At 72.7% G+C, this 57,135-nt stretch carries 47 protein-coding genes (2 of these 47 running past the window's edge); 28 read left to right on the top strand and 19 right to left on the bottom strand.

Going from position 1 to position 57,135, the window contains the following annotated elements:
* Window positions 1-1,181 carry the 5' portion of a serine hydrolase domain-containing protein gene (locus NAEX_RS34875; protein ID WP_170136255.1) on the bottom strand. It extends 307 nt beyond the left edge of the window, so the window shows 1,181 of its 1,488 coding nt (coding positions 1-1,181); its start codon is at window positions 1,179-1,181; its stop codon lies off the left edge, out of view.
* Window positions 1,182-1,800: 619 nt separating this feature from the next.
* Here NAEX_RS34875 and NAEX_RS34870 point away from each other — a divergent pair.
* Window positions 1,801-3,057: a peptide-N-glycosidase F-related protein gene (locus NAEX_RS34870; RefSeq protein ID WP_245913865.1), complete on the top strand. Its 1,257-nt coding sequence runs from the start codon at window positions 1,801-1,803 to the stop codon at window positions 3,055-3,057.
* A 334-nt stretch (window positions 3,058-3,391) separates the two neighbouring features.
* Entirely contained in the window at window positions 3,392-5,731 is a 2,340-nt protein-coding gene (locus NAEX_RS34865) for an amidohydrolase family protein (RefSeq protein WP_096331794.1), read from the top strand.
* A 9-nt stretch (window positions 5,732-5,740) separates the two neighbouring features.
* Here the strand turns inward: NAEX_RS34865 and NAEX_RS34860 are convergent, their stop codons facing one another.
* On the bottom strand, window positions 5,741-6,304 hold the full coding sequence (locus NAEX_RS34860; protein WP_096331793.1) for a hypothetical protein: 564 nt from the start codon (window positions 6,302-6,304) through the stop codon (window positions 5,741-5,743).
* Between the two features lie 67 nt (window positions 6,305-6,371).
* Window positions 6,372-6,785: an FHA domain-containing protein gene (locus NAEX_RS34855; RefSeq protein ID WP_170136254.1), complete on the bottom strand. Its 414-nt coding sequence runs from the start codon at window positions 6,783-6,785 to the stop codon at window positions 6,372-6,374.
* Window positions 6,786-6,901: 116 nt separating this feature from the next.
* On the opposite strand from NAEX_RS34855, the gene NAEX_RS34850 reads away from it, so the two are divergent.
* Window positions 6,902-8,137 carry a tRNA-uridine aminocarboxypropyltransferase gene (locus NAEX_RS34850; RefSeq protein WP_096331791.1) on the top strand — a complete coding sequence of 412 codons (1,236 nt, stop codon included), beginning with the start codon at window positions 6,902-6,904 and terminating at the stop codon, window positions 8,135-8,137.
* Between the two features lie 13 nt (window positions 8,138-8,150).
* On the opposite strand, the gene pssA is transcribed toward NAEX_RS34850, so the two are convergent.
* Entirely contained in the window at window positions 8,151-8,762 is a 612-nt protein-coding gene (gene pssA, locus NAEX_RS34845; RefSeq protein WP_096331790.1) for a CDP-diacylglycerol--serine O-phosphatidyltransferase, read from the bottom strand.
* A 335-nt stretch (window positions 8,763-9,097) separates the two neighbouring features.
* Between pssA and NAEX_RS34840 the strand changes: the two genes are divergently transcribed.
* On the top strand, window positions 9,098-9,892 hold the full coding sequence (locus NAEX_RS34840) for a glutathione S-transferase family protein (protein WP_096331789.1): 795 nt from the start codon (window positions 9,098-9,100) through the stop codon (window positions 9,890-9,892).
* Window positions 9,893-10,240: 348 nt separating this feature from the next.
* Here the strand turns inward: NAEX_RS34840 and NAEX_RS34835 are convergent, their stop codons facing one another.
* Window positions 10,241-11,674 (bottom strand): ferritin-like domain-containing protein, encoded by a 1,434-nt coding sequence (locus NAEX_RS34835; protein WP_096331788.1) that lies wholly within the window; start codon window positions 11,672-11,674, stop codon window positions 10,241-10,243.
* A gap of 302 nt (window positions 11,675-11,976) precedes the next feature.
* Between NAEX_RS34835 and NAEX_RS34830 the strand changes: the two genes are divergently transcribed.
* Window positions 11,977-15,237 carry a VWD domain-containing protein gene (locus NAEX_RS34830; RefSeq protein ID WP_100793441.1) on the top strand — a complete coding sequence of 1,087 codons (3,261 nt, stop codon included), beginning with the start codon at window positions 11,977-11,979 and terminating at the stop codon, window positions 15,235-15,237.
* Window positions 15,238-15,577: 340 nt separating this feature from the next.
* Here the strand turns inward: NAEX_RS34830 and NAEX_RS34825 are convergent, their stop codons facing one another.
* The gene (locus tag NAEX_RS34825) at window positions 15,578-17,326 is read right to left on the bottom strand and encodes a TolB-like translocation protein (protein ID WP_096331786.1); all 1,749 of its coding nucleotides are present in this window, start codon (window positions 17,324-17,326) and stop codon (window positions 15,578-15,580) included.
* Between the two features lie 510 nt (window positions 17,327-17,836).
* Here NAEX_RS34825 and NAEX_RS34820 point away from each other — a divergent pair.
* The 3 genes from NAEX_RS34820 to NAEX_RS34810 all read left to right on the top strand — a co-directional run bounded on the left by NAEX_RS34820 (window position 17,837) and on the right by NAEX_RS34810 (window position 24,982).
* Complete coding sequence (locus tag NAEX_RS34820; protein ID WP_096331785.1) at window positions 17,837-19,189, top strand: sigma 54-interacting transcriptional regulator; 1,353 nt, start codon at window positions 17,837-17,839, stop codon at window positions 19,187-19,189.
* Entirely contained in the window at window positions 19,190-24,130 is a 4,941-nt protein-coding gene (locus NAEX_RS34815; protein ID WP_096331784.1) for a serine/threonine-protein kinase, read from the top strand. It abuts the gene before it with no gap.
* Window positions 24,131-24,475: 345 nt separating this feature from the next.
* Window positions 24,476-24,982, top strand: coding sequence for a c-type cytochrome (locus NAEX_RS34810; protein ID WP_170136252.1), 507 nt, complete (start codon window positions 24,476-24,478; stop codon window positions 24,980-24,982).
* Between the two features lie 118 nt (window positions 24,983-25,100).
* Here NAEX_RS34810 and NAEX_RS53290 read toward each other — a convergent pair whose 3' ends face one another.
* Both NAEX_RS53290 and NAEX_RS34800 read right to left on the bottom strand, forming a co-directional pair.
* Window positions 25,101-26,864, bottom strand: coding sequence for a DUF4215 domain-containing protein (locus NAEX_RS53290; protein ID WP_143141286.1), 1,764 nt, complete (start codon window positions 26,862-26,864; stop codon window positions 25,101-25,103).
* 689 nt (window positions 26,865-27,553) lie between these two features.
* Window positions 27,554-28,090, bottom strand: coding sequence for a hypothetical protein (locus NAEX_RS34800; protein WP_143141287.1), 537 nt, complete (start codon window positions 28,088-28,090; stop codon window positions 27,554-27,556).
* 480 nt (window positions 28,091-28,570) lie between these two features.
* Between NAEX_RS34800 and NAEX_RS34795 the strand changes: the two genes are divergently transcribed.
* Both NAEX_RS34795 and NAEX_RS34790 read left to right on the top strand, forming a co-directional pair.
* Window positions 28,571-29,008, top strand: coding sequence for a VapA/VapB family virulence-associated protein (locus NAEX_RS34795; RefSeq protein ID WP_096331781.1), 438 nt, complete (start codon window positions 28,571-28,573; stop codon window positions 29,006-29,008).
* Window positions 29,009-29,175: 167 nt separating this feature from the next.
* Window positions 29,176-29,595 (top strand): VapA/VapB family virulence-associated protein, encoded by a 420-nt coding sequence (locus tag NAEX_RS34790; protein ID WP_170136251.1) that lies wholly within the window; start codon window positions 29,176-29,178, stop codon window positions 29,593-29,595.
* A 17-nt stretch (window positions 29,596-29,612) separates the two neighbouring features.
* Here the strand turns inward: NAEX_RS34790 and NAEX_RS34785 are convergent, their stop codons facing one another.
* Window positions 29,613-30,590: a trypsin-like serine peptidase gene (locus NAEX_RS34785; RefSeq protein WP_096331779.1), complete on the bottom strand. Its 978-nt coding sequence runs from the start codon at window positions 30,588-30,590 to the stop codon at window positions 29,613-29,615.
* Between the two features lie 108 nt (window positions 30,591-30,698).
* Complete coding sequence (locus NAEX_RS34780) at window positions 30,699-31,319, bottom strand: RNA polymerase sigma factor (protein ID WP_143141288.1); 621 nt, start codon at window positions 31,317-31,319, stop codon at window positions 30,699-30,701.
* An 89-nt stretch (window positions 31,320-31,408) separates the two neighbouring features.
* Between NAEX_RS34780 and NAEX_RS51180 the strand changes: the two genes are divergently transcribed.
* From NAEX_RS51180 to NAEX_RS34765, 4 genes are all read left to right on the top strand, one after another.
* Entirely contained in the window at window positions 31,409-31,792 is a 384-nt protein-coding gene (locus tag NAEX_RS51180; protein ID WP_170136250.1) for a hypothetical protein, read from the top strand.
* Window positions 31,789-34,509 carry a serine/threonine-protein kinase gene (locus NAEX_RS34775; protein WP_170136249.1) on the top strand — a complete coding sequence of 907 codons (2,721 nt, stop codon included), beginning with the start codon at window positions 31,789-31,791 and terminating at the stop codon, window positions 34,507-34,509. The genes NAEX_RS51180 and NAEX_RS34775 overlap by 4 nt, the downstream gene beginning before the upstream one ends.
* A 207-nt stretch (window positions 34,510-34,716) precedes the next feature.
* Entirely contained in the window at window positions 34,717-35,028 is a 312-nt protein-coding gene (locus tag NAEX_RS34770; RefSeq protein WP_096331777.1) for a hypothetical protein, read from the top strand.
* Window positions 35,016-35,888 carry an MBL fold metallo-hydrolase gene (locus NAEX_RS34765; protein WP_096331776.1) on the top strand — a complete coding sequence of 291 codons (873 nt, stop codon included), beginning with the start codon at window positions 35,016-35,018 and terminating at the stop codon, window positions 35,886-35,888. Before NAEX_RS34770 ends, NAEX_RS34765 begins: the two co-directional genes overlap by 13 nt.
* A 124-nt stretch (window positions 35,889-36,012) precedes the next feature.
* Here the strand turns inward: NAEX_RS34765 and NAEX_RS34760 are convergent, their stop codons facing one another.
* Both NAEX_RS34760 and NAEX_RS34755 read right to left on the bottom strand, forming a co-directional pair.
* On the bottom strand, window positions 36,013-37,176 hold the full coding sequence (locus tag NAEX_RS34760; protein ID WP_096331775.1) for a pyridoxal phosphate-dependent aminotransferase: 1,164 nt from the start codon (window positions 37,174-37,176) through the stop codon (window positions 36,013-36,015).
* Window positions 37,173-38,819, bottom strand: coding sequence for a hypothetical protein (locus NAEX_RS34755; protein ID WP_096331774.1), 1,647 nt, complete (start codon window positions 38,817-38,819; stop codon window positions 37,173-37,175). The genes NAEX_RS34760 and NAEX_RS34755 overlap by 4 nt, the downstream gene beginning before the upstream one ends.
* A 656-nt stretch (window positions 38,820-39,475) precedes the next feature.
* Here NAEX_RS34755 and NAEX_RS51175 point away from each other — a divergent pair.
* The 5 genes from NAEX_RS51175 to NAEX_RS34730 all read left to right on the top strand — a co-directional run bounded on the left by NAEX_RS51175 (window position 39,476) and on the right by NAEX_RS34730 (window position 42,704).
* Entirely contained in the window at window positions 39,476-40,096 is a 621-nt protein-coding gene (locus NAEX_RS51175; protein ID WP_170136248.1) for a hypothetical protein, read from the top strand.
* Window positions 40,093-40,674, top strand: coding sequence for a HutD/Ves family protein (locus NAEX_RS34745; RefSeq protein ID WP_170136247.1), 582 nt, complete (start codon window positions 40,093-40,095; stop codon window positions 40,672-40,674). The genes NAEX_RS51175 and NAEX_RS34745 overlap by 4 nt, the downstream gene beginning before the upstream one ends.
* A 208-nt stretch (window positions 40,675-40,882) precedes the next feature.
* Window positions 40,883-41,641 (top strand): MBL fold metallo-hydrolase, encoded by a 759-nt coding sequence (locus NAEX_RS34740; protein ID WP_096331771.1) that lies wholly within the window; start codon window positions 40,883-40,885, stop codon window positions 41,639-41,641.
* Window positions 41,642-41,742: 101 nt separating this feature from the next.
* On the top strand, window positions 41,743-42,189 hold the full coding sequence (locus NAEX_RS34735; protein WP_143825521.1) for a helix-turn-helix domain-containing protein: 447 nt from the start codon (window positions 41,743-41,745) through the stop codon (window positions 42,187-42,189).
* Complete coding sequence (locus NAEX_RS34730; protein ID WP_245913942.1) at window positions 42,099-42,704, top strand: IS630 family transposase; 606 nt, start codon at window positions 42,099-42,101, stop codon at window positions 42,702-42,704. Before NAEX_RS34735 ends, NAEX_RS34730 begins: the two co-directional genes overlap by 91 nt.
* Window positions 42,705-42,911: 207 nt before the next feature.
* On the opposite strand, the gene NAEX_RS48755 is transcribed toward NAEX_RS34730, so the two are convergent.
* The gene (locus tag NAEX_RS48755; RefSeq protein WP_143141019.1) at window positions 42,912-43,271 is read right to left on the bottom strand and encodes a hypothetical protein; all 360 of its coding nucleotides are present in this window, start codon (window positions 43,269-43,271) and stop codon (window positions 42,912-42,914) included.
* A gap of 435 nt (window positions 43,272-43,706) precedes the next feature.
* Between NAEX_RS48755 and NAEX_RS34725 the strand changes: the two genes are divergently transcribed.
* Entirely contained in the window at window positions 43,707-44,129 is a 423-nt protein-coding gene (locus NAEX_RS34725) for a hypothetical protein (protein ID WP_143141020.1), read from the top strand.
* A gap of 127 nt (window positions 44,130-44,256) precedes the next feature.
* Here NAEX_RS34725 and NAEX_RS34720 read toward each other — a convergent pair whose 3' ends face one another.
* On the bottom strand, window positions 44,257-45,198 hold the full coding sequence (locus NAEX_RS34720) for a GmrSD restriction endonuclease domain-containing protein (protein ID WP_211302527.1): 942 nt from the start codon (window positions 45,196-45,198) through the stop codon (window positions 44,257-44,259).
* Between the two features lie 236 nt (window positions 45,199-45,434).
* Between NAEX_RS34720 and NAEX_RS51170 the strand changes: the two genes are divergently transcribed.
* The 6 genes from NAEX_RS51170 to NAEX_RS34690 all read left to right on the top strand — a co-directional run bounded on the left by NAEX_RS51170 (window position 45,435) and on the right by NAEX_RS34690 (window position 52,252).
* The gene (locus NAEX_RS51170; RefSeq protein WP_170136246.1) at window positions 45,435-46,541 is read left to right on the top strand and encodes a hypothetical protein; all 1,107 of its coding nucleotides are present in this window, start codon (window positions 45,435-45,437) and stop codon (window positions 46,539-46,541) included.
* 17 nt (window positions 46,542-46,558) lie between these two features.
* The gene (locus tag NAEX_RS51165; RefSeq protein WP_170136245.1) at window positions 46,559-47,161 is read left to right on the top strand and encodes an RNA polymerase sigma factor; all 603 of its coding nucleotides are present in this window, start codon (window positions 46,559-46,561) and stop codon (window positions 47,159-47,161) included.
* Window positions 47,158-48,312: a hypothetical protein gene (locus tag NAEX_RS48750; RefSeq protein WP_143141021.1), complete on the top strand. Its 1,155-nt coding sequence runs from the start codon at window positions 47,158-47,160 to the stop codon at window positions 48,310-48,312. The genes NAEX_RS51165 and NAEX_RS48750 overlap by 4 nt, the downstream gene beginning before the upstream one ends.
* A 41-nt stretch (window positions 48,313-48,353) precedes the next feature.
* On the top strand, window positions 48,354-49,616 hold the full coding sequence (locus NAEX_RS34700; RefSeq protein WP_096331765.1) for a DUF4215 domain-containing protein: 1,263 nt from the start codon (window positions 48,354-48,356) through the stop codon (window positions 49,614-49,616).
* Window positions 49,617-49,962: 346 nt separating this feature from the next.
* Window positions 49,963-51,102 carry a PAS domain-containing protein gene (locus tag NAEX_RS34695; RefSeq protein WP_096331764.1) on the top strand — a complete coding sequence of 380 codons (1,140 nt, stop codon included), beginning with the start codon at window positions 49,963-49,965 and terminating at the stop codon, window positions 51,100-51,102.
* Between the two features lie 346 nt (window positions 51,103-51,448).
* Window positions 51,449-52,252, top strand: coding sequence for a M57 family metalloprotease (locus NAEX_RS34690; RefSeq protein WP_245913864.1), 804 nt, complete (start codon window positions 51,449-51,451; stop codon window positions 52,250-52,252).
* 67 nt (window positions 52,253-52,319) lie between these two features.
* Here NAEX_RS34690 and NAEX_RS34685 read toward each other — a convergent pair whose 3' ends face one another.
* Window positions 52,320-52,736 carry a nuclear transport factor 2 family protein gene (locus NAEX_RS34685; protein WP_096331763.1) on the bottom strand — a complete coding sequence of 139 codons (417 nt, stop codon included), beginning with the start codon at window positions 52,734-52,736 and terminating at the stop codon, window positions 52,320-52,322.
* A 46-nt stretch (window positions 52,737-52,782) separates the two neighbouring features.
* On the opposite strand from NAEX_RS34685, the gene NAEX_RS34680 reads away from it, so the two are divergent.
* On the top strand, window positions 52,783-53,289 hold the full coding sequence (locus NAEX_RS34680) for a MarR family winged helix-turn-helix transcriptional regulator (RefSeq protein WP_245913863.1): 507 nt from the start codon (window positions 52,783-52,785) through the stop codon (window positions 53,287-53,289).
* A gap of 192 nt (window positions 53,290-53,481) precedes the next feature.
* On the opposite strand, the gene NAEX_RS34675 is transcribed toward NAEX_RS34680, so the two are convergent.
* Together NAEX_RS34675 and NAEX_RS34670 are read right to left on the bottom strand one after the other, a co-directional pair.
* Window positions 53,482-54,228, bottom strand: coding sequence for a dihydroneopterin aldolase (locus NAEX_RS34675; protein ID WP_096331761.1), 747 nt, complete (start codon window positions 54,226-54,228; stop codon window positions 53,482-53,484).
* Complete coding sequence (locus tag NAEX_RS34670) at window positions 54,225-54,950, bottom strand: SDR family oxidoreductase (protein ID WP_096331760.1); 726 nt, start codon at window positions 54,948-54,950, stop codon at window positions 54,225-54,227. The genes NAEX_RS34675 and NAEX_RS34670 overlap by 4 nt, the downstream gene beginning before the upstream one ends.
* A 246-nt stretch (window positions 54,951-55,196) precedes the next feature.
* Here NAEX_RS34670 and surE point away from each other — a divergent pair, with 246 nt between their 5' ends.
* Window positions 55,197-55,955: a 5'/3'-nucleotidase SurE gene (gene surE, locus NAEX_RS34665; RefSeq protein ID WP_096333824.1), complete on the top strand. Its 759-nt coding sequence runs from the start codon at window positions 55,197-55,199 to the stop codon at window positions 55,953-55,955.
* Between the two features lie 39 nt (window positions 55,956-55,994).
* Here the strand turns inward: surE and NAEX_RS34660 are convergent, their stop codons facing one another.
* Both NAEX_RS34660 and NAEX_RS34655 read right to left on the bottom strand, forming a co-directional pair.
* Window positions 55,995-56,396 (bottom strand): hypothetical protein, encoded by a 402-nt coding sequence (locus NAEX_RS34660; protein WP_096331759.1) that lies wholly within the window; start codon window positions 56,394-56,396, stop codon window positions 55,995-55,997.
* A gap of 272 nt (window positions 56,397-56,668) precedes the next feature.
* Window positions 56,669-57,135, bottom strand: partial view of a DUF6892 domain-containing protein gene (locus NAEX_RS34655; RefSeq protein ID WP_096331758.1) — the 3' portion only. The gene runs 160 nt beyond the window's last position; the window shows 467 of its 627 coding nt (coding positions 161-627); the start codon falls outside the window, past its right edge; its stop codon occupies window positions 56,669-56,671.

The following is a 57,135-nucleotide window of genomic DNA, read 5'->3' as shown; positions in this document are numbered from 1 at the left end:
GTCGGGCTCGGGTTGCCGAGCGGGTCACCGTCGCCGTCCACAGTCTGGATGTGGGTGAGCCCGGCGACGGTCGCCGACGACAGCACCGGCTCGTAGGCGCAGTTGGCCGGGTTCCACACCTGGCCGTTGTCGAGCAGCGCCTGGGCGAATTTGCCGAGGTCGAGCGCGGTCGAGAACAGCCCGTCACAGCCGGCCCCGGTCGGGGCGACGGACGGGAACATCGCGTTGTGGCGCTGGGTCCACCAGTCCTGATCGTCCTGGACCTCGCCGCGGCGGTAGCCAGCCGGCACCGCCGGGTTGAGGTCGTAGTGCGAGAAGTACCCCGTACCGGCCACGCGCGGCATCTTGATCGCCATCGTCAGCACCGGCTCGTAGTCGGTGTCGGCCAGCTGCAGCGGCCCCGTGACGTAATGGGACACGAGCTGGCGGAACGTCTTCGGCGTCGGCGCGACGTCGGCGTAGGCCACCTCGGCGAGGTGCGCGAGCAGGCGGTACGTGATGTCGCTGTAGAGCACCGAGGTGCCGGGCGCCGCCACCGACGGCTCGTGGCTCAGCATCAGGTAGGGATCGCTGACGCCGTAGACGAAGTCCGCCGAGTCGACGTCGAGGCCGCCCATGTAGCGCAGCATGTCGCGGATCGTCACGCTCGACTTGTTCGGGTCGAGCGCGAGGGTCGGCGGCGGCCCGGCGACCTCGATGTCGGCGAAGTCGGGCAGATAATCGATCACCAGGTCGTCGAGGTCGATCACGCCGTCGGCCGCCATCTCGAGCAACACCGCCGCGGTGAACGGCTTGGTCATCGACTGGAGGTCGAAGATCGCGTTCGTCGGCATCGTCTGCGTCGGGCTGCCGCCCAGGAGCGTGTTGCCGTCGCGGAGCCCGATCGCCTTGTGATACACGATCTTGCTGTGGCGGGCGACCATCACCACCGCGCCCTTGGTGATCTGGTCGATGGTCTCGCCCGGGTGCTGGGTCACGATATCGGTGAGGTGGTCGTCGAGCGCGTCCTCGAGATCCGGGTCGAGCCCCACCGAGGCATAGCTGCCGAGCGCGTATTCGAGGCCCATGCGCGGGAAATCGCTGCACACCGGGTTGGGGTCGCCGCCGGCGGCGAGCGCCGCCTGCGGGGCGAGCAGGCTGGTGACGACGAGCGCTGCGGATAGAAATGAAGCGGGTTTCATGATGTCCTTCGAGAGATATGGGACGGCCGAACTCGCGCCATTGCCCCGCGCACAGTCGAGGCAGGCGCCGAGAGCGCGGCGCTCGCCGCTCTGCGCGGGTGTTCGACGGCCCATCGCCTAAGTGACCGCGAGGTCGGGTTCAATTGCGCCGGAGACCATCGACCCGCGACCACGCGTCATGCGCGCCGAGGGTACGGGCGCCCCCGAGGGCATGCGTCGTCCCCACGGGCAGCGCAGTTGTTTCCCCTCTATAAATGCCGTGCGCGCGAGCGCCAGCGTTCATCGCAGCGAACGCCGCTCGAGCGCTCCGGGGCGATCGCGCGTGCCCGCGACATGTCCCATGAGACAGACGATTGATCGGCCTGACGCTCACGACGCGACCGCGCGAACCGTCGACCGCGAGTGCCGACATTCGCCGATCCGCGGCCTTCTCCTCGGGTCGCCGCCAGCGGTCAGCGGTCGCGCACCAGATCTCCGCATCCCGCACGCGCGTGAGCCAGCGCCGCAGCGGCGAGCCGCCCCGGTCTCCGCCCTCGCCCGCCGCCCCGCGCCGGACCGGTCACGTCCTGACGCCTCGCGCGCGCGCGCTCTCGCGCCCGCGTTCTGGTACGCTCGAACGATGAGCCTGCGTCGCGCGACCTCGTGTGTCTGTCTATTGGCCCTGCTCGCTGCGTGTACCGACCCCGGGGGCGCCGATGACGGCACAGGCGCCGGCACGACCGACGGCACCGGCGGTCTCGAGAGCACCGGCACCGACGCGCCCACCTCCACCACCACCGGCGACGCGACCGCGACCGAGCCGCCCACCGGCACCAGCGACGCCAGCACCACCGGCCCCGACGAGCCGCCGCCCGCGCCCGAGGCCTTCCCCGTCCTGCAGGACATCGTGTTTTACGACGGCTACGCCGCCACGGTCGACGAGCCGATCCCCGAGGGCGTGATCCGCCACAGCAACTCGCTGGTGGCCACGCGCTTCACCGAGGAGCTGCAGGCCAAGGTGCAATCCACCCTGACGATGGGCGTCATCGTCGGCGCCCTGTGCGACAACTACGATCGGCTCGGCGGGGTCAACCTCGCGCTGGTCCCCAAGGGCGCGCAGACCTACGTGCCCGCCGAGGTCGACCGCATCGAGGTCGCGCGGTTCATCACCCCGTTCATGGACATGAACAAGCACCCGATGACGGTGCCCTACGAGTGGCAGACCAGCGACCTCGTGCCGATCTTGAAGGACCCGGAGCTGCTGGCCGAGTACGACTTCTGGTTCGAGCTCAGCATCTTCGGCGTGCCCTACGCCGCCAACAACGAGGTGGCCGGCTGCGCCGGCCGCAACGACACCCAGCTCGGCACCCTGCTGCTCTACACCGACAGCAAGCAGCCCGCCCCGAATTTCAACCACCTGGTGCCCGTCGCCATCGGCGAGGATTTCAACAATTACACCGAGGGCGCCAGCGACGAGCTCGGCACCACCCGCAAGACCGTCACCTTCGAGCTGCCGGCCGACACCGCCAACGCCCAGCTCGTGCTCATCACCTCGAACCACGGCGCCAACGCCGGCGGCGAGGAGTACATCCGCCGCGAGCATTACGTCTACGTCGACGGCGAGCTGGTGCTGCAATACAAGCCCGGGCGGACCTCGTGCGAGCCGTTCCGCCCGTACAACACCCAGCCCAACGGCATTTACGGGCCCTACCCGCAATCCGACGAGGAGTGGCAGTCCTTCAGCAACTGGTGCCCCGGCGACGTGATTGACACCCGCATCATCCCCTGGGGGCCCGCGAGCGCCGGTCCGCACGAGTTCGTGATCGACGTCCCCGACGCCACCTTCGTCGACATGCAGGGCAATTTCCCGTTCTCGCTCTACGTCCAGGCCGAGTAGCGAGCCGCCCTCGCCGGCGCGTGGCCGCCGGACCCCGCCCGCTGCGGACGCGGGGACGCTGCCGACCCGCGCCGCGGCGATCTCCCGCGCCTGCCCGCGGAAGTCCTCCTCACCCGGCCCCGGGCGAGCCGCTTCGGCCAGCGGCGCGTCGCCGAGAACTGCGGTCTGCGGCGATCGTCGACTCGCAGACATCTCCCTGACTGGTCGAGGCCCGCGGGGCCACGACCGCCCGCGAGCTGCCTGCACCGATGCGCAAATTCACGCGGTGTCGTCCTGATTTTTCGACCATTGCGCATCGTTCGTGCGAGACACCGGCTGCCGGCTCTCGGATACCATGGCCATCGTGCGCCACCTCTACTTCGTGCCGTGGACCCTGACTGCGCTGATTGCTTGCTCCACCGCTCCCTCGGCCAACGACGAGGCCAGCGACACGCAGCATACCAGCAGCGGCACGGACCCGAGCGAGACCGGTGAGAGCACCGTGCCCACGACCACCGTCGGCATGACCGGCGAGACCGGCGAGACCACCGGCGAGCCGCCGATGCTCGACACCTACCAGTTCGCCGGCGGCTGCTTCTCGCTGCGCAGCGGCGACCGCTATCTGGCCGCCGGCGACCCGACCAGCTTCGCCTTCGCGGCCGACAAGGCCGGCGCCGCCCGCTTCTTCATGAAGGCCGCCGACCTCGGCACCTACCTCTTCTACGACCAGGACGGCGGCTACCTCGTGTCCGACGACGGCCCCCTGGTGCGCCAGACCGAGCTCGAGTCCGACGTGACGCGCATCGACGACACCTACGTCTCGGGCGCCGAGTGGACGCTCGAGACCTCGGTGGTCGACTGGTCGCAATACCAGCTGCGCAACCGGCGGAACGATCGCCTGCTCGGCGCCGACGCGCTCGCCGACGAGGGCGTGCCCGTGACCTTCGAGCCGGCCGAAGGCTGCACTCCGCACCCCGAGCTCACCCTCGACGCCACCGGCCAGATCACCCGCACCATGTTCGACGACGGCGACCTCTACGGCATCGTCGACACCCACTCGCACATCCACTCGAACTACGCCTTCGGCGGCGGCGGCCTGTTCCACGGCGGCGCCTACCACCGCCTCGGCGTCGCGCACGCCCTCCCCGATTGCTCGATCTCCCACGGCGACATGGGGCGCAAGGACTTCTTCGGCTACATCTTCGACGCCTCCGGCAACGAGGAGGCCGACCTCGCCAGCCTCCTGCCCGACCTGGTCGCCAAGCAGCTCGGCGAGGACAACCACGCCACCGCCGGCTGGCCCGACTTCACCGAGTGGCCCGACGGCCCGCGGCGCTCGACCCACCAGACCCAGTACTGGTTGTGGCTGCAGCGGGCCTACCTCGCCGGCCTGCGCCTCGTCGTCCAGCACGCCACCACCAACGCGATCATCTGCGACTTCATGATCGGCGAGGGCATCCAGAAGAGCCGCTACGGCTGCGACGACATGACCGCGGTCGACCGGATCATCGACGAGACCTACGCGATGGAGCGCTACATCGACGCTCAGTCGGGCGGGCCCGGGCTCGGGTGGTTCCGCGTCGTCCACACCCCGGCCGAGGCGCGCGAGGTGATCGCCGGGGGCAAGCTCGCGGTGATCCTCGGCATCGAGACCTCCAACCTGTTCGACTGCAAGCTCACCCCGCGCGACGGCGACCCGACTTGCGACGAGGCCTACGTCGAGGCCCAGCTCGACCACTACTACGACCTCGGCGTGCGGGCCATCTTCCCGGTCCACAAGTACGACAACAAGTTCTCGCCCGGCGACGGCGACCGCGCCTTCATCGAGCTCGGCAACTTCGCCAACAGCGGCCACTGGTCGAACTTCACCCTCGATTGCCCCGACCCCCAGGTCGGCGGGTTCGACAGCGGCAACGTCAACTTCGGCGGCCTCAACATGCCGCGCGACGTCTACGACTCGCCCGCGCCGGTCGACAACAGCAAGTTCCCGACCGCCCCGCTCACCACCACCGGCATGTACCTCGGCCAGATCACCGAGCCCGCGCTCGAGGGCGCCTACTGTCAGAACGCCACCCTCACCGCGCTGGGCGAGCACATGATCCGGCAGATGATGGCGCGCGGCATGATCATCGAGGTCGACCACCTCCCGCAGTGGTCGTACGTGCGCGCCTACGAGATGCTGCAGGAGGTTGGCTACCCGCCGATCGGCAGCCACGGGCGCAACAACGGCGGCGTCCTCTACGAGCTCGGCGGCGTCTCGGCCGGCGGCTTCGGCATCTGCCGCGGCGACGCCCCCGGCGCCACCGTGCAGGGCTTCAAGGACAAGATTCAGTTCATCATGGACAACGGCGGCTACCCGGCCGAGGGCTTCGGCTTCGACCTCAACGGCTTCGCCGGCGCCCGCGGCCCGCGCTTCGGCGACGGCGTGTGCCCGACCCCGCAGACCGACCCCGTCACCTATCCCTTCTCCTCGTTCGCCGGCGACGTCGAATTCACCCCGCCCAGGGTCGGCAACCGCGAGATCGACTTCAACACCGAGGGCCTGGCCCACATCGGCCTCTTGCCCGAGCTCATCGAGGACGCCCGCCGCGACGCCGTCGACGAGGCCGACCTCGAGCCGCTGTTCCGCTCGGCCGAGGGCTACATTCGCATGTGGGAGCTGGCCGAAGCCCGCGCGGCCGAGCTCGGCCGCTGACTCGCCGCTTCAGGTCTTCCGGGCGCGCGAGCGCCTGGGGGTCTTCGAGCCGCCCGACCCGTCCGGGCTCGCCGCTCCGCCGCCCGCCTCGCCCCGCCCTTCGCCCACGCGCGCGGCGAGCTCGTCGAGCTGCTCGAGCTCTCGGGTCGGGTCCGCGACCCGCACGAAGCGCGCCGCGGGGACGGTCGGGGAGCCGGGATCCAGGTGGCTCGTCAGCACGATCTCGCCGTCCTCGTCGTGCCGCACGAACTCGAACCGACAGGCGCGGACCTGCGAACGCCGCGACTCGTAGCCCATCCCGACGGCGTTGCTGCGATCGATCATCGCCGGCAGCTCGATCACCAGCCTGCCCTCCCCGCAATGAAAGCGGCCCTCGCCGAACTTCACGTCGGTGCCGTAATTGGAGGCGTAGACCTGCCCGTAGCGCGCGACCGGTCGCCGCGCGGCCCCGCGGCTCAGCACGAGCACGTGCAGCGCCATCATGTCGTCGTAGCGATCGCCGGTGTCCTCGTCCGGATCGGAGGTGTCCTCGATCCACGTCCCGAGCAGGTCGCGCTGACGGGGGGAAGCCATGGGTGAGGCAAAAATACCTGGGGGCGAGCCGCCGAGCCAGGCAGAGGAGCAGAGCGCACCGGGGCCGTCACCGCCCCTCGAGGCCGTCGCGCGACTCGACCACGAACACCGTGCTGCCGACATACACGCGGTCGCCGGCGTGCAGGCCGACGCGCGCGAGCTTGCGACCGTTCACGACCACGCCGCAGACGCTGTCGAGGTCGGTGACGATGCAATGACCGTCACCATCGAAGGAGATCGAACGCGTCCTGCGCGACAGCAGGTCGTCGTGGATGACGATGTCGCAGCCGGGGGCGCGGCCGAGGACGGTGACGGCCCGGTCGAGGGCGATCGCGCGGCCGTCGAACACCACCCACGCATTCCGCGGCCGACCGTCCTGCGCGAGCGCGAACCGCAGCGCCGGCCCCGTCGTCGCCGACTCGCGCCCGCCCGCCGCTGCCAGGTGGGCACACGCCCCGCAACAGAACCGCGCCTCGCCCACGCACCGAGGATAGCGAGCGCCCCGGCCCGCGGCCAGGCCGCGAGATCACGCGCAGCGCCGGGCCCTCGCGCCTCGCCTCGCTCACGCGCTCGTGGCCCCGGGCGGTGCCGCCCGTGATGTGTCGACCGCGGAGCATTCGCGGCAGGTCTTCGGCAGCGGCGCTGCGACCTCCTCGCGGTCACCGCCGTGAACCACCTCCGAACGCCCGCGCCCCGCGCCCCGCGCCCCGTGGTAGACGACCGCCCGTGGAGCCTCGAGCGCACTGTTCACGCTGCCGTCGCCCCCGGCAGGTGTGCTGGTGCGCGGCCCTCGTGCCGGTGCCGAGCCGCACCCGCGTCGTGTTCCTGCAGCACCCGCGCGAGGCCCGGGTGGGCGTCGGCACCTGTCGCATGGCCCACCTCTCGCTGCCCGGCTCGCAGCTGCACGTCACCCTCGACCCCGACCGCCAGCCCGCGCTCGCCGAACAGCTCGCCGCGCCCGACACCCACCTGCTGTTCCCCTCGTCCGACGCGACCGACGTCGAGGCCCTCACCCGGCCGCCGCGCACCCTCGTCGTCGTCGACGGCACCTGGGCCAACGCGCGCAAGTTGGTCGGCCGCAGCGCCCTCCTGCGCGCGCTCCCGCGGCTGTCCTTCCGCCCCGAATTCGCCAGCAACTACCGCATCCGCCGCGAGCCCGACGATCACTGCCTGTCGACCATCGAGGCCACCGCCCACGTGCTCGAGCGCCTCGAACGCGCGCCCGGTCGCTACACGCCGATGTTGTCGGCCTTCGACCGCATGGTCGACATGCAGCTCGCGTACGTCGCCTCGGGCGCCGGGGCCAGCCGTCACCGCCGCCACAAGCCGCCGCCCAGGCCCCCCGTCGATCCGCGCGCCCCGCTGCGGGCCGTCCTGGACCGCCTCGTGCTGCTGCACGTCGAGCCCAACGCCTGGCCGTACGGCACCCCGGACCCGCCCCCCGTCGAGGCCATCGAACTGCGGGCCCTGCGGGTCGCCACCGGCGAGCGCTTCGCCGCCTTGCTGGCCCCCCGCCAGCCGCTGTCTCCGCGCACCGCCGACAACCTCGACGTCCCGGAGCTCGACATCCGCGCCGGCGCCCCCCTGGCCGCCACCCAGGCCGCCTGGCGCGAGTTCCTCGGCCCCGACGCGGTGCTCGGCATCTGGGGCTACCACGCCCTGTCGCTGCTGCGCATGGAGGCCGGCTGGACCCTCGCCCCCGAGCTCGACCTGCGCGCCGTGTGGCAACGGGCTTTCGGCCGGGCCGAGAACCTCCCTGACGGCCCGGGCCGCGCCGCCCGCCGCTTCGCCGCGATCGAGAAGTCCCTGCACGCGCTCGTGACCGGCCCGTGACGGGCCCGCCGCGTCACGGCTTGGGGATGTGCAGGGTCTTGCTGATCATCAGCGAGCCCGACAGCGCGAACATCAGGACCAGGGGGTGCAGCTCCCAGCCGAGGTCGATCGACCCGAACCACAACGAGTCGCCGATCCGGCCGTTCCAGGTGGCGAGCGCCAGCACGACGACCAGCACCAGGCTGGTCGGGATCGGCGTGCCCTCGAAGTAGCGGACCTTGCCGTCGTCGCCGGACAGCGACTCGGCGGTGACGTTGTAGCGGGCCAGGCGGCTGACGCCGCAGCAGACGAAGTACGACAGGACGACCCAGTCCCAGCCGCCCTGCATGCCGCACGCGTACGCCAACGCCGCCGGCGCCACCCCGAACGAGATCACGTCCGCGAGCGAATCGAGCTCGCGGCCCAGCGACGACGATTTTTGCCGCCAGCGGGCGATGCGCCCGTCCAGCGCGTCGAACAGGAACGCCAGCGGGATCAGGGCCATGCCCCGCAGCAGCGCGTGCGGGCACCCGTCCTGCAGGAAGCGCATCGCGGCGAACACCGCCCCGGTCCCGCAGAACGCGTTCGCCAGCGTGAACCAGTCGGCCAGGTGAAACTCGCGGATCATCGAGAAGTGGCGCTTCATCGTCGGGTCCCTCGCGTAGGTTGCCAAATTCGGCCTGAAGTGCAGAGGGCCGCCGCGCCAGCGAGCTCGGCAAAGATGGGCGGGAACGAGCCCAGGGCGGGGGCACGTCGGGTCGAGGCCGACGAAGCGCGGACCGCGAGGACGGTCCCCGGCCCTGGATGCCGAGCCGCGACGAGCCGCCGGGTCGAAGCCGCCGGACGTGGCGAGGCGGGGCCCCGCCCCGGTCCCGAGCCGCGGCGGACCCCGTGCCGCGCTTCGCCCCGCCTGCGCACGAGCGCCGGCGGCGGTCCGGCGATCGCCGCGCCGGCCGCCCGATTGCGGATAAGCTCGGCCCGATGAGCGAGCTCCGCGTCTATCACATCCCCGTCTGTCCTTTCAGCCAGCGCCTCGAGATCCTCCTCGCGCTCAAGGGTCTCACCGGCGCGGTGAAGTTCGAGGTCGTCGACATCACGAAGCCGCGGGACCCCGCGCTGCTCGCCAAGACGCCGGGGAACACCGCGCTGCCGATCCTCGAGACCGAGACCGGCGGCGTCCTGCGCGAGAGCCTGGTCCTGATGCAGTACTTCGAGGATCGCTTCCCCGAGCCCCGCGTCGCCGCCCGCGACCCCTTCGCGCGCGCGGTCGAGAACATGCTGACCGCCCTCTGCAGCGACCTCGTCAACGCCGGCTACGGCTACGTGATGAACCAGGACCCGGCGAAGCGCGAGGCGCTGCGCGACAAGCTCCTCGCCCAGTACGCCGGCATCGACGCGTTCCTCGCCCGCTACAGCCCGGACCGCACCTTCCTCCACGACGAGTTCGGCTGGGCCGAGGCGGTGTTCACCCCGATGTTCATGCGCTTCTGGTTCCTCGAGTACTACGAGGACTTCGCGCTGCCGGACGAGCCGAAGTACGCGCGGGTCCGGCGCTGGCAAGCGGCGTGCCTCGCCCACCCATCCGCCCAGCAGGTCACGCGCGAGCAGATCGTCAAGAACTACTACGACTATTCGCGCGGCGCCGGCAACGGCGCGCTCCCGGCCGGGCGGACGGTCTCGTCGTTCGCCTTCGCGCCGCACTGGTCGCAGCGGCCGATGCCGCCGCGCGAGAAGTACGGCCGCCACGCGACGGACGCCGAGCTCGGCCTCGTCTGAAGCGCCGCGACCGCGACGGGCGAAGACCTCGCCGGCGAAGCGCCGCCCGTCGAGCTCGCACGCGTGCGCCGCCCCGCGTACTCGTCCCCGTCCGAACGACGCGCTCGAATTCGGCCGCCCCGCGACGGACGCCGAGCGCGGCCTCGCCTGAAGAGCCGCGACCTCGACGGGCGAAGCCCTCGCCGGCGAGGCCGCCCGTCGAGGTCGTGCGCCTGCGCGTCGGCGCGCTCGGCCTCGTCCGAGCCGCCCGCGCCCGGAGCGGGCCCGGCGAATGATCCTCGACCGTCGAGGCCGTGCATCTCGCACATGCTCTTTTGAACATGATGTTCAGAACATGACCCAGAGCGCTCACGCCGCGGCGGCCCCCGCGTGGCGGGCCAGCAGCGCCCGGCCGGCCGGACCGACGACCGCCGCCATCGCCCGCCGGGCCACCGCCACGCGCCCGGCCGCGCCGAGGCGCCCGTGCGCGAGCATCCTCGGGGACATGTCCTGTTCGACCTGTCCGAAAGTTCTTCCGACGTTCGCCTCGGCCGCCGCCAGCGCCGCCGCGCAGGCCGCGTGCACCTCGGCGCCGCCGCGCTCCAGCGCCCACGCGACGAAGCGCCAGGCCAGCTCGGCGTGGCGCAGCTCGTCGGCGGCGATCTGCGCCAGCGCTGCGCGCACGGCCGGGTCTTTCGCGCGCCCCAGGGCCGCCTCGGCCTGCAGCGCCGCGATCGTCTCGCCGATGCAGCCCTCGCGCAGCGTCGCCACCGTCACCGCGACCAGGTCGTCGGCGCCCGCCAGCGCCCCGGTCAGCGGCAGCGGCGACGGCCCGCGCGGCTCGCCGCCGTAGGCCGCCGCCAGCCCGAAGCACAGCCGCGCGTGCGCGATCTCGTCGGCCATCGCCTGCTGCGCCGCCTCGACCAGCGCGGCCGGGGCCCCGAGCGCCAGCAACTGCAGCGCGAAGCGGGCGAACGCGGCCACCGACGCGTGCTCGGCCAGCCCGTCCTCGACCCATTCGGCCGCCAGCGCCGCCCGCTCGCGCGCCGACAGCCCCGCCAGCGCGGGCGCGGCCGGCGAGCTCCAGTCGGCGCGGGCGATCGGGTGCGCCGTCCGGGCTGTCTCTTCGACCAGGAACGGCCGGCCGCAGCAGGTCTCCTCCCACGTGACGTTGACGCAGCACTGCCCGCGCAGCTCGTACACCGGCGAGACGTCGTAAGCGTAGAGCCCGCAATCGTCGTGGAGCGGCACCTCGACCCCCTCGCACGGCCCGCTGCCGCCGGTGGTCCCGGTCGTCGTGCCGCCCGTCGAATCGCCGGTGGTCGTGCTGGTGCCCCCGTCGGTCGTGCTGTCGCCGTCGGTGTTGTCGCCGGTCGACGTGTCGCCCGGCAGGTCGACGCATTCGACGGTCTCCAGGTAATTGATCGGGCAGTCCGGCGGCCGGTCGCTGTCGCTCCACGCCGTGGTCACGTCGGTGCCCGGGCCCGTCATCTCCCCGGTCGTCGCGGTCGCCGTGCCCGGCCCCGTCGCGGTCGCCGTGTCGGGCTCCGTCTCGGTCGCCGTGCCCGGCGCTGTCTCCGTCACCGTCCCCGGCGAGCTCTCCGTCGCCGTCCCCGGGCTCGCGGTCGTCTCGTCGCTCGCGGTGGTCGTGCCGATCCCCGACACCTGGCCGTCGCTCGCGCCGACCGGCCGGTCCGCGCACGCCCCGGCGAGCGCGAGCGGAGCCACCCCGGCGGCCTTCAACAGCGCCGCCAACACCTGCGCCTCGCGCAGCGTCGCTTTTATGACGTCGAAGCTCTTCATCCCACCGGCATACCACAACGCGGCCCGGCGAGGCAGCCCGCCGCACCCCTCATATGCCTGAAAGGACATGCCTGATAGGACATGTCAGCGCCGTTCTCGCTCGCCCTGCTCCGGCCCGCGCGCCCGCGCGCCCGGCCTGTGACCTCGCAGGCCACACCGCCCCGCCCGTCGTGGCCTGGAAGGCCACGGCCCGCCGCCTGCCCGCCCGCGGGCTCCGGCAGGGGCGTGGCACGGCGACTGCACAGGCGCCGCGCATCCGGTCGGCCGCGCCCTCGCGCGCCGCCCGGACCTTGGGATCGAACATGCGCACCCATCACCTGTTCATCACCTCGTTGACCCTCGCCGGGCTCCACGGCTGCGAGGCCGCCGAGCCGCGGCCGGAGGCCGAAGCGGAGGCCGCCACCCCCCGCAACGTGTCGCTGTGGGAGCCGCCGCTCGAGATGTGCCTCACCGGCACCAAGCTGAGCTTCCACCACACCGACGGCACCAGCGACGTCGCCACCTCGGTCAGCCAGGGCCTCGCGCAGTACGCCCGCCCCGGCGACCTCGTCGAGCTGACCTTCGCGGTCCCCCCCGGTTGCCTCGCCGACCACGGCCCGCGCGTGACCCTGGCCTCGTACACCACGCCCGGCATCACCATGCACGCGCTCGCGCCGGTGCAGCCGTCGCAGGCCTACGACGTCCACACCGCCCGCGTCGACGGCGGCGGCACCACGCTGACCGTGCGCCTGCCCGACTGCTTCTTTCGCGTCGACCTCGCGTTCGGCGAGCCGCTCGCCGTGCTGAACGGCCCCTCCGCCAGCTACGAGGCCGAGCAGCGGCTGATCGCCTCGACCCAGGGCGGCAAGGCCGGCTGCCAGGACGTGCCGCAGCTCGCCATCGACGCCTTCGACACCGTCGAGCGCGGCTGGGGCGAGGCGCCGCTCGTCACCCACTTCGGCTGGAACGTGCGGGCCGGCAAGGGCACCGGCGAGCTGACCTGCGAGCTCGACTTCGAGGGCGACGGCCAGGTCGATCAGACCCTGAGCCCGTGCCCGGCGACCACCAGCGGCATCAAGGTCGCCGGCTTGCCGGTGCACACCTTCGACCAGCTCGGCGAGCACCACCCCGAGCTCGTCGTGTCCGACGGCACGCGGCGGCTGTGGGCCGGCACCACCGTGCTCGCCAACCACCTCGAATTCAAGCCCGACGTCCGCTTCCCCGAGCAGCTCCCGACCTTCGTCGCCGCCAAGCTGAACGTCGCCGAGGCGCCGACGCTGAGCGAGCTCGTGCTCACCTACTCGACCATGAAGGGCATGCCGAGCATCCAGGCCGGCGACGTCGTGGTCGGCCAGGGCGGCGCCGGCTACATGCTGCGGGTCGTCAAGCGGTTCCAGAGCGGCAGCACCCTCACCCTCTACGGCCACCCGGTCGGCCTCGACCAGACCGTCGCCGGCGGCTTCTTCGGCGTGCGCGACGTCCCGCTCTCGATGGCCGACGCCCACTGCGCCTCCGACAAGTGCATCGGCACGATCACCCCCGTCCCCGCGCCCCCGGCCGGGCCCGCGCCCGCCGAGCAGCCCCTCGCCCTCGACGCCGCCGACAAGCTGCTCGGCGACGAGGAGGACAAGCTCGGCATCAAGGTCACCATCCCCCTGGCCCAGGGCGACTCGCCCGGGACCGCCAGCGAGGCCGAGGTGTTCGCCGGCGTCGTCGTCAAGAAGTTCACGATCAGCGGCCTCGCGTTCGGCGACCTCCGCGTCGACATCGACGTCGCGCCGACGATCGAGGCCTCGGTGGCGGTGAAGGCCGAGATCGCCGACTCGCTGCACCTCGGCGACATCATCCTCGGCGGCCTGCCGACGCCGATCCCGGTGACCCTGCACATGCGGCCGCGGATCGACTTCGCCATGGCCTTCAAGTGGGCCGGCAAGTTCACGGCCGCGGCCCCGTTCCAGCTCACGCACGACGAGAAGGGCTGGAACCACAAGTTCGCCCCGCAGATCTCCGGCGACGCCGACCTGCTCGAGACCGGCCTCGGCATGGAGTTCGCGCTCGAGTCCAAGTTCACCCTCGTCGACGAGCTGGGGTTCGCGCTCGGGTTCCTCTACGGCCCCCACGTCGCCCCGTTCGGCGCGCTCGGCGTGAAGGCCACCGTCGACCCGGGCACTTGCAAGCTCTGCGTCGCCGTGTTCGGCGAGGTCGGCGGCGAGTTCGGCTGGGACGCCCCGTGGGGCCTCGGCACCCTGCTCGAGCCGCTAATCGTCACCTTCGGCGAGCGCGAGTTCAAGAAGCGCTGCGAGGTGTACAACGACGAGTGCGACGATCCGCAGCCGCCCGGCGATCCCGGCGGCACCTGGGGCGACGTCCACGTCATCAGCCACGACGGCCTCCTGTTCGACTTCCAGGCCGGCGGCGAGTTCGTGCTCGTGCGCGCGACCGCGGGCGCGCCGCTCGAGATCCAGGCCCGCCAGGCCCCGCTCGGCCAAAATTTGAGCCTGTCGTACAACACCGCCGCGGCCGCGAAGATCGGCGACCGGCGCGTCGGCTTCCACGCCGACATGCCCGCAGAGGTGTACGTCGACGGCAAGCCCGAGACCCTCGAGCCCGGCGTGCCCTTCCCGGTCGGCGGCGGCGTCCTGCAGCTCGAGGGCGATCGCTACCACCTCGACTGGCCGAGCGGCGACCGCCTCAGCGTGCGCGTGTTCGCCGACCACCTCGACCTTCAGGTCGCGCTCGCGCCGGCGCGCGCCGGCGCGGTCGAGGGCGTGCTCGGCGACGCCGACGGCGACCGCAGCAACGACCTCGGCCTCGGCGGCGGCGTCTTCCTCGCCCAGCCGGTCGGCTTCGAGGCGCTCTACCGCGGCCCGGGCAGCTTCAGCGAGGCCTGGCGGGTCCCGCTCGGCCAGTCGCTGTTCGTCTACGCGCCCAACACCGGCCCCGAGACCTACCGCGACCCGCCCTACAGCCTGATGCCGGTCAGCACGCCCCCGCCCAACCCCGAGGCCATCGCCCTCGCCGAGGCCGAGTGCGGCGATTGCCCCGAGGCCCTGCGCGACACCTGCATGCTCGACGTCGCCTTCACCGGCGACCCCGCCTTCGCCGACGCCTGCCACGAGGTCGCCCCGACCCCGGGCGAGACGATGTACCCGGCCGACGACTACGTCGCCGTCGCCCCGCGCTACGGCGCCGCGATCGACTGCGCCGACGAGAAGGTCGTGTTCCGCGGCCCCGACCTGGCGACCGCCGACCAGTACCCCGAGGGCAAGGACCTCACCGTCCGCGTCGAGGCCGGCTTCAACTACGACTCGGGGTTCTTCGGCATCGACTACCTCGGCACCGCCGAGGCGCCGCCGGCCGGCGCCGGCACGCCCGCCTCCGACTGGGGCGGCCGCTTCGACTGCGTGGCGATCGGGGCCGACGGCTACGGCGAATGCACCCTGCGGCTCGACCCCACCGACAGCCCCTGCAACAACCCGATCGCCTTCACCCTGTTCCGCTTCGAGGTCCAGGAGCTCGTCCCGCCCCCCGAGCTCCCCGAGATGCACGACCTCGCCTACTTCACCCTCCCGTCCGGGGAGTGACGCTCTGTGGGGATGCCTGATCGCCGACTGCGCCTCATGCAGCGCGACGTCGGTCTTTCGCGCCCGCAGAATGCCTGGGCGCTGTACCTCGCGCATTGCCGACCGCGCCTTTCGGGGGTCCGAAGCAGGGCCGGTCGCGAGCTCGCACCTTCCACCTCGCCTCCTCGCCCGGAGGCCATGCCGCTGTCCGCTCGTGGAGAGTGACATCAATGAACAATAAGACATGTCTTAAAAAACATTCGTACATTCGCGCTCGGCCGGACCGCGCCGCCGCACGCGCGTCGGCGTCGGCGCGCTGCATGCCGGGGCCCTGGCCCGGCCCCGGCCCCTTGCCTCGCGCTCACTCGGCGACGGGCGGGAAGTACAGCGCATGGCTGACGCTGTGGGCCGGGTCCGACACCTGGATCGCCGCGCCTGGCGCGTCGACCTCGACCTGCAGCAACCGCTGCACGATCGTGTCGTCGACCACGCGGCGCACGTTGTAAAACACCCGGCCGCCGTCCTGGCTGAACCGCGGCTGCCACACCCCCTCGTCCGGCTCCAGCGGCGCGCTGAGCTTGACCGGCGCCCCCGGGGCCGCGGCGTCGCCGAGGAACAGCTCGTGCAGCGCCCCCAGCCCCGGCGAGGCGGAGAACAACACCTGCGACCCGTCGGGGCTGAGCCGGACGTCCAGGATCCCGCCCAATTCGGCCGTCTCGGCCAGCATCACGCGGTCGCCGGGCGACTCGAGCGGGACCATCCACACCTGATCGCCGGTCTCGAGGTCGGGCCGGCCGGTGTAGAAGACGACCGACGGATCGGGGCCGACGAGCACGCGGTCGACCGTCCCGTTGGTCGTGATCGGCGCGCTCAGGATCACCGGCGGCGTCGGCGTCGGCCCGCTGACGTCGGCGCCGAACAGCGCATAGGCGTCCTCCACCTGGCCGCCGTGAGCCCCGTAGATGGCGAAGCGGCCGTCGGCGGACCACCGGAACAGTCGATCCGCCACGCGCCCCGGCGCGTCGTGGATCGGCGCGCTGGGGCCCACCTTCGTGCCGTCGATCGCGAACACCGCCAGGTCGCCGTTCGAACCCTTGTCTTCGCTGCTCCACCACAGCATCGCCGACTCGTCCGGGTGGACGGCGACGAGCCCGTCGATCGGCACCACCGTGATCGGCGCCTTCGGCGGGTCGCTCGAGAGGTCGACCGCGCGCACCCCCGGTCGGCTCTGGTCGGGGCCGAACCCATAATAAAGCGTCGCGCCGTCCTGGCTGAACCACAGGGTCTCGACGTCGTCGACGGGCGGCATGTCGCCCGACACCGGCACGGCCACGCCCGCCTCGCCCGGCGCCGTCCCGCCGAGGAACACCTGGTCGAAGCCGTCGCCCTCCGGATCGGCGAAGTACGCCACGCGCGTGTCGTCCGGCGAGAACGCGAAGAAGATCCGGTGAATCCCGCCCGGCTGCACCGGGACGCCCCAGCGCTCCGGCGCGCAGGTCCCGTCGGGCTCGATCGTACACAGGAAGAACTGCGACCCGTCGGGATCCTCGCTCCGCAGCGCCAGTCGGGTCTCGTCGTGCGAGAATTGGGGAAAGAACAGGGCGGAGATGCCCGGCGGCAGCGCGACGCGCTTCGGCACCCCCGGCAGCGGCCCGGACATGTCGACGAGCCACGCCTCCAGTCCCAGCTGCGGATGGACCAGGTGGTAGTAGAGCCAGCGCCCGGACGGCGAGGTCCACGCCACCGGCCCCGCCCCCCAGCCCTCCGCCAGCGGCTCGTTGACGCGAATCGGCGCGCCGGGGGTCTCGCCGGTACAGTCGACGAAGAACAGCTCGCGGGGCGGTGGCGAGGTCACATACACCACGCGCGCCCCGGGCAGCGCCGGCTCGCCGGTGGTCGTGCCCTCGGTGGTCGTGCCCTCGGTGGTCGTCCCGTCGCTCGTCGTCGGCGGCGCGGTCGTCGTGCCCGTCGGCGGCGCCGCGGTCTCCGACCCGCTCGTCGTGGCGGGCGGCTCCGTCGTCGCCGCGGTGTCGGTGGTCTCGGTGGTACCGCCCGTGCCGCCCGGGCACGCCGCGCAAGCCAGGATGAGAAGAGCGCCCCAAGTTCGCATGCCGTCACGGTAGCCGGGTCCGCGGGCCCGCGCACGGACCGTCCCGCCCGCGATCGCCGGCAAACCGAGTAGCGGCGCAGCGGCGCCCGTCAGGTCGGACCGACGTCCGAGGAGGTCGTCCGGCCGATCGAGCGCGGCGCGGCATCCTCGTCGCGCGCGCCGGCGCACGCGAGCGGTGGCCACCTGACCACATGTCCGTTCGGTCATGTCCCTCTGCGAGGCGACCCGCTCCTGGCTCTCGCCACATATCGCCGCGCGCGCCGCGGTCCGCCGGCCAGGTACACCCAATGTTTCTTCGGACATGCCCCCAAAGACACTCGTCGAGCCCCGGCGTCGGCCCGGCGGCGCCCTCGATCGCGCGCATTTCAAACATGCCCCGAAGGACATGTCACGCGAACGCTCGCGGCGGGCGAACCCGCTCGCGCGCGCCCGCGACGTCTCGGCCTCGCGCGCCCCGAGTCCGGGCGGGGGCCGTTGCCGGCAGGGGCGAACGGTTGTATCCGTAGGCGGATGCCGACCGACGATCCTCGCGCGCCGGTGCCCGCCGACGTGGCGGCGACCCTCACCTGCGCCGAGCCGCAGGCGGGGCGGGCCAGCGTGCGGCGCTTCGGCCTCACCGTGGTCGAGGGTCCGGCCACCGGGGCCACCTGGCAGTCCGCCACCGATCGCTGCTCGATCGGCTCGCACCGCAGCAACCACTGCATCGTCGACGATCCGACGGTCTCGCGGTTCCACTGCGAGATCGCGGTCGACGAGGCCGGCGCCCGCGTGCGCGACCTGAAGAGCCGCAACGGCACCGTGCTCGACGGCGTCAGCGTGCTCGAGGCCTTCCTGCGCGCCGGCAGCCTGCTGCGCCTCGGCAAGACGGTGATCCGCTTCGACCTCGGGGCCGAGGTCAACCGCCTGCCGCTGGCCAGCGAGCCGCGCTTCGGCTCGCTCACCGGCGTCTCGGCGCCGATGCGGGCGACCTTCGCCCTGCTCGCGCGCGCGGCCGAGAGCAGCGCCACGGTGCTGCTCGAGGGCGAGACCGGCACCGGCAAGAGCCAGGCCGCGCGCTCGGTCCACCGCGAGGGCGCGCGCGCCGACGGTCCGTTCGTCGTCGTCGACTGCGGGGCGATCCACGGCAACCTGCTCGAGAGCGAGCTGTTCGGCCACGAGAAAGGCGCCTTCACCGGCGCCACCGAGCGGCGGATCGGCGCCTTCGAGGAGGCCTCGGGCGGCACCCTCTTCCTCGACGAGATCGGCGAGCTCCCGCTCGACCTCCAGCCCAAGCTGCTGCGCGCGCTCGAGGCCCGCGAGGTCCGGCGCGTCGGCTCCAACACGCACCGGCCGGTCGACGTGCGCCTCATCGCCGCCACCAACCGCGACCTGCGGACCGAGGTCAACCTCGGCAAGTTCCGCGCTGACCTCTACTTCCGCCTCGCGGTCGTCACGATCCGCATGCCGCCGCTGCGCCAGCGGCCCGAGGACATCCCGGCGCTGGTCGACGAGATCCTCGCCTCGCTGCACGCCTCGCCGGCGCAGGTCGAGCCGCTGCGCGACCCCGCGTTCTTGGCCCGGCTGCGCCACGCGGTGTGGGCCGGCAACGTCCGCGAGCTCCGCAACTACCTCGAGCGCTGCGTCGTCCTCGGCCCCGGCCAGCCCGAGCCCGAGGGCGGCGAGGCCGGCGGCGACGGCTTCGTCGTCGACCCCGCCGCGCCCTACGCCGCCGAGCGGGTGCGGGCCCTCGCCGACTTCGAGCGGCGCTACTTCGCCGGGCTGCTCCGCCTGCACGACGGCAAGGTCGCGCGGGCGGCCGACGCCGCCGGCATCGATCGCGCCTACCTCTACCGCCTGCTGCGACGCCACCGCATCGAGCCGTAGATGGATCGCGACCGCGACGACACGGACTTCGGCCGCGCGACCGCGCCGCTGACCCAGCCGGAGCACGCCGCCGCGGCCGCGACGGAGCTGTCGCTCGGGCCAGGCAGCTGGCTCAAGCACTACGAGATCATCCGCGAGCTCGGCCGCGGCGGGATGGGCCGGGTGTTCTTGGCCCGCGACACCCGCCTGGCCCGCCTGTGCGCGATCAAGCTGCTGCACGCCTACGGCGGCGAGCGGGCCGCGCGGTTCCTCGCCGAGGCGCGGGCGACCGCTCGCTGCCGCCACGAGCACATCGTCGGCATCTACGAGGTCGACGAGGTCCGCGGCTGCCCGTACATGGTCCTCGAGTACCTCGACGGCCGCACCTTGCGGGCCTGGCTCGACGAGCGCGAGCCGCTGTCCCCGCGGCAGGCCGCCGAGCGCATGCTGCCGGTCGTGCGCGCCCTCGAGTGCGCCCACGCGATGGGCATCGTCCACCGCGACCTCAAGCCGGAGAACGTGCTCGTCACCGACGCCGGCCAGGTCAAGGTGCTCGACTTCGGGGTCGCCAAGCGGCTGGCCGGCGATCCTGCGAGCTGGCGGGTGACCGACGGCGCCGGCCATCCCGGCGACGGCCACACCCTGGGCGGCGATCGCGTCGGCACGCCCGCGTACATGTCGCCCGAGCAGTGGCTGGGCGAGGCCGTCGACGCCCGCACCGACGTCTGGGCCGCGGGCGTCGTCCTCCACGAGCTGCTCACCGGCGTCCACCCGCTCGCGCCCGTCGGCCCGGCGCGGCTGGCCGGCGTGCGCGACCTGGCCGCGCCGATGCCGAGCCTCGCCGCCGCCCGCCCCGACCTCGGCCCGATCGCCGACCTCGTCGACGCCTGCCTGATCAAGGACCGCGAGCGCCGCCTCGCCTCTGCCGCCCTGCTGGTGCGCCGCCTCGAGGCCCTCGTCGCCGACGACGCCCCCTCCGACCTCGACGCCGCCCCGTTCGCCGGCCTGGCCGCCTTCCAGGAGGCCGCCGCCGCCCGCTTCTTCGGCCGCGAGCGCGACACCGCGGCCGTCCTCGCCCGCCTGCGCCAGCAGCAGCTCGTCGTCATCGCCGGCCCGTCCGGCGCCGGCAAGTCGTCCCTCGTGCGCGCCGGCCTGATCCCCGCCCTCAAGCGCTCCGGCGGCCGCTGGGACGCCCTCGTCCTCCGCCCCGGCCGCCGCCCCCTGGCCGCCCTCGCCGACGTGCTCGCCCAGTTCCAGCCCGGCCCGGGACCGTCGACGCCCGGGCCGCCGGCCGCCGCCCCCCCGAGGGCCCGCGCCCGCGCGAACGCGCCCCCGCGCCCCACGTCGCCGCCCCGCCGCCGCGCGAACGCGCCCCGCGCCTCACGCCGACGCCCTCGCCACCCTGCTCCCCGACCGCCCCGCCGCCGCGCACCCCCGAGAACTCGCCCCCGCGCCCCACGCCCCCGCCCCGCACCCGCGCGAACTCGCCCCCGCGCCCCGCACCGGCACCACGCCCCTGCGCGAACTCGCCCCCGCGCCCCGAGCCGACCCCTCGCCTCCGACTGCCCGCCTCCCCGCATCCGAGGCCGGCGCCACACTCCCGCGGGAACGGACCGCCGGGCCCGACGCCGGCGCCCCGCACGAGCGCGTCCTCGCGGCCCCGCTCGACGCCGGCGCCCCGCCGCCACCGTCCCACGCCCCGCGCCCCACGCCGACGCCCTCGCCGCCCTGCTCCCCGAGCGGCCCGGCCACGCCGGCGCCCTCCTGCGCGCGCACTGTCGCGCCGGCGGGTGCCACCTCCTCCTGTTCGTCGACCAGTTCGAGGAGCTCTACACCCTCGGCGCCGCCGCCGACGAGCGGGCCACCTTCCTCGCCTGCCTCGAGAGCGCCGCCGACGACGCCGCCTCTCCGGTGCGGGTCGTCCTGGCCGTCCGCTCCGACTTCCTCGACCGCGTCGCCGAGGACCGCCGCTTCACCAGCGAGGTCACCCGCGGGCTCGTCCTCCTCCCGCCGCTCGGGCCGGGCGCCCTGCGCGACGCCCTCGTGCGCCCGGTCGAGGCGGCCGGCTACCGCTTCGAGGGCGACGACCTGGTCGACGAGATGCTCGCCGCCCTCGCCAGCACTCGCTGTCCGCTGCCGCTGCTGCAGTTCACGGCCGCCCGGCTGTGGGACACGCGCGACCCCGCGCGCCGGCTGCTCACCCGCGCCAGCTACCGCGCCCTCGGCGGGGTCGCCGGCGCGCTCTCGACCCACGCCGACGCCGTCCTCGCCACCCTCTCGCCGCGCGAGCAGCAGCTCGCCCGCGCGATCCTGCTCCGCCTGGTCACCCCGGAGCGCACCCGCGCGGTCTTCAGCCTTTCCGAGCTGCGCGCCCTCGCGCCGGGCAGCGACGCCGCCGTCCAGGTCGTACAGCACCTCGCGGCCGCGCGCCTCCTCCTGATCGCCGCCGGCGACGAGCGCGACGGCGGGGCCGTCGAGCTGGTCCACGAGTCGCTGATCGAGCGCTGGGCCCGGCTGCGCCAGTGGCTCGACGAGAGCCGGCAGGACGCCCGGTTCGTGGCTCGCCTGCGCGCCGCCGCCCAGCAGTGGCGCGCCAGCGGCCGCGCCGAGGGCACCCTGTGGCGCGAGCACGCCGCCGAGGAGGCCCGCGTGTGGCTCGACCGCCGCCGCCGCACCCCCGAGGCCGCCGCCCGCCTGCCGCTCGGCCCTGACGAGGAGCAGTACCTCGCCGCCGTCGTCGCCCGCCTCGGGCGCGCCGAGGCCCGCCGCCGGCGTCGCCTGCTCGCCGTCATCGCCGCGCTCGTCGCCATCGCCGGCGTCGTCTCCTGGCTGGCCCTGCGCGCCCGCGCCGAGGCCCTGCGCGCCCGCGACGAGGCCCTGCGCGCCGAGGCTCAGGCCGCCCGCGCCGACGTCGAGGCCCGCCAGGCCCGCAACGCCACCCGCATGGCCGCCGCCCGCGAGCTCGAGCTCCGCGACCCGACCACCGCCCTCGCCCTCGTCCGCGAGCTCGAGCCGCCCGACCTCCCGCGCGAGTGGGCCGACCTGGCCCTGCGGGCCCGCGACGGCGGCCTCTACACCGCGATCCTGCCCCACCCCGTCCGCGTCGAGCACGCCGCCTTCGCCCCCGACGAGCGCAGCGTCGTCACCGCCGCCGGGGACCACCTCGTCCGCCTCTGGCAGGGCGACGCCGACCCCCGCGTCTTCGCCGGCCACACCGGCAAGGTCTGCACCGCCGCCTTCAGCCCCGACGGTCGCGCCATCGTCAGCGCCTCCGCCGACCGCACCGTGCGCGTGTGGTCCCTCGACGGCGGCGACCCGCGGGTGCTCCGCGGCCACGACGGCGGGGTCACGTCGGCCGTCTTCAGCCCCGACGGCCGGCGGATCGTCAGCGCCTCCGCCGATCACACCGTGCGCGTGTGGCCCGTCGACGGCGGCGACCCGCTGATCCTGCGCGGCCACGAGAATGCCGTCCTCTTCGCCGCGTGGAGCCCCGACGGCCGGCGGATCGCCAGCACCGGCTACGACCGTACGACCCGCGTCTGGTCGGCCGAGCGCGGCGAGCTCCTGGCCACATTCGCCGAGGACACCGACTGCTATTCCGTCGACTGGAGCCCCGACGGCGCCCGGCTCGTCGTCGGCTGCAATGACGACACCGCGCGGATCTGGAATGTCGACAGTCCCGCCGGTCCGCCGCGGCTCCTCGTCGGCCACGAGGGCCCGGTGATGGCGGTCGCGTGGCGCGGCGACGGGCGGCGCGTGCTCACCGGCTCGTACGACGCCACGATCCGCGTGTGGCCGGCCGACGACGACGGCCCGCCGCAGGTGCTGCGCGGCCACGAGGGCGCCGTCCACTCGCTCGCGTGGAGCCGCGACGGCCGGCGGATCCTCGCCGGCTCATGGGACCGCAGCGCCCGCGTGTGGCGTCCCGAGGGCCGACCGCCGCCGCGGGCCGTCCACGCGCCGGGGCAGATCATGCACGCCGCGGCGTTCGGCCCCGACGGCCGGATCGCGTTCGCCGAGAACGACCGCGTGCGCGTGTGGGATCCCGCCGGCGAGGCCCCCGAGGTGGTCCTGCGCGGCCACGCCGGCCCGATCTACGGCCTCGCCTGGAGCCCCGGCGGCGGGCGGCTCGCCACCGCCTCGACCGACGCCACGGCGCGGGTCTGGCACCTGGACGGGCGCGCGCCGCAGGTGCTGCGGGGCCACGGCGACTGGCTCGGCGGCGTCGGCTGGAGCCCCGACGGCCGGCGCCTCGCCACCGCCTCGGGCGACCGCACCGCGCGGATCTGGGACCTCGCCGGCGGCCGCGAGCTCGCGGTCCTGAGCCACGACGAGGCCGTCAACACGGCCGCGTGGAGCCCCGACGGCGCCCGGCTCCTCACCGCCTCGCTCGACAAGACCGCGCGCGTGTGGGGCAGCCGGCGCGGCGACCTGCAGGCCGTATTGCGCGGCCACCACGAGTCGGTGATGTCGGCCGCGTGGAGCCCCGACGGTCGGCGGGTCCTCACCACCTCCGAGGACATGACCGCGCGGATCTGGGACCCCGACGCCGCCGCCGAGCTCGCCGTCCTGCGCGGTCACGTCGGCGGCGTCCCCCACGGCGCGTGGAGCCCCGACGGCCGCTGGATCGCCACCGCCTCCAAGGACCGGACCGTGCGCGTCTGGCCGGCCGACGGCGCCGGGGACCCGCTGGTCCTGCGCGGCCACGACGCCACCGTCTACACCGCCCACTGGGCTCCGGACGGCCGGCGGATCGTCAGCGCCTCGCAGGACGGCAGCGTGCGCGTGTGGACCGACCTCGAGACGCTCACCGGCGTCGACGACCCCAAGCTGTGGAGCGCCACCCGCCACTGCGTCGACGTCGAGCGGCGGGTCGCCCTGCTCAACGTCTCCGCGGCCGCGGCCGCGGCTGCCCGCGCGGCTTGCTCGGAGCGCGTCGCCCTCGCCGGCCCGGCGCTGTAGCTCTGCTCGCCGATCGGTTGCGCTCATGACACGTGATGCGGGCTCGCGACCGCCGGCGCCTCGCGGAGCACCCCATCGATCGTCGCTCGAGTTCGTCCATGGCATGACGACCCGCCCCCACACGCTGCCGGCCGTCTCCACGCCTGAGCCTGCCATATGTCCCAAAGGACATTGATGACACCGGCCGGGGTTTTTCCGGCCCGGCCTTCTGGCGCAGCTTGCGCCCGAGCGCCCCGAGCACGCGCGTCGCGGATGGGCGGGCGTCCTCCGGCGAACGGCCATCCCCCTCGCCGCGCGACCCTTGCCGGGCCCGCCGACCCGTCGCAAGAGGCCCCCGAGGTCACCATGCGTACGCTCTCGACTCGACCCACGCCCCTCACGCTGGCCTGCTTGCTCGTCACGGCGCTGTTCACCGGCTGCACCAAGCGTGGCTCGCAGGACCCTGCCGACCCCGAGCAGGCGCCCGGCCCGGCCGAACAGAAGATCGCCGGCGCCACCCTGTTCGAGAAGCACTGCGCGAAGTGCCACGGCGCGCTCGGCAAGGGCAAGGACGGCGTACCCGCGGTGGTCGGCGAGGAGGCGCTGGCCCGCTTCGCCACCGCGCAGGAGGTGTTCGAATTCATCCGCAAGGAGATGCCGCAGGACAAGCCCGGCAGCCTCGCGGAGGGCGAGTATTGGGCCATCGTCGCGTTCGACCTCAAGGCCAACGGCATCGACGCCGACGAGACGGTCGGCCCGCAGAACGCGTCCACCTTCATGCTCCACGCCGAGGGCGACAAGGCCGACGACAAGCAGGACGCCGCCGAGGGCGACCGCACCGACGACCGGGTCTCCCCGGACGTGAACGAGTAGGCGCGGGCGCCCCGCAAACGCCCGCGCCCGCGTGCCCCCGAGGGCGCACGCGGGCGCGAGGACTCGCGGCGCGGCGCGGCGGTCGAGCCGACCGTCCGCGCCGCGGCGACGGTGCGGTTCACATCGGCGGCATGACGCCGCAGTCGTCGACCTCGCTCGGGACGCAGCCCTCGCAGTCCCAGCGGAAGTTGTCGAGCAGCGCGGTGCTCGTGTAGTACGGGTCGCCCATGTCGGTGATGAAGAAGCCGATCGTGATCTCGGCGCCGGGCTGGACGCCGCCCTTGGCGGTGAACCAGTCGGAGCACGCGTGCTGCTCGAAGCCGGTGCCCTGCAGCTGCGGCTCGGCGTAGGTGTAGCCCGGGCCGTCGTAGTACGGGTCGAGCGCGGTGATCGTCAGCGGCAGCCCCTTGGTCGGGTCGTTCGGGTCGGGGATGAACGTGACGTTGCCGGTGTACGGCTCGACCGGCGGGTTGGCCATGGGGTTGGCCGGCGTGGGGTCGACCTGCCAGGCGACCAGCAGGTCGTTGAACGCGGTGTCGACGAAGGTCGGCCACTCGCCCGAGCAGAACACGAAGTCGAACGTGTAGCCGTAGGTGCCCGCCGGGACCGTGGTCTTGAAGGTGAACCACAGCTTGTCGTTCGGGTCGGCGTCGGCGATCTCGAACCACTGGTACTGCAGGGTGTCGGAGCAGTCGTTGACGCCGTCGCAGCCCTTGAACGGGGTGCCGCCGTTGCCGCCGTTGCTGCCGTTCTGCGGCACCATCGGCGCGGGCATCGACTCGGGCTGGTCGGGGTTGGCGTTGCTGCCGACGAAGCCGGACTGCGAGTTCGGCGGCTGGGTGACGATGCCGTTGCCGTTCGGCGCCGAGATCGTGCCGGTGCTGATGATCAGCATGGTGTCGCCTTCACGCGGGCTGTAGAGCAGCTTGTTCGGCGTGTTGGCGTCCATGTCGTGATCGTACGTGTAGGAGCCGAAGCCCTTGGCGATCTGCCACGACGCGTTGTCGGTCGCGTTGAAGCTCCAGTCCGTGATCTGGATCGAGTTGGCGGGGTTGTCGTTGCAGATGCCGATCGCCTTGTGCACCTGGGTCTTGTCGGCCTTGTCGGCGAGGTTCAGCGCGTCGTCGCAGACGGCGTACTCGGCCGGGGCGTTGCACGTCGCCGGCACGAAGACCGTGCAGTCGTTCTTGCAGAAGTCGCCGGGGCCGCCGTTGACGTCGTTGCCGTCGTCGCACTGCTCGGTGCCCTCCTTGACCCCGTTGCCGCACTCGGGCGGCGTCGGCGTGCAGTCCGGCTCGCAGCCGTCGCCCGGGTCCTGGTTGCCGTCGTCGCACTGCTCGGGCTCCTGCACGGTGCCGTCGCCGCACACCGGGGCAGGCGTGGCGATCTGACAGTCGGCGCTGCACTCGTCGCCGTCGTCGGTGTTGCCGTCGTCGCACACCTCGCCCTGCTCGACCTCGCCGTTGCCGCACACCGGCGTGGGCACGCAGCTCGGCTCACAGCCGTCGCCCTCGACGTCGTTGCCGTCGTCGCACGCCTCGCCGCCCTCGACCTCGCCGTTGCCGCACACCGGGTCCGGCGTGCCGGTCGTGTCCGGGAGGGTGGTGCCGTCGGTGTCGGTCACGCCCGCGGTGGTGGAATCGGTGGTCCCCGCGGTGGTGGTGTCGCCCGAGTCCGAGTCGGTGCCGCCCGGATCGGTGGTGGTCGGCGCGGTCTCCGACGTCGGCGGGGTCTGGGTCGTCGTCGGCGTCCCGCTGTCGTCCGTGGTCGCGTCGGAGGTCTGCCCGCCGTCGGTGATGGTGGCAGTCACGTTGCTGCCGTCGTCGCCGCACGCCGCGAGCAGCAATGTGGTCAGTCCAATGCTCAGGTGTCGAGTCGTCATTCGGCTGTTCCTCATGGGTAATCCTTTGGGTCCGACGATCGCGCGATGGCCGCGATCGCGCATGCAACCCCCACGGTACCGCACAGGATCTGCGGGGTCGGCCGCCCCCGAGAGACGAGACTCACGGCGCCCATCGAGGTCACGATGTGCGCGGATCCACGTGACAAGGATGCCAGCGGTCGACGGATTTCGGGCCTGCTGGCCGCGATTCCCCTCACATGTCGCGCACGAGGCATTCGCCTGTTGACCTCGATTCAACGTCATCATGGAAACCCTGATAAAATAACCGGTGCCGGGCCGGAAACGCCGTCCGGCATTTTTAAGTGAGAAAATGCCGGCCCTCGGCCGAATCGCGCGATCCCCGTCGGGTCGACCGCGAACGCGGCGCGAAAGCGAGCAACCGGCGGCGCGGCGAACGCCGCGCCGCCGATGCCGTCACCCGTCGGGTGCCATCATGCCGGGCGTCGCGTGCCGGCATTCCCTGGCGTCATTCGTCGATTCAAAGCGAGCGCGTCGAATCGCCTGAATCACCACGAGCGTGATCCGGCACCTCGTCTCCACGCGGCAGCGGGCCCCGTGGCGGGCCCGCCTCGGGCGGACGCGATTCATGCACACCTGTCCGATAAGACAGGTGTGTCGAGAACGCGATGACGAGCGCCGCTCGCGTCAGCGGCCTGCCGGCGATCGGCCTACGGCTTCTGGCACAGGTTCCACTCGGAGTTGACGCACAGCTGGCCGCCGTTCATGCCGGCGTTGGTCGCCTGCACGTCCTGGCACACCCAGTCGGTGCCGTCGATGCAGGCCTCGCCGACCTGCTTGTTGCCGCTCGAGCAGGCCGCGATGCAGATGCACTCGCCGGTGCCGAACTTGATGAACGTGCCGTCGGCGCAGTTCTTGGGCACGTCCGGGTCGTCGCAGGCCTGGCCGAGGTTGGGGTCGCCGGAGAACGGCACCGAGCCGAGGGAGAAGTCGCCGTAGCAGGTCTCGCCGCCGGTCGTGGTCGGCGTGCTGGCGTTGGTGTCGCTGGTGTCGTTGGTGTCCCCGCTGGTGTCGCCGCTCGGATCGCTGGTGGGGCTGCCGCCCGGGTTCCCGCTGGTGTCGCCGCCGGCCTCGCTCTCCTCGGTGGTACCGGTGGTCGAGTCGTCCGGTTCGCCACAGGCGGGCGCGAGGAGCAGCGCGGCGAGGGTCGTGGTGCGGAGGACAATGGAGCTGTAGATCGTGGGCATTGGGTCGGTCTCGCTACCGAGATGCCGGCCGAACTTCGCTGTCGCAGCGGTCGCGACGATCAGGCGTTGCGCCACCTCACATCTCCGACGCGCGTCGACGCGCCGTCCGGCGTGCATGACAGCGACAGCGTGAACCGGATCGAAGAATCGACGCGGTCAGCGTGCGGGGACACGGACCGCAGCGCGGCGGGGGCCGGCGCCGCCTCGGCGAGCGGTGCTACCGTGAAACCGCCCCGACGCGGGCGTGCCCTACGTCCGGAGCGAGGACGCCGGACTGGGTTGACGCGAGCTCGCCCGTCCGCCCGCGACGTGCATGACGGCGGCGGCGAAACCGGAACGAAGAATCGTCGCGGGGCATCGTGCGAATTGCCGATCGCAAAATATCGCAGCAGCGCGCCTTCGGCCATTCGCCCGTGATATGGTCAATGTCGCCTGAATCAATCGGGCGCGTGACAACCCCACCGATAGGAAGAATGGACCATGAGCACCATCATCTCGCGTGACATCGTCGCCCACGACCTCCGCAGCGCGCTGCACGGCAAGCTCGACCCGGCGAAGCTGGACGAGGCGTGCCGGAAGATCTGCGCCACCTCGACCTCGTACTCGGCCAACGGCAGCGTGGCGAGCTTCATCTTCTACCTGCAGTTCCAGGTCAATATCACCACCTCGGGCGGCAAGTCGTTCAACGGCAAGGCCGGCGGCGCCAGCACCCCCGGCGGCGGCGCCCTGTACGGCGACGTCTACACCGACAACCTCGACTTGCTGTACCGCGCGACCCACAGCTTCCAGTTCACCGGGACCCCGGTCTACTTCAGCCTGGTGTTCTTCGACGGCAGCAGCAACGTCCTCGGCACCTTCCAGTCCGGCGCGGTCTCCATCGTCAGCGGGATCGGCGGCGGCACCGGCTCCTGGTCGTAGCACGAGCGCCTGGCGTACGCGCCGTCTCCGGTCGCCCGGGCCCCTCTCGGTGCCCGCGGCGATCGGTCGGCTCGGCGCGCGCGATCGATACGAGTTCAAATCGAGGGCACCGTGGCGTCGAGCCGCGGCGTCTCTCTTCAAGGATGAGTTTACAAGGAGACAAGCTCATGAGCACCACCCTCTCGCGCGAGTTCGTCGCGCAGGACCTTCGCCGCGCGCTGCAGGACAAGCTCGACCCGGCGCAGCTCGACGCGGTATGCCGGCTGACCGGCGAGACCTCCCGCGGGTACCCGGCCAGCGGCCAGGCCGCCCCCTGTATCTGCGTACACATCGACATGCCCGGCGGCAGGACATTCCGCGCCGGGCCCTACCCGTGCGAACCCATTGGCCAGCCGTCCGACGGCGAGGTCTCCACCGACGACCTCGCGCTGCTGTACGAGGCCACCCGGAGCTGCCAGTTCGTCTCGACGCCGGTCTACCTCAGCATCCAGTTCTTCGACGGCAGCGGCAACGTCCTGGGCACCTTCCAGGGCGCCCCCGCGTCCGGACCCGCCGGCATCGGCGGGGGCGTGGGGTCCTGGTCTTAGCCCGTCGCGCCCCGCCGTCACAGGAACCGCGCGAACTCGGTGGTCCGCGTACACGCCTCCTCGGCCATCCAGTCGGGCAGGCGCAGCGAGACGAAGCAATTGTCCTTGCTGCGGAAGCGAAAGTCGCCGCGGGGGTTGCCGCGGACCGCGATGCCCTCGACGACGTCGTCCGCGGCGTTGAACACCGGCGATCCGGAGTTGATCTCGTAGGCGTCGAGGTCGGCGTCGAAGTACGACGGCGCGGAGTTGGCGTAGACCCGCGCCCCGCCGACGTACTTCTCGGGCAGCCCGCAGGGGTACCCCAGCATGTACAGCCGCGCGCGGTCGGCCACCTGGCCGTGGTGGCGGACCGCGGCGATCGGTCGCCCGCGGGCGGGCCGATCCAGCTGGATCAGACCCCAATCGGGCCCTTGCGTCGTCCACTCGCGGAGGAGGACGCGGCGCGGGAAATAGACGTCGTCGGCGTCGATCACGGTGCGCGCGCGCCCGGGGTCCAGCATCTGAAAGCCGAACACGAATGCGGTCAACGGTTCGCGGCCGGGCCCCCACAGGTGTGACTCGACCGCGAGGTGACCGGCGGTCGCCAGCACGTCCTCGGCGACCAGGAACCCGGTCCCGACGGCCACCGTCGGCTGGCGATAGAACCGCTCCCACGGGCACAACGGCAGGCTCGGGCCGTACTCCTGGGTGGCGAGCACGAAGCGCGGGCCCCGGCGGGTCATCGCCGCCAGCGGCACGAACGCGGCCGCGGTCGCGGCCGCTCGCAGGTGGGCCGGCGAGCTCAGGGTATAGATGTCGCGCCGATTGTCACGACCGTAGATCGTGGAGGCCCCCCCGCCGTCGCCCTCGCCGCGGAACTCGAGCCGGCGCGCGAGCGCCAGCACCTGCGCGTCGTCGGCCCCGGCGAGCGCCTCGCGGGTGGCGGGGTCCGGCGGAGGGAGCCCCTGGCCGTCCTCGGGCCGGCGCGAGCGCTGGCGGGCGTCGAGCTCACGCACGAGCTCCTCATAGGATAGGGCGGCCAGATGCGAGGTAGCATTCATCGAGGTCCTCCCGGCACGCGCCGAAGCGAACGTGCGCAGAGCTCTTTTTTACGGTGTGCCGGATCACGACCGGACGACCTGTTCGCGGAGCGCCTCGGCCCACGCGTCGATATGCGACAGGGTGGTCGACACCAGCGCCGGATCGGTCTCGACCTCGCGGATCGCCTGCTCGAGCTGCCGTTTGGCGGACCGGATCCGACCGCGCGCCGTCTCCTCCGAGACCTGCAGAAAGCGGCCCAATTCGAGGCCGGTGAACCTCTCCCAGTAGTAGAGCTCGAGCACGATCTGCGAGGCGAGCGGGATCTTGCGCAGCGCTCGCAGGAGGACGTTTTCCTCCGCCCGCGCGGCCAGCCACGTACTCGGACCCGGCGTCAGGTCGGCGACGCTCAGGGCCTCGATGTCGAGCGGCTCGCGGCCGCGGTGGCGGTCGCGGAAGTGTTCGCGCAGCACGTTGCGCGCCACCGAGAACAGGTACGCCCGGAACGAGGCGTCGGGATGGAAGCGTTCGCGACCGGCGACGCAGGCCATGAAGGTGCGCTGGACCAGGTCTTCGGCGTCGTCGCCGGTCTTGTTGCGAAAGAAGCGATACATCGCCGCGAAGTGGCGGCCGAACAGGACGTTGCCCGCCGCCCGATCGCCGGCGCGCCAGGCCTCGAGGAGTTCGCTATCGCGCGGCGTCGACACGCGGCAGTTTTACCACAAGACATCCCCCCGCGAGCCGAATCGGTGTACGCTGGACCCGCGCCCGGCGCTGCCGCGAGCGCGGAGGTACCATGGCTGATGATTGTCCGACGACGCCCTATCCGACCGCGTCGGCCACGCTCTACTACAACGCCGAGGGGCTGACATACACCGGCACGGGCACGAGCGGCACATACGTGTGCGAGGCCGAGTTTACGGCCAATGGCACGCCCGTGCAGATCTTCCTCCATCCGCGCACGACGGACGTGCTCCCGCTCGACGAATCGCTGGTCACGGTGCGGCGGAGCCCTGGCACCCCGACCAATGAATGGGCCCCCGCCGTCGGGTTCGACGTCACGCTCACCTTCCCCGTGCCGAGCAGCCCGTCCTCCCAGCCGTACTCCTGGGAGTTCATCGGCACCACCCAGCCGACGCCGCTCAAGCTCAAGGTCAAGGTCAAGCCGCCGCCGCCGTGAACGCGCTCGCCTCCAGCCCGCATTCGACTGCCATCGGCGACGATCCGCGGGACATCGCCGGCGATCTCGCCGCCGAGGCCGTGCGTCGACGGCTCCAGGCGCAGCTGTTCGGCGTGGCCGCGGACCCGGTGTTCCTCGGCCGCTTCCGCGTCGTCCGGCTGCTGGGCCAGGGCGGCATGGGTCGCGTCTACGCGGCGGAGGACGACCAGCTCGAGCGCCTCGTCGCCGTCAAGGTCATCCGCCCCGACGGCGCCGCACGGGCCGCCGGAGAGCGCGACCGCCTGCTGCGAGAGGCCCGCGCGCTGGCCCGCCTGTCGCACCCCAACGTCGTCCAGGTCTACGAGGTCGGCGAGCACGAGCAGGACATCTTCATCGCCATGGAGCACGTCTCGGGGCTGACCGTCGACCGCTGGCTCGCGGCCGGGCCGCGCACGCTCGCCGAGGTGCTCGACGTCTTCATCGCCGCCGGTCGCGGGCTGGCCGCGGCGCACGGGGCGAACATCACTCATCGCGACTTCAAGCCCAACAACGTGATCGTCGGCGACGACGGTCGCGTCCGGATCCTCGACTTCGGCCTCGCGCGGCCCGTCGGCGACACCGCCGCGACGCACCCGTCGCCCGGCGCCGCCACCAGCGCCGCCGCCGGTACGCCCGCGTACATGTCCCCCGAACAGCGCGCCGGCCGGGCCGACGCGCGCAGCGATCAGTTCTCGTTCTGCGTCGCTCTGGCCGAGGCGGTCGACCGCCGCGCGCCGCCTGGTCCGGCGCCGAAGTGGCTGCGGCGCGCGCTCGGTCGCGGGACGGCGGCCGATCCGGAGCGCCGATTCGCGACCATGGAGCCGCTGCTCGCGGCCCTCGCCCGCGGCCGCGACCGCCCGCGTCGTCGCCTCCGCGCCGCGCTCGGCTGCACGGCGATCGCCGCGGCCGTCGGCGCCGGCGCGCTCGTATCGGCCCCGTCGCCGCCGTGCGCCGACCTGGGCGCGCCGCTCGTCGAGCTCTGGTCACATGACCGGAAGGACAGGATCGAGCGCACGCTCGCCGGCCTGCCCGGGGCCGACTCGCCCGCGCAGGCGCGGCGGGTCCTCGCCGACCTCGACGACTGGGCCCGCCGCTGGCACCTCGCGCGCGTCGACGCCTGCGCGGCCACGCGGGTGCGCGGCGAGCAGTCCGAGCAATTGCTCGACCGCAGCGCGGCCTGCCTCGACCGCGGCCTGCAGCGCTTCGCCGAGCTGACCGCCCTGCTCACCCGACCCGACCCGGCCCGCCTCGCCGCCGCGCCGGAGCTGCTCGCCGCGCTGCCTGACCCGGCCGCCTGTCGGGACCGGCAGGCGCTGGCCCGCGACGCGCACGCGGCCGCGGTCGGACCGCGGGTCGCCGGGCTGCGACGCGGACTCGACGTCGCCCACTTCCTGCAGCTCGCGCGCCGCGGACCCGCGGCGCTGGCCGAGGCACGACATGTCCTCGAGGACAGCCTCGCGGCCGACGAGCCCGCGCTCGCGGCCGAGGCGCAGCTCCGCGTCGGCGTGATCCACAGCCGGCTGTTCCACGACCCCGAGCGCGCCGCGGCGGCCCTGCACGACGCCCACGCCCGCGCGGTCGCTGCCGACCGACACGACCTGATGTGGGCGATCTGGAACGAGCTCGCGCGCGTCGACGCGTTCGACCGCGAAGACCCGGCCCGCGCCCGCCTGTGGCTGACCAACGCCCGCAGCGCTCGCGCCGACGCCGGACCCGACGCGCGCATCGACGCCGACCTGCTCGAGACCGAGGCCCTCGTCGCGCTCGCCGAATCGGACCCCCCGACGGCCATCGCCCGCGCCCGCGACGCGATCGCGCTGCGCCACTCCGACGACCCGGAGCGCCTGTTCTCCCGCATGCTGCTCGGCAACGCGATCGCCGAGGCCGGCCGCCTCGACGAAGCCGCCGCGCTGCTCGGCGCCTGCGTCGACGAGGCGCGCGTCGAACGGGGCCGCGACAGCCCGGCAGCGGCGTGGCTCGAGCACAGCCTCGCGCGCGTCCAGCTCGCCCGCGGGCGGTCCGCCGAGGCGACCTCGCTGCTGCAGCACGCCCGCGAGGTCTTGCTCGCCATCGACGGCCCGGCCGGCTTTCGCGTCGCCACCATCGACCTCGCCCTCGCGCGCGCCGCCGCGGCCGCCCGCGACTTCGAGGCCGCGATCGTGTCCGCCGAAGCGGCGCTCGTCGGGCTCGAGGCCGCCTTCGGCCCGGCGTACTCGGATCGGCTCACCGCGCTCGCCGAGCTGGCCGAGCTCTACCGGCTGACCGGGCGCCATGCCGACGCGCTGGCGGTGAACCGCCGCCTGCTGGCCCTCGCCGACGCGTACGGCCTCGACCTCGACCTCCCGGCGCTGCTCGTCAACATCGGCGACTACCTGTGCCTGCTCGACCGCTGCGGCGAAGCCCTGCCGTACTACGCGCGCCTGGCCGCGACGCTCGCCGAGCACGCGCCCGACGATCCCGGCCTCGTCGCCTATTCGCTGCAGGGCATCGCCCGGGCCCACCTCGCCGCCGGGGCGCCGTCGCAGGCGCTCCCGCTGCTCGAGGAGGCCCACCGCAAGCTGCGGGCGCACCCCGAAACGTCGCCGGCCATCGCCGCACAGACCGCTCGCCTGCTCGCGCAGTGTCTGCGGTCCCTCGGCCGCGAGCCCCGGCGGATCCGCGCGCTCGAAGCCGAGGCCCGCGCGCTCGAGCCGCGATAGGTCGAGCATCGCGGGCCGACACGGAGGCTGGCGGCGAGCACCGGACGGGTCGCACGGCGACCTCGTCGCTCGCGATTCCCCGAGGCGATGCATTCCCCGGACGCCGGCCGGCTGTCCGCGCTCAGCCCCGCTGCATCTGCGGCCGCGGTGCGTCGGGGCGCCGCACCCCGGTTCGTCCCCTGGCCGCCGTGCTAGCGTTCCTCGCGTATGAGCGACTCAACCAGCAAACACTGTGTCCGCTGCGCGCGCGACGTCGCGGTCGAGTATCAGAACTCCGCGACCGCGCGCCGCTGGTGGCGGCTCTACTTCCTGATCCCGATATTCTTGCTGCCGGCCTCGCCGATCCTCGCCTCCGATTATGTCATCTGCCTGCCGCTGATGATGTCGTACATGGTCGGGATGGGCCCGGTGCTGGCGATCGTCCGCGAAGCGCCGACCTGCGCCGAGTGTGGCGCGCTGATCCTCGCCGAGGAACAAGGCCGCGCCGCCGCGCGTACACGCGCGACATGCGTGCCCTGATCTTCGCCCTGACGCTGGTCGCCTGCAGCGGCGACCACGACTCGCGCCCCTCGACCGCCCCCGAACCATCGCGGGCGCCGATCGCCCTGACCTACCTCGGCGTCGCCGGCTGGCAGCTCGACGCCGGCCCGACCACCATCCTCGTCGACCCGTACTTCTCGCGGCCCGACCTCGACGGCCCGATCGTGCCCGACCCGGCCGCCATCGCCGCCCACGCCCCCGCGCGCGCCGACGCGATCGTCATCGGCCACTCGCACGTCGACCACGTCCTCGACGCCCCGGCGGTCGCCGCCGCCACCGGCGCGCAGCTGATCGGCAGCGAGAGCACCGCCCGCCTCGCCCGCGCCAGCGGCCTGCCGGCGGGCAAGATCGTCGCCGTCCGCGGCCGCGAGCGGATCGCCGGCGACGGCTGGTCGGTGCAGGTCCTGCCGAGCCTCCACTCGAAGATCGGCGACCACCTCCTCGGCGGTGAGATCGCCGCCGAGCCGCAGCTGCCGATGCGCTTCGACGATTACGCCGAGGGCGGCACCTTCGCCTATCTCGTCGAGGTCGCCGGCCGGCGCGTGCTGTTCCTCGGCACCGCCAACTTCATCGAGGCCGAGCTCACCGGCCTGCGCCCCGACATCGCCGTGATCGCCACCGGCCTGCGCGAAAAGGTCGACGACTACACCTGCCGCCTCATGCGCGCGCTCGGCCGGCCGCCGCTCGTCTACACCAACCACTTCGACGACTGGCGGGCCCCGCCCGTCGACGCGCCCGTCAGCGACGACCTGCAGGCCTTCGTCGCCGAGGTGAAGCGATGCGCCCCCGCGACCCGAGTCGTGATTCCGCGCCACTTCGACCGCATGGAGCTGCCGTGAGCCCGGCGAACCATGCCCGACGACCGCGCGCTCGAGCTCGCCGAACGAGCGCGGTGAAGCACGCTGCCGCGATTTCACTGCCTGTCCTCGAGGACATCTCGGGACTCACCGCCCGGCGCGGCCGCTACAGCCCGCGCACGAAGCGATCGATCCGCCCCAGCGCCGCCTCCAGTTCGTCCTCGTCCTTCACCGTCGTGAAGCGCACATACCCCGCCGACCGCGGCCCGAACGCGCTCCCCGGGACCGCCGCGACCTGCTCCTCGCGCAGCAATCGCCGGCAGAACTCGTCCCCGTCGAGCCCCGTCTCGCGCACGTCGACCCAGGCGTAGAACCCGGCCTCGACCGGCTCCACGCGCAGCCCCGGGAGCCCCGCCAGGTCGCGCGTGAAGCCGGCGACGCGGCGCTCCCACGCCGCCCACAGCTCCGTCATCCGCGCCTCGCCGGCGGCCTCCAGCGCCGCGCTCGCCGCGTGCTGCGCGATCGAGCTCGCGCAGGTCGAGAGGTGCTGCTGCGCCTTCACCATCCGCGCGACGAGCCCCCGCGGCCCGTACGCGTAGCCGATCCGCCAGCCGCCCATCGCGTGGCTCTTGGTCAAGCTCATCAGCCCGATCGTCCGCTCGCGCAGGTCCGGGAGCGACGCGATCGGGGTGTGCCGGCGCCCGCCCCACGTCACCGACTCGTAGACCTCGTCGACGATCACGATCCAGTCATGTCTCCGGGCCAGCCGCGCCAGCGGCTCGAGATCCGCGAGCGTGTGGACCACCCCCGCGGGATTGTGCGGACTGCAGACGATCACCGCCCGCGTCTTCGGCCCGACCGCCGCCGCCAGCGCCTCCGGCTTCATGCACCAGCGCCGGGCCGGATCGGCCGCCACGCGCACCGGCGTCCCGCCGAGCAGCGAGATCGTCGGCGCGTAGCTGACGAAGCACGGGTCCTCGACGATCACCTCCGCGCCGCGCTCCATCACCGCCAGCAACGCGAGCATCAGACCTTGCTTGCAGCCCGCGGTGGCCATCACCTCCGAGGCCGGGTCGACGCGCAGGCCGTGGACCCGCAAGAGCCGCTCCGCGATCACGTGCAGGTACGACGGCACCCCGCGCGCCGGCGCCTGGTGCGTGTGACCGGCGAGCATCGCCGCGACGGCCGCCTCGACGATGAACGAGGGCGTCGGCTCGGGGGCGCGCCCGGCCGACAGATCGATCACCGGCTCGCCGTCGGCGCGCCGGGCCGCCGCCGCGTCGGCGATCGCCACCGTCGCCGAGGCCTCGACCGCGTCGATCGCCTTCATCGCCGGCCCCGCTCCTCGCGCCCGTCCAGGTGCGCGTACGCCCGCTCGAGCAGCAGCGCGTGGTAATGCGAATGATTCGCCGCCGTCGGCGGCAGGCGCTCGGCGACCTGCGCCGGGTTGCCCTCGAGGATCTCCCCGTTCGGGCGGATCGTGTGCCCGATCGACCACATGAATTCGACCAGCGGCCGCTCGGTGCCGGGCATCTTCAGCACCTCCGACCACTCCCACGTGTTGCTGAAGCCGCCCGTCGGCATGCCGATCGTGTGGCCCAATTCGTTGTCGATGATCGTGGCCGCGAACTGGTCGAGGTGAGAGCCGCCGCCCGGGCCGAAGAAGCACACCAGCGGGCCCGAGAAGTGGACCGGCGCCGGCCTCACCACCCCGTCCGAGTCGGCCGGCAGGTGCGCCAGCTTGAACGGCACCGCCTCGCTGAAGCTGCGCCCGGCCTTCAGCGCCGGGATCACCGAGCCCTCGAGCCACGCCAGCAGCCGGGCCCCGCCGTCGTCGCTCTCGAACACCCCGGCGTCGCTCGGCCCGCCGGCCACGATCTCCGCCCGCTTCCGGTCGACGAACGGCACCACCACGTCGCTCAGGCGGATGTTGCCGCGCGTGGTCTTGAACGGCCGGCCCGTCATTCGCTGGAGCGCGTACACCCCGAGCGACCCGCCGCGCGAGCCGGTCGCGTCGACGATCAGCGCGTGCGCGAGCAGCCGCTCCTTCTCCGCGTATGCCATCAATCGCTCGACGTCGGCCACCAGCGTGCGGCGGAACCCGAGCCAGCGGAGCAGCACCGCCTTGCGCCCGTCGGTCGGCCGGAACAGCTCGTACGTCTCGGTCGCGAACTCGAGCGTCATGCCCGGGTACACCGGCCGCTGCGGCCCCGCCCAGCGGACCTGCTCCGGCGGCAGCCACGGCAGCGTCACCGCGTACGTCGAGCCGTCGTCGGCCTGCAATTCGTAAGTCACTCGCTCGCCGAAGCGGTCGGGCGGGAGCAGCCCGCTGCGCACGCCGAGCTGGGCCGCCAGGTGCCACCAGAAGTTCTCGCGGGTCGAATAGGGGTAGTACGGCTCGACCGCGGCCACGTACTCGGCGAACGGCCGCCCGTCGACCCCCACCACCCGGTCGCCGCGCCGCGGCACCCGCGAATACTCGCCCGCCGCGAAGAACGACTCGTCGAGGTCGGCCACGAACACCGCGTACTCGGATTGACCGTAGTCGGCGGCGAAGCGCAGCGGCGCCTCGGCCCGCTCGTTCCAGCCCGGCACCACCAGGCCGCCGTCGACCGGCCGGACCTTGAGGTGGCGATCCTTGCGCGCGTTGCTGATCTTGACCAGCGCGTAGAACAGCTCGACGTCGGTCTTCGCCGCCAGCAGCTCCGGCGCGAACGCCTCCATGCCGGCGCGCACGTCGAGCGCGAGCCGCTGGTTCTTGACCGGCGAGAACGCCTCGCGCCGCGCCGTCTTGTCCCAGATCTCCGCGAACAGGCGCGCCCGCTGCTCCGCCGTCCCGAGCGGCCCCCCCGCGGCCGCGCGCTCGCTCGCGGGCGCTGAAGCGGTCGGGGTCACCGTCGCGGTCCTCTCGGGCTTGCACGCCGGCGCGACGAGGCCGAGGACGACCGCCGCGATCGCGGTAAATCGTGTCATGGCGAGTACGATGATAGGCGCAGCGAGCCGACGTCGGCACGCGCGCGCGACAACCGCCATTCGTTCTTCGGGCCGCAATGCGAGCACCCGGCGCCCGCGCCGCCGCGATTCGCCCCCACACGAGCAATGTGGCGAGTACGGCGCCGCTCTCCGGCGCCGACGCCGCGAAATTCTCCCGCCCCTTCGATGGGATCTCCACACCTGCTCGTCCCACTCCTCGATCTCGTCGCGGGGTGCGCTGGGGACGGGACGCCCAGCGCTCCCATCATCGATCCTCGGTTCGGCTCGAACGCGACAGCCGAGGCCGCGATGGCGCTCGGGCATTCATGCACGTGCATCGAGCGCGACCCGGGGCGGCACCCTGACGGTGCACTCCGAGCCGCGTGGCTCCACGGAGAAATCGCAGCATGACGAGGAGATGCCCGAGCCGAAGCCCGAGCCGCAGCCGGACGACACGGGCGCATTCATCGTCGGCAGCACCGTCGTCGGCACGCTCGGCGCCCTCGCCGTGTCCGTGTGCGTCGGCGCCGGGGCGTGGCGCCCGCGCGGACCCCGGCGGAGGTCGCCGGGGCGTCCGCCTGGGGCTAGCACACTGCTGCGCCTGCTCCTGGTGGCCCGCGCGCTCGGCGGCAGGCGTTCGCGGCGCATGGAGGGCCATGCACCACACCGCACTCGTCCTGTCACTCACGCTCGCCGCGGCGCCCGGAGCGGCGGAGAGCGCCCCGGAGTTGCTCCCGCCCGTTGTTGCCGAGGAGCTCTCCGCCACCCTGCTGGCGCCCGTCGTCCTCGAGGACGTTCGCGCTGACGTAGCCGACAGCGAGCTCGAGATCCGCTTCTATTTGCCGGAGGTCGGAGCAGTCTCGATGACCGTTCGTGCGGACGATGCGGGTGCCGGTGTGGGCCTCGTCAAGGTCGAGGACGCCATCGTGACGGAGGTCGACTTCGTCGACGGCGCTGTCGTCTCGCAGGCGAGTCACTTCGCCACCCTCAGTACGGAGCATGCCTTGGCCGTCGTCGCCAGCCTTCTGCAGGTCTGGCACGACAACGCCGTGACCGACGCGCTGGCCGACGACCGGGGCCTCAAGTGCTGGTGGGCCGGGCTCGCCGTCGCCGAGGCCGCTCGACGCTCTTCTCGCCGCTCCACCCGTCCTCTCGCCGCTCGGCGCCCCGCTCGTCGCCCCGACCGGCTTCCCCTCTCGGACGATCGCCTCGTCGCCCGACTCGTCCTTTCATCCCGCCGGAGCGGCTCCTCGGCCGTGATACCCTGCCCGACGTGAGCGACCTGACCTCGCATCCCGGCATCGTCCTCGTCCCGCGCGCGGCCCAGCGGCGCGTGCGATGGAAGAACGACGGCGGCTGGACCACCGAGCTGGCCGTGCGGCCCGAGGGCGCGAGCGAGTTCGACTGGCGGGTCAGCATCGCCGAGGTCGACGTCGACTGCACCTTCTCGCACTTCCCCGGCGTCGACCGCAGCATCCTCGTGCTCGCGGGCGCCGGCTTCGACCTCCACGTCGACGGCGAGGCGCCGGCGCACCTGCGGCTCGGCGGCCCCGCGCACGCCTTCTCCGGCGATCGCGGGGCGACCTGCACCCTCGTCGGCGGCCCGACCCGCGACTTCAACGTCATGACCCGCCGCGGCCGCGTCCGCCACGCCCTCACGCGCTCGCAGGCGCCGACTTCCGCCGAGCGCCGCCCCGGCCTGGTCTGGGTCGTCTACGTCGCCGGCGGCGAGACCACCGTCGCCGGCGTCAGCGCGGCCGCCGGCGACTGCTTAATTTTGGAACATGTCCCCGGGGACACCTCACCCGTCGCCCTCGCCGGCGACCTCGTCCTCGTCCGCCTCGAAATCCTGTGAGCCGGCCGCTCACCGCTTCGTCAGAAAGACCGAGCGGAGGCTGTGCTGGCTGTGCTGCGTCGAGTCGGGGTCGAACGCCAAGTTGTAGGCTCGCTCATCGCTGCCGCCCGCGTCGCCCTCCCTCGCATCTGCTCACGCCGCCCGACTCGCATGACTCGCCGCGGCACCCGCGTTGCGACGGCGCGCGCGGCCACGTATCCTCGCGGTCATGCGCGCCCCCCTCCTCGTCCTCACGCTCGCCGCCTGCAGCCGTCCGTCGGCCCCGGCCGGCACATCGCCGGAGCCGACGCCCGCCGCGACGCCCGCGCCCGCGGGCGCCGACGTGCTCGAGACCAGCGCCGGTCGGCTCGAGATCCACCCGGTCCACCACGGCACGCTGTACTTCACGATCGGCGACAAGGTCGTCTGGGTCGACCCGTGGTCCAAGGCCGACCTCACGGGGCCCAAGGCCGACCTCGTGCTCGTCACCGACATTCACCCCGATCACTTCGACGCCGCCGCGATCGCCACCGTGCGCAAGGACGACGCGCAGGTGGTCGCGCCGGCGGTGGTCGCCGAGAAGCTCGCCGGCGCGGTCGTCCTCGCCAACGGCGAGTCGCGCGACCTCGGGTTCGTCCGCGTCGAGGCGGTGCCGATGTACAACCTGAAGCGCGGCCCCGAGGAGGGCAAGCTGTTCCACGACAAGGGCCGCGGCAACGGCTACGTGCTGACGGTCGGCGACCGCCGCGTCTACCTCTCGGGCGACACCGAATGCACGCCGGAGATGAAGGCCCTGCGCGACATCGACGTGGCCTTCGTGTGCATGAACCTGCCCTACACGATGACCCCGGCCGAGGCCGCCGAGTGCGTGGCCGCCTTCAAGCCCAGGGTCCTCTACCCCTACCACTACCGCGACTCCGACCTCGACGAGCTCGACGCCGGCCTGGCCGGCATCGGCGTCGAGGTCCGCCGCCGCGACTGGTACTGACAGCATGTCCGTCACGTCTTGATCCTCTGCGACTGGATCAAGGCTCTGCAGGATACGGCTGAGCCAGCTTGCGCGAAAGCGCTCATGTGCTCTTGCAGAGCATGCCCACGCCGATCTCTGTCGACCTTCGGATCCGCATTGTTGAGGCCCGCGTACAGGACGGGCAGACCTACGAGCAACTCGCCGAGCGCTTCCACGTGGGACGGGCGACCGTCGATCGAGTGCTGCGCCTCCAGCGAGAGACCGGTTCGGTCGAGCCCAAGCCGCACGGGGGCGGAGTGGAGCGGCGGATCACGGCCCGGGAGCAAGATTTGATCGTGGAGCTGGTGCGGGCGCGGCCTGACGCGACGCTCGCCGAGTTGTGCTTCGCGCTGCAAGTACGGGCCGGGGTCCAGGTCAGTCGTTCCACCATGTGCCGCGAGCTTCAGGAGCTCGGCTTCACGAGGAAAAAAAATCGCTGGTTCCCCGAGAGCAGTGCACGGCCGCAGTCGTGGCGATGCGCGACGCCTTCGTCGCGCAGATGCAGTCCTGCGACCCCGAGCGCCTGATCTTCCTGGACGAGTCCGGCTCGCACATCTCGATGACCCGCGCTCGAGCGTGGGCACCGCGAGGAAAGCGTGCCCATGGCGTCGTGCCACGGAATCGCGGCCGTGTGACGACGATGCTCGGCGCGCTGTCGATCGACGGCATCGAGGCGATGATGACCGTCGAGGGCGGCACGACGGCCAAGGTCTTCCTCGAGTTCATCGACAAGCATCTGGCGCCGAAGCTCCGTCCGGGCGACATCGTGGTGATGGACAACCTCGGTGCCCATCACGCGACAGGCGTCCGTGAGCGCATCGAGGCGCGCGGCGCGACGGTCGTCTACCAGCCGCCGTACTCGCCCGACCTCAATCCCATCGAGCTCGCCTGGTCGAAGATCAAGACCGCCCTTCGCGGCCTCGGGGCCCGAACCGGCCCACTCCTCAAGGCCGCGATTTCCGCCGTTGCGGCTCTCGTCACCCCAACCGATGCGGCCGGTTGGTTCAAACACTGCGGCGTCAGCACGCCTCAAGGCGTATGAAACCTGCTGTGAGCCTCGCACCCAGACTCACGGCGCGGCGGCGTGTGCTGCTCGCCTGGGAGCATCAGACGAACTTCACCATGACTGTGTCGCCGCAGTCTCCATCCGGCTTGTGAACACCTTCAGGGGGAATGAAGATCTCCTGAGAGCTGGCGACGACGCGGGCGATCCACATCGTCACCTCCCGCATTGTGAGACAGCACGTCATCATGAAACCCTGAACTGGCAAGAACTCGCACTACCATGGTATACGAAACCAGACAGAAAGTCCGAGATATAGCTCTCTGCGATCAAGGCGACGACGCCAGGAACAGTATAGGCGAATCCGACGGCGAGCGGGTGTAAATATTCTCTCACCTCCCCGCCCACCACGAGTTGTCCCTGCTGTTTGTACTCAGCGACGGTGTGCCCCAGCGAATCTCGCAGGGTCGCATGAAACGTGACGTAGACCTCCACCGCCGAGTCGTTTCGGAACCAGAACGTATGGTTGCTCGCCAGCGGCGTGTTTGTTCCGACAAATGCAGCGACCGGGCAAACAGGAAGCGCGGTTGTAATTGCTTGCGACACGGGGTTCTCCTCCGACCAGTCATCGGGAGCCGATCCGGCGCGCGCACAGAGAAGGCGGCAAGCGCCGGACGATGAACGAGATTAGCGTCACTCGAGAGATGCGCAAGCGCGTACAGGACAGAGAGCACGCCGCCCACGGCGCCGCGATAACGACGCCGCGATGGCTCGTCCAGGGGCGCGAGCGTCGCGGCGGCGACGGGCGCACGCGACGCTCGCGGGCGAGGAGGCCATGATCCCGCGAGGCGACGTTCATGGAGGTGAGGGCGCCGCGCGTGGCGACAGGAGGAGCGCCGCGCAATTTAGCTCGCGGCGAGACTCTCGCCGAGAGACCGCAGATTCGCCCGGCACCAGGCTCGGAGGCCGAAGCCCGTATTCGACGAGGAGCGCTTGACAGGAATGGCGTTGCCATTCATCAGGTCTCCCTGGAGTCTGAACATGGCACAGCTCGGAATTGCGAACGACGACCAGCCGGCCCGGGCCTCCCAGAAGCTTTACCTCCGGGTCGGACCAACTGAGCTTATTTTCGCCACGCTGCGAATCGTGCAGGTAAATTGGCGCGTCACGCTCGAATGGGCTCCTGCCACGGCGCTCCAGGCGAGCGGCGCAAACGCGTCAATCGACGTGCCCAACGCCCCGTCGACGCCCCATTTCCTCCAAATCGAGCTTACGATGGTTTGCCGCGTAGCCGGATGGATCAACGGGGTCTACTTCCCGGATCAGACGTTCCCCGCGACCCCCAGTTCGATACGAATCGAGTGGTCGAACGCGGGGCTCACCGCTGAATGGATGGGAACATACCGCCAGGCAGCGGACAGGATCGTAGTCGAACCACTCTTCCTGGGCGTCACCTCGCCATAGGGTAATACCACGCGGTCCGCGACGGTACGACCGCGGCTGTCTCTCTCGCGTCCCTCGACCCGCATCTCGGGCCGAAACTGCTGCCAGGAAACATCGTCTCCTGCGACATGCCCTGGAGAACATCCCATCATTCGCACACCACGCCGTCGCCGTCGACGTCGCGATAATAAGCGTACTCGGCGTCGACCCCGCGGCGGTACGGCCCCGCCCCGTGGGCCCTGGCCTCCTTGCAGCTGCCGTAATTCGGGTCGACCCCGCGGGCGACAGTCTTGCGATTCGCCGGCGCCTCGGGCGACCTGTGGCGCTCCGCCGCCGTCACCGGCGCGTCGATCGGCCCGCCGCCCTCGGGCACGACCTCGTCGGGGCAGCCACGCAGCACCTTCTGCATCGCGTCGCGCTCGTCCTCGGTGACCGACAGCCCGTACTTCGCCTTGACGGCGATCTGGCGGGCCACGTAGGCGCACCGGTACTCGGGGTTCGGCGGCAGCCACAGCGCCGCGTTGCTGCCGCCCTTGGCGCGGTTGGCCGAGGCCGCGACCGCCAGCAGATTGAGCGGATCGTTGGCCAGCGCGATCCGGCGCGACGCCTGCCACTCCGCCGCGCCGGTCGCCCACGCGTCGGCGAGCGCGACCACGTGATCGATGTCGACCGCCGGCCCGCCGCCGCGCGCGAACGCGACGTGCTTCGCGGTGTACGGATCGGCGAGCGCGCCCGCCGTCACCACGCACGGGCGCTTGCCCGGCTCGAGCTGGACCTCCTGCAGATCGCGGCGCAGGATGTCGTCGCGGGTGTCGCAGCCGTTGCGGTCGACGTCGGACCACGCGTGCCCGAACTGCTCGCGCGCGTAGCCGGGCCGGGCCTTCTGCGGCCGCACCGGCAGCGAGGCCAAGAGCGGCACGGCCAGCCGCGTCCCTGCCGGCTCGCTCGCGTCCGCGGCGCGGTCGTCGGGGCGGGCCACCACCACCGCCGCGGGCAGGTGACCGGTGGGCGCCGCCGGTTCGCCGGGCACGCAGCCGAGGAGCAGCGGGACGACGAGCGCGGCGAGCGGGAGACGCGAGGGCGCGGGCACGGCGGCGACCCTCGCCGAGCCACGCCGGGCCGTCCAATTTTCGCCGCGGCGGCGCCGTCCCGCGGGGCAATCTCGCGCCATTGTCCGCGGCCGCGCGAATCATCGCACCACGTCACGGCCACCAATCGTGGCAGTCGTCGCCGCGATTGCGTCCCGTGCACCGCGACGCGAGCTCGCGTCCGCCGGCGCGTGCGAGCGCGTGGGCACCTCGCGGCGAACTGCGATAGACTGGCGGCGTGCACCGGCTGTTCGCGGCCCTGGCGCTGGAGCTGGCCCCCGCCGCGCCCGACGAGCTCCTGCGGTGGGACGCGCCGGCCGCGTGTCCGTCGCGGGAGGCGCTGGAGCGGGCCGTGGCGGCCGACCTGGGGCGCCCGCTGACGCCCGCCGACGCGGCAGCCGTGACCGCCCGCGCGACCGCGCGGCCCCGCCCCGACCGGCGCTGGCAGTTGGGGCTCATCCTCGAGCCGCGGGACGCCCCCGCCGTCGCTCGCACCGTCGTCGCCGAGCGCTGCGAATTGTTGGTCGAGGCCGCCGCATTGATGATCGCGGTGGCGATCGATCCGGAGCTGCTCGCCGGGCCCGCCGTCCCCGAAAATCCCGCCGGGCGCGCCGTCGGCGACATCCCGCTCGCGGTCCCCGTCGACCGCGACGCGCCGCCCCTCACGCCGCCAGGACCGTCCCCGGCCGCGTCCGCGAGCGCGCCCGCGTCCACGAACAGGCCCGCGAGCACACCCACGCCCGCGAGCTCGCCCGCGGCCACGAACGACCCCGCGCCTGCGAACAGGCCCCCGAACAGGCCCCCGCCTGCGAGCCCGACCACGCCCGGGCCCGGCTTGCGGGGCACCCTCGCCGTCGCCACCGGCCTCGACGTCGGCGCCCTGCCTCGGCCTGCGCCCGGCTTCATCGTCCGCCTCGGCCTGCTCGCCCGCCGCGTGCGCGCCGAGGTCGGCGCCGTCCACTGGCTCGAGCAATCGGTGCGCCTCGCCGGCACCGGCAGCGGCGGCGACCTGCGGCTCACCGCGGCGCAGCTGGCCGCGTGTCCGCGGCTGGCGCTGCGGCGCGTCGAGTTCCCGGTGTGCGCCGGCCTCGAGCTCGGGGCGATGCACGGCCGCGGCGTCGGCGTCACCACCCCCACCGTCGACCGCGTGGTCTGGCTGGCCGTGCTGGCCGACGCCCGCGTGCAGTGGGTCCCGGTCCCGCGCCTCGCGCTCGGCCTCCAGCTCGGCCTCGCCGCCCCGCTGCTGGCCGCGCGGTTTCGCCTGCGCGGCCAGGACCAGGACCTCCATCGGGCGGGGCCGGTCGCGTTCCGCGGGGTGTTTGCGATCGAGCTGCGTTTTCCCTGACAGATCGGCGGGCCTCGTTGCATGACGGGAGCATCCCTCCGGTCCTCGCCCCACCGGCCGCCCTCGGCGACCCCGCCCCGCGCGCCCACGACGGCCCCCACGCCGCCGCCCTGCCGGCCGTGGCCGAGCTGTTCCGCGAGCACTACGAGTTCGTGTGGCGCCTGACCGGCCGCCTCGGCGTGCCCGCGGCCGTGGTCGACGACGCCGTGCAGGACGTGTTCGTCGTCCTCCACCAGCGCCGCCACGAGTTCGCCGTCCGCGGCTCGGTGCGCGCCCTCCTCTACGGCATCACGCGACGGGTCGCCCGCCGCTACCGCGAGCGGGCCGCGCGGCACGTCGAGCTCGTCGACGACCCGCGCGAGCCTGCCGGCCCCGGCCTCGACGAGGAGCTCGCGCGCCGGCAGGCCGCCGCCGTGCTGCGCGACGCCCTCGCCGGCATCGACGAGGACAAGCGCATGGCCTTCGTGCTCGCCGACATCGAGGGCCTGCCGATGCCGGAGGTCGCCGAGTGCCTCGAGATCAACCTCAACACCGCCTATTCGCGGGTCCGGGTGGCCCGCCAGCTGCTGCAGCGAGCGATCGCCCGCCACCACGCCCGCGCGCTCCGGAGGGCCCCGTGATCGAACCACTCGACGACGAGCTGCGCCGCCTCGTCGGCGCCCTGCGCGAGGTCGACCGCCCCGGCGAGGCCGCTCGCGCGGCCACCTGGGCCGCCATCGACGCCCGGCTCGCCGAAGGCCCGGCCCCGCGCCGGCTCGCCCGGCTCTCGTGGCCGCTGGCCGCCATGGCCGCCGCGGTCGTGCTCGGCCTCGGCCTCGCCGCCGCGACCGCCTGGCGCGCGGCCGAAACAGCCAGCGTCGAGGCCGTCGACCTCCATTCCAGCGACGCGGCGCTGCACGCCGTCGAGCCCCGCCCGCTCCGCGAGGTCCAACCCTCCCGGTCCGCGCGCCCATCTCCGCAGGCCGTCTCCGGCGAATCCCCGCTCTCCAGTCAATCACCGCACCCCGCCCCCGGCGAATCCCCGCTCTCCGGCCCATCACCGCACCCCGCCTCCGGCAATTCTCTGTCCTCCGGACAATCACCGCACCCCGCCCCTGGCAATTCACCGCCCGCCGTACAATCATCGCACCCCGCCCTCGGCAAAATTCCGTCCTCCGACCCCTCACCGCACCCCGCCCCCGACAATTCCCCGCCCTCCGTACAATCACCGCACCCCGCCTCCGGCGAAATTTCGCCCTCCGCCCAATCACCGCAGCCCGCCTCCGGCGCCCCCCCGCCCTCCGGCTCCTCACCGCGGTCCGGATCTTCGCCACGCTCGCCCGACCTCCCCGCGTCCTCCGACGCCCCCGAATCACCGCAGGCCCCATCCTCCCACCTCCCGCCCGACGCCCGCGAATCCTCCGGCCCGACCCAATCATCGCCCGGCGCTCCGCCGACCAGCGGCCCGGCGCCCGCCGGCCCCTCTGCGCAATCGCGGCGACGCCCGCCGGACAGCCCCTCGCTGCGCCCCGAGGAGGTCGCCTCGTTCCAGCGCGCCCAGGCGGCCCTCGCCGCCGGCCGCCACGAGGAGGCCCTGGAGGCCCTCGACGCCCACGGCCGACGCTTCGCCGGCGGCGTCTTCGAGGAGGAGCGCCAGGTCTCGCGGGCCACCGCCCTGTGCAAGCTCGGCCGGGTCGACGCCGCCGCCGACGCGCGCCGTCGCTTCCTGCGCGAGCGCCCGGGCTCGCACCTCGCCGAGCGCATGCGCCAGATCTGCCGCGACGACGAATAGCATCACAGATCGATCGGCGAGCCTGCATCTCGAGCATCGACATGACTTTCTCATCGCGCCTGACCTCCAACCTCTTCCTCTCGACCTTGCTCGCCTTCGTCCTCGGCGCCTGCGATCAAGCGCCCGGCGACCTCGGCGAAATGACCGACGGCGACGAGGCCCTGTGCGGCGACGGCGTCGTCCAGCCCGGCGAGCAGTGCGACGACGGCAACGCCCAGGGCGGCGACGGTTGTACCGTCCATTGCACCGCCGAGGACGGCGCCGATCCGCTGTGCGGCGACGGCGTCCTCCAGCCCGGCGAGCAGTGCGACGACGGCAACCCCGTCGACGGCGACGGTTGTACCGCCCATTGCACCCTCGAAGCCCAGCCCGCCTGCGGCGACGGCGTCGTTCAACCCGGCGAGCAGTGCGACGACGGCAACCCCGTCGACGGCGACGGCTGCACCGCCCATTGCACCCTCGAATCCCCGCCGATCTGCGGCGACGGCGTCGTCCAGCCGCAGAACGGCGAGCAGTGCGACGACGGCAACGCCCAGGACGGCGACGGCTGCGCCACCACCTGCCTGCTCGAGGGCCAGGGCGTCTGCGGCGACGGCGTCCTCCACGACGGCGAGCAGTGCGACGACGGCAATGGTCAGGACGGCGACGGTTGCACCGCCAATTGCACCCTCGAGGGCCAGCCCCTGTGCGGCGACGGCATCGTCCAGCCCGGCGAACAGTGCGACGACGGCAACGCCGTCGACGGTGACGGCTGCGCCACCACTTGCCTGCTCGAGGGCCAGGGCATCTGCGGCGACGGCGTCCTCCACGACGGCGAGCAGTGCGACGACGGCAACTTCGTCGACGGCGACGGCTGCACCGCCAATTGCACCCTCGAGGGCCAGCCCGCCTGCGGCGACGGCGTCGTCCAGCCGCAGAACGGCGAGCAGTGCGACGACGGTAACGCCACCAATGGCGACGGCTGCACCATCACCTGCCAGCTCGAGGGCCAGCCCGCCTGCGGCGACGGCCTCGTCCAGCCCGGCGAGCAGTGCGACGACGGCAATGGTCAGGACGGCGACGGCTGCACCGCCAATTGCACCCTCGAGGGCCAGCCCGCCTGCGGCGACGGCATCCTCCAGCCCGGCGAGCAGTGCGACGACGGCAATGGTCAGGACGGCGACGGCTGCACCGCCAATTGCACCCTCGAGGGCCAGCCCCTGTGCGGCGACGGCATCGTCCAGCCGCAGAACGGCGAGCAGTGCGACGACGGCAACGCGGTCGACGGCGACGGCTGCGCCGTCACCTGCCTGCTCGAGGGCTGAGCCGGCGCCGGGCGCTCGCTGTCCAGTTAACTTTCCTCAAGGACCGACCGGCCGCGCGTGCTCGACAACGAGCGACGCGCGGTCGGTCGCCCATGAATCGCTCTTCAGGTGTACCTCATCGACCGGCGTGCTACCTCCGGTGCTCCCGTCACCGCGACGGTCACGCCCGCGGCCCGCCGTCGCCGATGGGCGCCGTTCCTCGCGACTTGAAATCACCGCACCGCCGCCGCTGCCACGAGTCCGTCGGTGATTCGCCGACGCTCGGCGCGCACCGGTGCGACAACCCGCCTCGCGGCTCAATTCGCGGACTTTCGACAATCACCGGACGACGTGCTTCACTGCCGTCATGCACACGCCTGGTGAGGATGGGGAGACGGCGGTCGCACACCGCGTGCCGTTCGCGCTCGTCGGCTTCGACCGCGAGCTGCGGGTCTCGCAGTGGAACGAGCGCGCCGAGCGGCTGTTCGGGCTCGCCGCCGCCGACGCCCGTGGCCGCCGCGTCGCCGAGCTGCTGCCGCTGGCCGGCGGCGACTGGCGCGACCTGTGGACCGAGCGCGACGACCTCCCCGCGGTACGGCTGGACCACGCCGACGGCCGCACCTTCGAATGGACCGTCGCCCCGGCGCGCCAGGGCGAGCGCGTCGTCGGCGTCGTCTGCTACGGCGCCGACGTCACCGCTCGGGCCGCCACCGCCCGCGAGGCCGAGCTCGAGCACGTCATGCTGCGCGTCCTCGTCGACAACCTCCCGCTGGTCGTCTGCGCCTACGCCCCCGACGGCACCTACCTCTACGTCGCCGGCCAGGGCCTCGCCGCCACCCCGATGACGGCCGAGCAGATGATCGGCAAAAACCCGCTCGAGCTGTTCGCCGACGATCCCGACACCGTGCAGTTCATCCGCCGCGGCCTCGAGGGCACCCCGACCCGCATGACGCTCGAGTCGTTCGGCCGCTGGTGGGACAGCTGGCACATCCCCGCCCCGCCCGGCCACCGCGCCGCCCTCGTCAGCATGTCGCTCGACGTCACCGAGTCGCACGCGCGAGAGCGCGAGCTGCGGGCCCGGCTCGAGCTGATCGAGCGCCAGCAGCGGGTCATCCGCGAGCTCTCGACCCCGATCATCGAGGTGTGGGACGGAGTGCTGGTGATGCCGCTCATCGGCCTCGTCGACAGCATGCGCACCTCCGAGATCATGGACAGCCTGCTGCAGAGCGTCGGCCGCCTGCGGGCCAGGTTCGCCATCCTCGACCTCACCGGCATCGAGGTCGTCGACACCACCACCGCCAACCACCTGATCGCGATGATCCGCGCGGTCCGCCTGCTCGGCGCGGAGGGCATCCTCACCGGCATCCACCCCGGCATCGCCCAGACGATCGTCACCCTCGGCGTCGACCTGCGCGGCTTCATCATTCACGCGACCCTGCGCCAGGCCCTGGGGCACTGCCTGGCGACGATGGACGGGCCGCGCCCTTCCGCCGGCAAGCCGTCCTAGCTAGCGGCGCGCCCACGAGCGCCCCGGCCCGCCGGGAGAGCCCGCTGCGCTCCGCACATGCGGGCGTTCGTCATCCATGTCTCCGCGCAGCGAAGTGCGCAGCAGGCGCCCAGCCGCCGCGTCAGGCCCGCGGGGACGGCCCGCCAGATGCACGACCGACCTCACGACGAGGCCGTCGAATTGTCGACCCCGGACTTTGGAATTTCGTCATCGACGACCCATTCGTCGCTATGGCCATTTTCCGAATCGCCGGCGTCCATGCATGCCGACGCCCGGATGTGCGAAGAAAGTACCTTGAAGACGACGACGATCACTCGTAGGTTGGGCGTCCGACACAGGAGTCACCATGATGTTGCGGAACGTGTGTGTGGTATCGGCGATGTTCCTGTTCGCCTGCGGCGAACCGGAGGTCGTCGACGGGGCGGAGCTCGAGGCGGTCAATCAGGAGATCGTGGACAACCTGCTCGCCGCGGGCTACCCGGAGAGCGAGATCGAGGTCGGCGACGACGGCGTGGTCATCGTCGGCGGCGACGCCGTCGTGACCCTCGGGGCCTCGCGGGAGATGATCGGCCTCGACGGCCACGACGACCACGCCGGAGACACGCGGTTCCGGCAGTACCGGACGACCAATTTGGTCGCCCCCGACGTCGCCGTCATCTGCATCGACGGCTCGGCCTACACCGGGACGATGAGCGCCGCGCTCGACAAGGCGATCGCCAACTACACCAACCTGAACCTGTCGTTCGACATGGTGCGGACGAACGGCTCCGACGCCGGCTGCGACGCCGAGATCGTCATGACCGCCAAGGGCGGCGCCGGCGGTTCGTCCGGGTTCCCGGAGGGCGGGCTGCCCTACCACACGGTCAACGTCGGCAAGTCGACGGCCAACTACGGCCTCGCGGTCGCCACGCACGTGATCACCCACGAGCTGGGCCACTGCATCGGCTTCCGTCACACCGATTACTACAACCGCGCGATCAGCTGCGGCACCGGCGGCAACGAGGGCGACGCCGGCGTCGGCGCGATCCACATCCCCGGCACCCCGACCGACGCCGTCCTCAACGGCTCCGTGATGAACTCGTGCTTCAATCAGGGTAGCACGGGCCAGTGGACGGCCAGCGACGTCACCGCGCTGAACGCCCTCTACTGACAACACGTCGACGCGGCCTCGCCCGCCGGCGCACCGACTTCGCGCCGGCGCGGAGTAGCGAGCCGCGTCAGAACGGCTCGAAGCAGTCGTAATTGCGCATCGTGGCGATCTGCCCGTCGCGCAGCTCGAGGAACAGCGCCTGGCGGGCGCGCATCTCGTAGCCGGCCGGCAGATCGCGGAGCGGGACCGCGAGCGTGCCCGCCCAGTCGACCTCGAGCACGACGCGATCGCCCTGGGCCATCGCGTCGACCAGGGTGTACCGCTGCGACCGCATCAACGCGGCCCCGCGGGCGGCGCTGGCGAGCACGGCCTCGCGGTCGCGCCGGACCCCCGCGGGGAACAGGCGGTTCGGCAGCTCGTGCTGGACCAGGTCGGGGTGGAAGAAGGCGGCGAGCGCCTCGCCGGTGGCGCCGGCCTCGACCGCCTGCAGGAAGCGGGTCGCCAGCGCGAGGTTGTCGGACTCTCGATCGGTCGGCTCAGTCATACAACCAAGGTTGCACAACGTTGGTTGTTAATCTACCCTTGTCGTCGTGACCGCGACCTCCCCCCCCGACCCCGCGCCGCGCGTGGACCCGCGCGCGCTCGACCTCGGTCACCTGGCGCTGTTCGTCGGCCTGGCGTTCGCCGACAGGGCCCAGGCCGAGCTCGCCGCGGCCGGCTTCGCCGAGCTCCGCTTCTCGCACGGCTTCGTCATCCAGCATTTGATCGGCGCCGACCGGACCATCGGCGAGCTGGCGACCCGCCTGCAGGTCACCCAGCAGGCCGCCTCCAAGGCGGTCGCCGAGCTCGAAGGCCTCGGCTACGTCGAGCGCTTCGCCGACGAGGCCGACGCCCGCGTCCGCCGCGTCCGCCTGTCCGCCCGCGGGCAAGCCGCCGTCGCCCGCAGCCGCAAGGCCCGCGCCGCCCTCCAGCGCCGCCTCGTCAGCCGCCACGGCGAGGACGCCCTCGCCGCCTGCCAGGCCGTCCTCGCCGACGTGCTGGACACGCTCGGCGGCGCCGATGCCGTGCGCGCCCGACGGGTCCTCGCGCCGCGCTGACGTCTCTCGCAGGTCGTCGGCCACGCTGCAGCCGCACCGGCTCCCGCTCCCGCGCCGCCGGAGCGTCCTCCGTCACATGTCCAGGACGACATGTCCGCTGCGCCATCTTCCGAGGCGCCGGCCGATCCACATAGGTTCAGGAGGACATGTCCTTGATGACATGTCCCATGCGCCATCGCCAGGGCGCCCCGCTCAAAAGAAGCGCATCGGCTCGGTGCGCGTCAGCGACTCGACCGGCACGTCGACCTCGTTTTCGTCGTTCGGGATGAACGCCGGCCGGTCGATGCAGAGGAAGCTCTGCTCGATGTCGGTGACGTTCTCGTAGCGGTGCGGGAACCCGCGCGGCCACGTGTGGGCGGTCCCGGCGGTCACCGGCGCGCCCTGGAGCAGCAGGCCGTCGCCGAGCACCAGCTCCGTCTCGTCGAGGTGGTGGTGCACGTGCGTCGGCAGCACCGTGTGCGGGTGGATCCGCTCGCGGTACACCCCGGACTCGCGGGTCTCGAACACCACGTCGACGTGGCCGAACGACTTTTTTTCGGTGACGAACGCGATGTCGCCGCGCCGGCGGTGGATCTCGAGCGTCGGCACCGCCGCGCCCGACAGCGCCACCAGCTTGGACAGCCGGACGTCGACCGCCTCGACCTGCGGCCGCGGCACGTCCGCGCTCGGCGGCAAGAGCAGCCACGCGGCGACCGCCTCGGCCGCGCTCTCGAGCAGGCGGAAGCGCGCCGCGACCATCACGAAGCGCAGCTCGCCGAGCAAGCGCGAGTAGTCGAGCGTGCTCGTCAACCGCCCGTCGCGGGCCGCCGCGCGCGAGTCGAAGTGCAGCGTGACGTCGAGGCGGACCGGCTGGGGCGTGTTGCGCTCGTAGCCGAACAGGCCGACGATGCAGTCGAAGCGCATGTCGTGCAGGGAGAGGCGATCGAGCGGGCGGGTCATGCTACCGACAATCCTCCGTCGACGCGCAGCGTCTGGCCGGTGACGTAGGGCGCCGTGGCGAGGAAGACCACGGCGCGGGCGATGTCTTCGGGCGAGCCCTCGCGGCGCAGCGGCGTGCGGCGGAGGATGTCCTGTCGCTGCTCGTCGGTCGTCTCGCCGGCCATCGCCACCGGGCCGGGCGCGACCGCGTTGACGCGGACCTGCGGGCCCAGCTCGAGCGCCCAGGCCCGCGTCAATTGCTCGAGCGCGGCCTTGCTGGCGAGGTAGTGCGAGAACGCGTGCGTGACCGTGTACGGGTGCGAGACGGCCATGTCGGTGATGTTGACGACGCAGCCGCTGGCCGCGCGCAGGGCCGGCAGCAGGGCCTGGGTCAGCAGGAACGGCGCGCGCAGGTTGACGGCCAGCATCGCCTCGAGGCGCTCGCGCGTGATCGCCTCGAACGCGAGGTGCTCGTAGCGGGCGGCGTTGTTGACCAGCAGGTCGAGCGCCCCGCTCCGCTCGCGGACCTGCGCCGCCAGCTCGCCCGGGCCGTCGGGCGTGGCGAGGTCGGCGACCGCGACCGCAGCCTGCCGGCCGAGGTCGCGCAGCTCCTGCACCAGCGCCTCGGCCTCGGCGAGCGACCGGCGCGCGTGCACGACGACGTCGAAGCCGGCCGCGGCCAGCGCCTTCGAGGTCGCCGCGCCGAGGCGAACGGCGCCGCCTGTGACGAGCGCGAGAGGCACCGCGCTCCTATACACTCGAAGCCGCGCGAGAAAAAGCGAGCGCGCGCCTCGCCGCCGCGTGCGCCGTGTCCCGCCGGCGGCGGCGAGCGGCGAGCGATCCCCGCCCGCGGTTGACAGGTCCCGGCGAAGCTGCTGCGCGCCCCTCTCCGACCTCCACCGCCGCCGTCCCGCGAGCGCTCGCAAGCCGCGTCGACCTCGCCGCCGACGACCTGCCGCGGCCGCTACGCCCGCGTTACAATGCGGCCGATGAGGCTCCTGCTCAGCAACGACGACGGCTATCTCGCCCCCGGCCTGGCGGCCCTCCATCGCGCCCTGCAGCCGCTCGGCGAGATCACGGTGATCGCCCCCGAACAGAACTGCAGCGGCGCCTCCAACTCGCTCACGCTGTGGCGCCCGCTGTCGGTCTACACCGGGGCCAACGGCTTCCACTTCCTCAACGGCACCCCGACCGACTGCGTCCACGTCGCCCTCACCGGCATGCTCGAGTACAAGCCGGACCTCGTGGTCTCCGGGATCAACAACGGCCAGAACATGGGCGACGACACCCTCTATTCGGGCACCGTCGCCGCCGCCACCGAGGGCTTCCTGTTCGGCGTGCCGTCGATCGCGTTCTCGCTGGTCCACAAGAATTGGGCCCACCTCGACGACGCCGCCCGCGTCGCCGCCGACATCGTCGGACACTTCGCCCGCCGGCCGCTGCCGGGGCACACGCTGCTGAACGTCAACATCCCCAACCTGCCCTACGAGGCGCTCGGCGAGTGGCGGGTCACCCGGTTGGGCAAGCGCCACCCGTCGCAGCCGGTGATCCGCCAGACCAACCCGCGCGGCGAGCCGATCTACTGGATCGGCGCCTCGGGCGAGGCCTTCGACGCCAGCGAGGGCACCGACTTCCACGCGGTCGCCCACGGTTGCGTGTCGATCACCCCGTTGCAGCTCGACCTGACGCACACGCAGATGCTGCCGACCCTGCGCGAGTGGGTCCACGGCCGCGGCAGCGCGCATTAGCAGGCCGCGCCGCCCGCTCCGAGCCGGGCGGCCGCCGTCCTAGCATTCGCAGGTATAGGCGGAGACCTTGTCGTTCCACCACTCGCCGACGAACGGGACGGAGCCCTGATACGAGGTCTGCGCGCCGCCGAAATCGACGTGCTCGAACACGTTGAGCACGCAACCCGACCGCACCCGCACCGACGACACCACGTCGTTCCACAGGTTGCCGATCCACGGCACGTACGCCCCGGCGTCGACCTCCTTCGCCTCGCCCTCGAAGTGCCAGTGCTCGTACATCGTCGCGCAGCTGCCGGCGCGCGCGCTCACCCCCTCGTCGGCGGCCTCCGCCGCCGGCGCCGCGAGTGCGTCCTCCGCCGCGAGCGCGTCCTCCACCTCGTCACACGCCGGGCCGATCAGGGTCAAGACAGGCAAGACGGCGCTGATGATCCGCTTCGACATGGTTCCTCCGCCCCCGATCTCATGGCGCCTCGGCTCGCTCCGGCAACCTCGCGGCGGGAGTTCTTACGCGAGCTTGAGGACGACCGCCCGGGCGCGAGATCGGCCCGACGCAGGCGGGGCTCCGCGGCCCGCTCCGATCAATGCCCTGAAGGACATGTCTCGCGCGCCATCCTCGCTCGTCGCCGCCCCTCGCGAGCGTCGCCCGGGAACACGAGGCGCTCGCGCTGCGGCGCCGACAGATCGTCCGGGGTGACCGGCCCGGGCGGACTCCCTCAGCGCGTGGCCACCGCGATGCCGCGGACGAACAGGGCGGCGAGGACCAGCGCGTCGTCGCCGAACGCCAGCGCCGCCGGATTCGTCCCCTCGGCGAACGCCGTGCGCAGCCGCGCGAACGAGGAGAGCGCGGGCATGTCGAGCAGGGGCCGCAGATCGAGCGCCTGCGGGTCGCCGTGGAGATGAAGCGTCGCCAGCTCCGGCAGCGAGCGCAGCGCGGCCAGGTCGGCGACGTTCTCGGCGCGCAGCAGCTCCAGCGTCCGCAGCCCGCGCGCCGCGGCCAGCGGGGACAGGTCGAGCGGCACGCGGCAGTCCAGCGACACGGAGGTCAGATGGGCGCAACGGGCCACGACCGCGAGATCGGCCTCGCGGTGGACCTCGGCGAACAGCTCCGCGAGCGCGGGCAGGCGATCGAGTCCGGACAGGTCGGTGAGCTCGAACTCGTCGCTCTCGCCGTCGAAGTGCG

The sequence above is a fragment of the Nannocystis exedens genome, assembly GCF_002343915.1.
Taxonomy (GTDB): Bacteria; Myxococcota_A; Polyangia; order Nannocystales; family Nannocystaceae; genus Nannocystis; species Nannocystis exedens.
This window is presented reverse-complemented; position numbering and strand designations above follow the sequence as displayed.

What these genes read in the sequence shown, in the direction of transcription:
- NAEX_RS34870 (WP_245913865.1), top strand. Translation starts at nt 1,801, where the DNA reads ATGAGCCTGCGTCGCGCGACCTCGTGTGTCTGTCTATTGGCCCTGCTC.
- NAEX_RS34865 (WP_096331794.1), top strand. Translation starts at nt 3,392, where the DNA reads ATGGCCATCGTGCGCCACCTCTACTTCGTGCCGTGGACCCTGACTGCG.
- NAEX_RS34860 (WP_096331793.1), bottom strand. Translation starts at nt 6,304, where the DNA reads ATGGCTTCCCCCCGTCAGCGCGACCTGCTCGGGACGTGGATCGAGGAC.
- NAEX_RS34850 (WP_096331791.1), top strand. Translation starts at nt 6,902, where the DNA reads ATGTGTCGACCGCGGAGCATTCGCGGCAGGTCTTCGGCAGCGGCGCTG.
- pssA (WP_096331790.1), bottom strand. Translation starts at nt 8,762, where the DNA reads ATGAAGCGCCACTTCTCGATGATCCGCGAGTTTCACCTGGCCGACTGG.
- NAEX_RS34840 (WP_096331789.1), top strand. Translation starts at nt 9,098, where the DNA reads ATGAGCGAGCTCCGCGTCTATCACATCCCCGTCTGTCCTTTCAGCCAG.
- NAEX_RS34835 (WP_096331788.1), bottom strand. Translation starts at nt 11,674, where the DNA reads ATGAAGAGCTTCGACGTCATAAAAGCGACGCTGCGCGAGGCGCAGGTG.
- NAEX_RS34830 (WP_100793441.1), top strand. Translation starts at nt 11,977, where the DNA reads ATGCGCACCCATCACCTGTTCATCACCTCGTTGACCCTCGCCGGGCTC.
- NAEX_RS34825 (WP_096331786.1), bottom strand. Translation starts at nt 17,326, where the DNA reads ATGCGAACTTGGGGCGCTCTTCTCATCCTGGCTTGCGCGGCGTGCCCG.
- NAEX_RS34820 (WP_096331785.1), top strand. Translation starts at nt 17,837, where the DNA reads ATGCCGACCGACGATCCTCGCGCGCCGGTGCCCGCCGACGTGGCGGCG.
- NAEX_RS34815 (WP_096331784.1), top strand. Translation starts at nt 19,190, where the DNA reads ATGGATCGCGACCGCGACGACACGGACTTCGGCCGCGCGACCGCGCCG.
- NAEX_RS34810 (WP_170136252.1), top strand. Translation starts at nt 24,476, where the DNA reads ATGCGTACGCTCTCGACTCGACCCACGCCCCTCACGCTGGCCTGCTTG.
- NAEX_RS53290 (WP_143141286.1), bottom strand. Translation starts at nt 26,864, where the DNA reads ATGACGACTCGACACCTGAGCATTGGACTGACCACATTGCTGCTCGCG.
- NAEX_RS34800 (WP_143141287.1), bottom strand. Translation starts at nt 28,090, where the DNA reads ATGCCCACGATCTACAGCTCCATTGTCCTCCGCACCACGACCCTCGCC.
- NAEX_RS34795 (WP_096331781.1), top strand. Translation starts at nt 28,571, where the DNA reads ATGAGCACCATCATCTCGCGTGACATCGTCGCCCACGACCTCCGCAGC.
- NAEX_RS34790 (WP_170136251.1), top strand. Translation starts at nt 29,176, where the DNA reads ATGAGCACCACCCTCTCGCGCGAGTTCGTCGCGCAGGACCTTCGCCGC.
- NAEX_RS51180 (WP_170136250.1), top strand. Translation starts at nt 31,409, where the DNA reads ATGGCTGATGATTGTCCGACGACGCCCTATCCGACCGCGTCGGCCACG.
- NAEX_RS34770 (WP_096331777.1), top strand. Translation starts at nt 34,717, where the DNA reads ATGAGCGACTCAACCAGCAAACACTGTGTCCGCTGCGCGCGCGACGTC.
- NAEX_RS34765 (WP_096331776.1), top strand. Translation starts at nt 35,016, where the DNA reads ATGCGTGCCCTGATCTTCGCCCTGACGCTGGTCGCCTGCAGCGGCGAC.
- NAEX_RS34760 (WP_096331775.1), bottom strand. Translation starts at nt 37,176, where the DNA reads ATGAAGGCGATCGACGCGGTCGAGGCCTCGGCGACGGTGGCGATCGCC.
- NAEX_RS34755 (WP_096331774.1), bottom strand. Translation starts at nt 38,819, where the DNA reads ATGACACGATTTACCGCGATCGCGGCGGTCGTCCTCGGCCTCGTCGCG.
- NAEX_RS51175 (WP_170136248.1), top strand. Translation starts at nt 39,476, where the DNA reads ATGCACCACACCGCACTCGTCCTGTCACTCACGCTCGCCGCGGCGCCC.
- NAEX_RS34740 (WP_096331771.1), top strand. Translation starts at nt 40,883, where the DNA reads ATGCGCGCCCCCCTCCTCGTCCTCACGCTCGCCGCCTGCAGCCGTCCG.
- NAEX_RS34735 (WP_143825521.1), top strand. Translation starts at nt 41,743, where the DNA reads ATGCCCACGCCGATCTCTGTCGACCTTCGGATCCGCATTGTTGAGGCC.
- NAEX_RS34725 (WP_143141020.1), top strand. Translation starts at nt 43,707, where the DNA reads ATGGCACAGCTCGGAATTGCGAACGACGACCAGCCGGCCCGGGCCTCC.
- NAEX_RS34700 (WP_096331765.1), top strand. Translation starts at nt 48,354, where the DNA reads ATGACTTTCTCATCGCGCCTGACCTCCAACCTCTTCCTCTCGACCTTG.
- NAEX_RS34695 (WP_096331764.1), top strand. Translation starts at nt 49,963, where the DNA reads ATGCACACGCCTGGTGAGGATGGGGAGACGGCGGTCGCACACCGCGTG.
- NAEX_RS34690 (WP_245913864.1), top strand. Translation starts at nt 51,449, where the DNA reads ATGATGTTGCGGAACGTGTGTGTGGTATCGGCGATGTTCCTGTTCGCC.
- NAEX_RS34685 (WP_096331763.1), bottom strand. Translation starts at nt 52,736, where the DNA reads ATGACTGAGCCGACCGATCGAGAGTCCGACAACCTCGCGCTGGCGACC.
- NAEX_RS34675 (WP_096331761.1), bottom strand. Translation starts at nt 54,228, where the DNA reads ATGACCCGCCCGCTCGATCGCCTCTCCCTGCACGACATGCGCTTCGAC.
- surE (WP_096333824.1), top strand. Translation starts at nt 55,197, where the DNA reads ATGAGGCTCCTGCTCAGCAACGACGACGGCTATCTCGCCCCCGGCCTG.
- NAEX_RS34660 (WP_096331759.1), bottom strand. Translation starts at nt 56,396, where the DNA reads ATGTCGAAGCGGATCATCAGCGCCGTCTTGCCTGTCTTGACCCTGATC.